The sequence below is a fragment of the Lentilactobacillus kisonensis DSM 19906 = JCM 15041 genome (assembly GCF_001434135.1).
In the GTDB taxonomy this organism is placed as follows: Bacteria; Bacillota; Bacilli; order Lactobacillales; family Lactobacillaceae; genus Lentilactobacillus; species Lentilactobacillus kisonensis.
This window is the reverse complement of the sequence record NZ_AZEB01000013.1, coordinates 1-57,025: the sequence shown is the minus strand read 5'-3', so window position 1 is coordinate 57,025 and position 57,025 is coordinate 1. Positions and strand designations below refer to the sequence as shown.

Here is a 57,025-nt window from a genome sequence, read left to right as displayed (position 1 = left end):
ATTAAGGTTTCGGGCGGAATCTTTTCAACCCATAGTAAGGATGCGGATGCCCGCGCAGAGATTATGGTCGCCAATTTGGCCTTGCTAGGGGCTCCGACAGAGATGCTCAAGAAGGTTTATAAGTGCTTGACGACAATTTCGATGTTAAAAGTTGTTGAGGATGAGGGTTATCAGCAAGTCTTGCAAGTGATTGTCGATAAAATTAAGGAGCGCTCCGAAAAATACATTGCCCACCGTGATCCCCACGTTAATATTGATGCGGTTATTTATTCAAATACATCTGGAGTTTTGGGATCAACAATTCCGGTCGATGAGATTGGAGCGCGATGGAAATGATAACGGTTGTTGGAATTGGTCCGGGTAAGAAATCACTGATGTTATCTGGGACCCAAGAGATCATTGACAAAGCAGAGATTGTGATTGGTTCTGAACGCCAATTGAGCCTCTTTAAGGTTGTTCCCGCAAAAAAAGTGGTTTTCACGAGACTGGCCGTTCTCAAAAAAATAATCTGTGAAAATTTTGAAAAGCCCATTGCGTTGCTAGCTTCTGGCGATCCGCTGTTGTATGGGATTGGTAACTGGGTCTTAGCAAACTTTGATCCAAAGATGGTCAAGATTGTCCCAGGAATTAGCTCAATCCAGTATATGTTTCACCAAATTGGGTTATCCATGAATGATTGTTATCTAACCAGTAGCCACGGTAGGGTGCCAGATTTTGATTTTTTATTACGTCACAAAACGGTAGGGATGGTGACTGATGCAGTTATTGGTCCCATTCAAATTGCTGATGCAATCAAGCAGCGCAATCTGCACAGGACGATTTATGTTGGTGAGATGTTAAGTTACCCAAATGAACGAGTCTCCCGCTTTAACGAAGAGACCGTTGAGAATCGCAAATATGATATGAACGTGGTGATTATAACTAATGAAGGATGAAGAATTTTTAAGGACCAAGGTCCCAATGACCAAGGCGGAAGTTCGGGCCGTCAGTATTGATAAGCTGCAACTCAATGGGAAATCAAATTTGCTAGATGTTGGTGCCGGCACTGGTAGTGTCAGTATTCAAGCGGCGGTAGAATTTCCTGATCTGCAAGTGACCTCAATTGAAAAGAATCCTGATGCCATTGATATTATGACCAAAAATATCAATCAATTTCATACTGAGAATATCAGCTTAATTAAAACAAATGCCCCAGAAGGAATTCCAGACGAAGATTTTGATGCGATCTTTGTCGGCGGTAGTGGCTCAAATTTAAAAGAGATTATTACCGATTGTCTGGCACATTTGAAAAAGGGCGGGGCATTGGTTCTGAATTTTATTTTGATTGAGAATGCCATGACGGCCTACCAAGTATTAATGGCTGAGAACGTCAATGATTTGGAAATGACCCAAGTTGACGTTTCAAAGTGGCATGCGCTTGGTAAGGGCCACTATTTCAAGCATCATAACCCAAGTATTGTATTAAGTTCCACGAAAGGATGATAGATGATGAGTATTATTAGTTTTGTTGGTGCAGGCCCTGGCGATCCCGATTTAATTACCTTGAAAGGATATCGGCGATTAGCAGAGGCGGACGTTGTGATTTACGCGGGGTCATTAGTTAACCCAAAATTACTGGATTATTGCAAGCCTGGTGCGCAGAAATTTGATAGCGCTTCGATGACCTTGGACGATATCATTACCAAGATGGCTGAATCGGTTAAGAAAGATGAATCAGTTGTTCGGTTGCAGACGGGTGATTTCTCAATTTACGGCTCAATTAGAGAGCAGGTTGAGGAATTAAAGAAACGAGACATTGAGTATGAATGCATCCCGGGTGTCAGTTCATTTCTTGGTGCTGCTTCACAGATGGGGGTTGAGTACACAGTTCCAGAAATTGCTCAAAGTGTCATTATCACCCGAATTTCCGGGCGGACCAAAGTGCCTGAAGATGAGTCGTTGACGTCACTTGCTCAGCATCATACGTCGATGGTGATTTTCCTATCGGTTCAAAGTATTCGTCGGGTTGTTCGGCAGTTGATTGCCGGTGGGTACACTGACGAAACGCCTGCTGCAGTGATCTACAAAGCAACTTGGCCTGATGAAAAGATGGTCAAGGGAACACTGGGAGACATTGCCGATAAGGTGGGCAAGGCCGGCATTTCACGAACGGCTTTAATCATGGTTGGTGAATTTTTGGGTGATAAATACACTTATTCTAAGTTGTATGATCCAACCTTTACCCATACTTACCGAAAAGGAATTAAAAATGCCACAGCAAAGAAAGACTAATATCTGTATTTTGGCGCTAACTGGTCCTGGGACTAAGATGGCTGAAAAAGTCCAGGATTTGATTCCTGAAACTCAAGCTTTGGTACCTGAAAAATATGGCTCAAATGGTGATAACACTTTTGCCAAGGGTGACTTTACCCAAGCGTTTACCAATGTCTTTAAGACGGCCGACTGTTTGGTCTGTATCATGGCGACTGGCATTGTTGTCCGTAAGGTTGGACCGCTAATGAAAGACAAAACCGTTGATCCGGCTGTCATTGTAATGGATGAAAAAGCCAATCACGTGATTAGTCTCTTATCAGGCCATGTTGGTCACGCAAATGCTTTGACAAAGCGGCTAGCCAGCTTACTTAATTCTGATCCAGTTATCACAACTGCTACGGACACTGAAGACGTTCAAGCAATTGATACGTTAGCGCAACGCTATCATGGCTGGTATCCAGAGTTTAAATATAATACCAAGCTGTTCAATACGAGACTCGTTGAGGGTAAGCCACTATTGCTGTATATCGATCCGGATTTTCGGGGAATCGTCAATCAATTTAATGGGTTTGAAGTCATTGATGAAATTGATCAGCAGCGAACGGAAATCCCGCTCGTCATTATTTCGGACAAGAGCGGCGTTCCAAAACGACAAAATTCTCTCCAGATCGTCCCCCAGGTTAATGTATTGGGCGTAGGCAGTCGCCGGGATGTGAGTTACAAAATGATGCAGGACGCGTTTGTGACGTTCTGTGATCAGCAGCAGCTCAACTGGCACTCAATTTGTAAAGTTGTTTCAATTCAGAAAAAAGAACATGAAAACGCCATTCACTATTTGGCAGACTGCTTGGGAGTTCCAACCGCCTTTTATTCGGCTGAACAACTTCAAAGTACGGCAGCTCATTATGAACAGTCGGCTTTTGTTGCTAAAACGGTTGGGGTTGGCAACGTCGCAAATGCCGCTTCGGAATTTGCTTCAGGGAGCCGAACGGTGAATGAACGATTTTCAGCTAACGAGGTCACGATGGCCGTCAGTAAACTAATACTTAAAAAGGATGATTAAAATATGCTATACATTGTTGGATTAGGACCAGGTTCACAACAGTTAATGACTCAAGAAGCAATTGAAACAATCAAAAAGGTTGATACAATTGTCGGCTACATTACTTATATTCACTTAGTTGAAGACATGATCAAGGGAAAAGACATTGTAACCACTGGGATGCGCGGTGAAATTGAACGATCCAAAAAAGCAATTGAAATTGCAGAAACTGGTAAGGATGTTGCCATTATTTCTAGTGGGGATGCCGGTATTTATGGTATGGCTGGTTTAGTTTTGGAAATGGCCGCTAAGGAAGATAAACATGTCGATATCAAAGTAATCCCTGGCGTAACCGCTAGTATTGCTGCGGCTGCTGCACTGGGGGCACCGCTGATGAATGATTTTTGCCATATCAGCTTAAGCGATTTGATGACGCCGTGGGATGTGATTAAAGATCGACTAGATGCAGCGGCTAAATCAGATTTTGTAATCTGTCTATACAATCCACGTAGCAAGGGCCGTCCCAACAATTTACGGGAAGCGCTCAATATTATCTTGAAGTATAAATCGGAAGATACGGTTGTCGGAATTGGTAAGGACGTTGCCCGCAAACATGAGATTGACAAGATTACGACTATCAAGGATTTAGACGAAACTGAGATTAATATGACCACCATTGTGATTGTCGGCAACAAAAATACATACGTTGCTGACGGCAGGATGATTACCCCAAGGGGCTATACATTATGATTTTGTTGCTTGGCGGAACCAGTGAAAGCTTAACCATCGCTGATATGCTAACTAAATCACATCAAGAATTCATTCTGTCAGTAACAACTGAGTATGGCGCTGAATTGGCGGGACAGCATGCTAAGAACGTCCATATGGGGGCAATCTTACCTAATGAGTTTCACAATTTTTTCCAGGTTCATCAAATTTCATTAGTGATTGACGCGACTCATCCGTTTGCTCGGTCAATTTCAACTCATGTGATTATCGCTGCGAAGCAAGATCAGATCCCATATATTCGGTTTGAACGCCAGCAAATGCACGAAGAAGGACCGTTCTTGAAAGTTGTTGCTGATATGGATGCGGCAATTGCGCTTCTGCAGCATCGTCCCGGCAATATTTACTTGTCAACCGGCAGCAAGACAGCTGCTGATTTTGCGGCCAAGCTGGGGGTTGATCGTCTCCATGTTCGGGTACTGCCAACGCAACGGGTAATGGGATTGCTCACTGAAGCCGGATATCACGCTAATCAAATTGACGCCATTCAGGGACCCTTTTCAGAAAGCCTCAACGTAGAACTCATCAAGCGAACCAACGCAAAAACGGTTGTTACTAAGGAAAGTGGTCGTCGTGGCGGTCTTCAAGAAAAGATTCAAGCTTGTCAGAACTTGAAGATTTTATGCCTGGTTATTAAACGGCCAGCCGTTGCCTATCCCGTGGTGACGTCTTCGTTTGATGATTTAAAAGCAAGATTGGGGGTAACACAATGAGTGGATTTGTATCCTTAGTTGGGGCGGGGCCAGGCAACCCAGAATTATTGACACTATTAGCTAAGCGTCGGCTAGTTGAGGCTGATGTGATTCTATATGATCGCCTCGTGAATCCTGCTTTATTAATGGAAACCACCGCTGAAACAATCGATGTTGGTAAGTTACCCCATCATCATAAATACAGCCAATATAAGATTAACGACTTGCTGGTAACCCTGGCCAACCAGGGGAAACGAGTTGTTCGGCTTAAAGCAGGTGATCCATACGTGTTTGGCCGCGGTGGTGAGGAAAGTCAATTTCTAAAGGCTAATCACGTTGATTATGAAGTGGTTCCGGGAATTACCAGTGCCATTGCTGGATTAGGAGCGGTTGGGATTCCAATCACTCACCGGGATTTTGCATCGTCGTTTCATGTGATTACCGGCCATCGTAAAAAGACGGGTGAAGAACTTGATTGGCCTAACATTGCTCATCAAGAGGGAACGCTGGTTTTCTTGATGGGAATGGAGCAGTTGGAGAACATTGTTGATAATCTCATTAAGAATGGTAAGGATCAACAGACGCCGGTTGCCGTTATTCAGTGGGCAACCCATTGGAACCAACGATCAGTATTATCGGATTTAACTCATATTGCCGAAGTGGTGACAAAAGAGCAAATTGGCTCACCAGCATTAATTGTGGTGGGGAAGGTTGCTGAATTGATGAAAACGCTTCAACCCAAGCCAGCGCTATTTGGTCAGCACATTTTGGTTCCGTATAAACTACAGTCGCGGCTATTTAGCCAGCTACAGGATGCCGGAGCTTCCGTTGGTTTCTTCCAGCGAGGTGCATCCCGGCAACTAGATTTCCAGTTACCCGATTTAACTAAGCCGGCGTCTCTGTTGGTTTACGACATTAGTGCTTATCAGTCGTTTCAAGAAAAAATAATCGCTGAGGGTGCAGACCAACGACACTTGGCCGGTTGGAAGATCATTGCCAAGAATAAGGTGATTGCTCAGCATCTGAAATTGGCTGGAATCATGGCTGATCAAGTTGGTGAGAATTTAAGTCATTTGAAGTCAACCACCTACGTTATTGGTGAACGGCATCAGTTGGCCGAAGTAACGGTGTCTGAGCTGCTTCACCCGCTCGCAACTTATGAACGGGTGCCAGTTGAGCAGACCATTGACTTTGCTGATTATCAAACAATTGTTTTTCCAAGTTCGTTGAGCGTGACTGAATTGATTTCAAGTCTCAATCAAGATCAATTGATGGGCGTAAAGGGCCTACGTTGTTTGGCCATGGGAACTCAAGTTGCTGAAAGATGTCAGGCACTCGGCTTAGGTAACGTTATTCGCACGGAACCCTCGTATCAATCAGTTTTACAAACTTTAAAGGAGGCCAAAAGAGTTGGCAAAATCAGCAATTCTCATCGTTAGTTTTGGGACGACTTATCCAAAGACCCGGCAAAAATCAATTGGGGCCGTCGAAGCAGCTTTTCAGAAGACTTTCCCAGATTCTAAAGTCTTTAGGGCATTTACATCGAACGTGGTGATTAAGCGAATTCAAAAAAACGAACAAATCAAAATTGACACACCAGCAGAAGCTTTAACCAAGATTCACGAAGCTGGGTTTGAGGACGTTTTTGTTCAGTCATTGCACCTCATCCCTGGAATTGAATACGACATGGTTAAAGCGGAGGTTGAAAAATTTCAAGGAGCATTTAAGAAGATTGTCCTTGGGTCTCCTTTGCTAAAGACATTTGCCGATTATCAGCGGTTAGTTGAATTTATCAAGCACATGGATCCTGATAAGCCGACTCATTCTGGATTGTTGTTAATGGGCCACGGGACAGCCGATAGTGCCTTTACTGCTTATGCTTGCCTAGATCACATGCTGATGGGATCTGGCAATTATGTTGGTGCGGTTGAAAGTTATCCGGATATTGATTTTGAAATTAACCGTTTAGTGAATGACGGCATCAAGCACGTTATTCTACAACCGCTGATGATGGTCGCTGGTAATCATGCCCATCACGATATGGAGTCTGATTCGCCAACATCTTGGAGTTCTAAGTTGCAAGCACATGGGATAACCGCGGATGCCAAGTTCATTGGTTTGGGTGAGTACCCAGAAATTCAGCAAATGTATATCGATCATTTAAAAACCGTTATGTAGGAGGAACTCATGGGAACGTTTTATGGAATTGGGGTCGGACCCGGTGACAGTGAATTGATAACTGTCAAAGCGGTTAATACGATCAAAAAATTAGACGTACTGTATACGCCAAAAGCTCATAAAAGTGGGTTGAGTTTTGCGGAACAAATTGCCAAACCATACTTTACCGATTCATTGACAATTAAGCGCCGTCATTTCCCAATGACGCACAATTTGGAAGAAAAGCAACAGAGTTGGAACGAAATTGCGGCAGAAATAACGAAGGATGCAAAGGCGGGGATGGAAGTTGGCTTTATCACCCTTGGCGATCCGTCTGTATATAGCACCTATAGTTATTTAGCAGATATCGTGAGAGATAGCGTTCCGGTTCAAACAATTGCTGGCATCTCGTCTTATAGTCAAATTGCGGCGGAGGTTTCAATTCCGTTGACCCTTGATGATGAATCGTTAGAAGTGATTCCAGCGACCGCGCCATTAGACAAGATTAGTCAAGCCCTGGATGTTAATGACAACGTTATCGTGATGAAGGTTTCGACCAAGTTTGAGGCTGTTTATAAATTGTTGAGCGATAGAGAACTCCTCGGTAATGCCTTATTAGTAACTGACGCTTCGCTTGAAAGTGAAAAGACCAGGAAACTTTCAGAGATGGATATTTCAGAAAAAGTACCGTATTTTTCAACGGTGCTGATTAAAAAGCAGCTTAGATTTTAAGGAGGAACGGGTTATGGATCATGCGACAAAACAGAAATTGACAATTACGTCGGTTGCCTTAAGTAGTTTTTCATTTATTGCCTATTTGCTGTATCCAACGAATGCGAGTGCAATGCATATTATGGAGGGGATGCTGCCGCCAAAATGGTGTATTTTCTGGTTTGCAGTCTCCACCCCGTTCTTTGTTTATGGTCTTTACCGGATGAATAAAATTGTGAAATCATCAACTCAGAACGCTAAAGTCATGTTGGCGCTCTGTGGGGCTTTCGTTTTCGTGTTGTCGTCACTGAAAATGCCATCCGTTACGGGTTCATGTTCCCATCCAACTGGGGTTGGTCTTGGAACTGTGATGTTTGGTCCCGGAGTCATGTCAGTTCTTGGGGTGATTGTGCTATTATTTCAAGCTTTATTGCTAGCCCATGGTGGCTTGACAACTTTAGGTGCCAATAATTTCTCGATGACGGTCGTCGGTCCATTTGTTGGATTTGCGGTATATAAAATTTGTCGGGCATTCAAGGTTAATCGTTCCGTGTCATTATTCCTGTGTGCAATGCTTGCTGATTGGTCAACTTATGTTACGACGTCATTTCAACTAGCCGTTGTTTTCCCCGATCCTAATGGTGGGGTTTTGGGAGCAGCCATTAAATTTCTCGGGATTTACGCCGTTACCCAGATCCCGTTGGCAATCGCCGAAGGGTTCTTGACCGTGATTGTGTACAACTTAGTTATTAGCAACAACCTCTGGAAGGAGGCCAGCCTAGGATGAAAACAAAATCAAAAACAAAGCAAAATTTGATCTTACTATTAGCTGTGCTTATTTTAATAATTGTGCCATTCTTTATGGCTAAGGGCGGTAGCTTTGCTGGTAGTGATGATCAAGGAACTGAACAAATTAAGAAATTTGACCCAAGTTACAAAGTTTGGGCTCATCCATTATGGACGCCGCCGTCAGGTGAAATTGAAAGCCTCTTGTTCACTGTTCAGGGAAGCTTAGGAACGGGAATTATTGCCTACATCATTGGTAGTGCCCGTGGCAAGAAGAAAGCGTTGCGGCAAATTGAAGACCAGAAGAGTGGCAAGAAATAAGATAATTCGCTGAAGGAAGGGTGATTTAGATGCTGGTGATTGACAAGTATGCTTATACCAACCGAATCGTTGCCTGGTCACCTAAAACTAAGGGGATTGTTTGGTTACTATGCATGGTGATTGCGTTTCAGCCCATTGTTTGGTTGAAGGGGATTCTCATTGTCGCGGTGGCTGTTGACACCATTTATGTGACCAAGGTGTCGGTTCGTCGATACCTGCGATGGTTTTACGTCATTTTGCCATTCCTGTTATTAAGCGTTATTGGTATTGTGTTTACGATGACGCCAATCAAAGACCAATTATATTTACCAATTCATTTATTTGGTAACTATTTTGGGGTCTCTAAGGCGATGTTGCCAAAGGGATTATTGCTGGCAGTTCAAGTTTTAGCTGCGGTTGTTAGCACATATTGGTTCGCACTTACAACACCGTTTCGGCAGATATTGGATTTACTGGTTTCACTTCATTTATCCAATCTTATCATCGAAGAGACAATGCTAATGTACCGTTTTATCTTCATCTTTATTGATAGCTTTGAGGAAATTCACCGGGCGCAAAAGTTACGCTTTGGTTATCGGAACGTCCGAACGTCACTTCATTCGCTATCAATTCTTGTTAAAATGCTATTCGAGCAAATTATGATTAACTATGAAGCAATGACCCACGCGCTTGATGCAAAACTCTATGATGGTGAATTCACTATCGGAAAGAGTAGGATGGAAAAATGATTGAACTAAGAAATGTGAGTTTTGCCTACGAAAAGAACCAACCAACCCTGAAACACATCTCGTTGAAACTTGGGGAAGATAACGAAAACATCGTGGGAATTATTGGTCCAAATGGCTCTGGTAAATCGACGTTGTTTTTAAACCTGGTAGGCATGTTAAAACCATCTGATGGCGAAATTGTGGTCGATGGTTCACCGATAAAATATGGGAAGCATGCCCTAAATGAACTTCGTAAAAAGATTGGCATTGTATTTCAAAATTCTGATCAGCAAATTTTTTATTCAATTGTTCAAGATGACATCGCATTTGCCTTGCATAATTTGAATTTGCCCCAAGAAGAGATTGACCAACGCGTGGATCGAGTTTTAAAGGAATTAGATATTGAAGCAATCAGGAATAAACCAATTCAATATCTGAGTGGCGGTCAAAAAAAGCGAGTTGCCATTGCTGGTATTTTGGTGTTGCGATCGGAATGGCTGTTACTAGACGAACCCACAGCGGGGCTAGACCCTGATGGCAAGCGGCGGATGTTAGATTTGATGAAGCGGTTAGTCGCCAATGGTCAAAAGATTATTGTTTCGAGCCACGATATGGATTTTATGTATGAAATTTGTGATCATTTTTTCATTTTAAACGATGGCCAAATCGTGAAATCAGGACGAAAAAAGGATGTCTTTTTGGACGAACAGTTGCTACAAGATTGCAAGTTGGAGCAACCATGGCTCGTTAAAATTCATCAGAAGCTTCATTTACCGCTATACGCCGATCAGACGGATTTGTTTCATCAACAAGCATCTGAGCTGAAAGGTGGTGAACCGAAATGAGTGCAAAAAAAATTATGTTTGTTGGCACAACCTCAGACTCTGGCAAGAGCTGGGCGGTTACTGCGTTATGTCGAATTCTAAAGCAGCGCGGGCAAAAAGTGGCCCCGTTTAAATCGCAAAATATGGCACTCAATTCGTTTATTACCGCTGATGGCAAGGAAATGGGGCGTGCCCAAGTTTTCCAGGCAGAAGCGGCGGGAATTGCGCCCGATGTCCGGATGAACCCGATCCTATTGAAGCCGTCTACCGATTCCGATGCTCAGATTGTTTTTATGGGGAAGGTCACCGGTAACATGGGGGCAGCTGCGTATCAGGATTACAAGCCGAAATTACGAACCAAAGTGTCTGAAATTTTCAACTCACTTGCTGAAGAAAATGATGTGATGGTTCTTGAAGGCGCGGGTAGCCCAACTGAAATTAATTTGAGTGATAATGATATTGTCAATATGGGAATGGCGAAAATGGCTGACGCCCCCGTAATTTTAGTTGCCGATATCGATCGTGGTGGGGTGTATGCCACCATCTATGGCACTATCAAATTACTGCCAAAGGAAGATCAAAAACGAATCAAAGGCATCATTATCAATAAGTTTCGTGGTGATGAATCACTGTTGAAATCTGGAAATCAGATGATCGAAGCGTTAACCGGAGTTCCGGTGATCGGTGTGCTACCAATGACTGATATCGATTTGGATGATGAGGACAGCGTCTCGCTTCAAAGCAAACGGCAAACGCGGGATACCACAAAAGATATCGATGTTGCCGTCATCACGTTATCCAAAATTTCTAACTTTACTGATTTCCATAGTTTGGAAATTCAACCAGACGTGTCAGTTCGCTATGTCCGCCATGCTGATCAGGTTGGCACGCCAGATATCCTGATTATTCCTGGTAGTAAGAATACGAATGAAGATATGGTGTTCTTGCGAAAGAAACATCTGGATATGGCCATTCAGGAAGCCTACGAAAATGGCAGTCAAGTTGTGGGCATTTGCGGCGGTTACCAGTTACTAGGAAATGAATTGAAGGATCCTCAATCAGTGGAGTCAGATCTGAAATTTCAAACCGGTCTAGGGTTACTAGATACGAATACGGTTTTCAACGAAGTAAAGACTACCACCCAGGCAGAGGCCCGGCATCAGGATTATCTCTTAACGGGTTACGAAATCCATATGGGAACCACCACGCTTGGTAACAAAATGCGGCCATTTTCAAAAATTATTTCAAATAACGGCAAGCCAACTAATCGTGATGATGGTGCGGTCAATGAGGATGGCAGTGTCTTTGGGACTTATCTACACGGGTTGTTTGATAATATTGATTGGACCCGGAATTTCCTGAATACAGTTCGGGAAAGGAAAGGATTAAAGCCGTTGGGTAAGGCTGTTGAGCGGCAGTTTAATCAATATAAAGAAGAACAATACGATAAGTTGGCTGAAGTATTCAAGCAACATGTTGATATGGAAAAGCTTGACCAAATTTTGAATGCTTCTGAGAATCATGAGTAAAGAGGGTAACGTAAATGCAAAAGCCATATCCAATTTTATTGGATTTGTCAGATAAAAAGGTCGGCGTTGTTGGCGGTGGTAACGTGGCTGCCCGCAAAGTTAAGGGATTATTAGCTGCTGGTGCTGACGTTACGGTTGTGAGCCCGGTAATCAATGATCGGATTGACAGGCAAAAAATTCACTGGATAAAGGATCGGTATGCTGCTGATTACTTTAAGCAAATGGATTTAATTTTTGCTTGTACCGATGATTTTGAGGTTAATCAACGGGTTAAACGTGAAGCCAAACCCTTTCAACTAGTCAATAATACGAGCAATAAGCATCATTCTGATTTTTATAACGTAGCCCAAATTAATACTGATAACTTTATGATCACTGTCTCAACCAATGGGGTTTCACCAAGTGCAGCGAAACAACTTAAGGCAAAGATGCTGACATGGCTTAAGACGCAGTACCCAGATGAAAGAAGGTAAACTCAAAATTGTTCATTATTTATGTCGGAATTGACGTTAAATCAGTTCCAATTGATATCAGAGAGAAGTTTGTGTTCACAAAAGAAGAACTTGCTGAAGCTAATTCAAAATTGAATCAAGAAAAAAGTATCCTGGAAAATGTGATTCTTTCCACGTGTAACCGAACCGAAATCTATGCAGTCGTTGATCAGGTCCACACTGGTCGTTACTACCTGAAACGGTTTTTATCCCGTTGGTTCAATATGCCATTGGAACAAATCGATGGTTGGGTTAATATTGGTGTTAAGGAGAATGCCGTTAAGCATCTCTTTGAGGTTGCGGTTGGCCTTGATTCATTGATTATGGGCGAACCGCAAATTCTGGGTCAGGTCAAGCAAGCCTTCTTTAACGCAGAGGATAATGGGACAACCGGTGTCATTTTTAAACATCTATTCCAACAGGTCATTTCATTTGCAAAACGGATGCATACCAAATATCCGACTAGTGAATTGTCATTAACGTCACATCAAGCTGGACTACATCAAATCAAGACACATTTAGGCAGTGTCAAGGGAAAGACCTTAGCAGTGGTCGGCCTTGGAGATGTGGGGTCTCATTTATTAAAAAATGCCAGCACGATGGGTTTCAAACACATTTATACGCTGAACCGGACTGATAGTAAGGCGATTGCTGCTGCCGATCATCTTGGTGAGAACGTTTCTGCAATTAGATATCAGGAATTGCCAGAGATGGTTAATCGGGTCGATGCGATGGCAACGGCTACCGCCAGCAAAACGCCAATCTTAAAATTTGATTCAAAAATTGATGCGCCAATTAAAATCTTGGTTGATCTGGGGGTTCCAAGAAACGTTCAGTTAAAATCCAGGGAAGTTGGCTTTGATTACTTTGATATTGATGACCTTCATGAGATTTTGGATGACAATAATGAGTTGCGAGACAAAATGTTGGCTAAGACGTCTTTGGAAATTCCCCAAGAAGTTTCGGACTTTTATATTTGGCAAAAAGAACTTCACGTTGTTCCAGTCATTCGGGATTTACGGAAATCGGCGCTGGTCATCGAAAGTAACGTGTATGATAGCTTGATGAATAAACTGCCTGATTTGGATGAGCATGAACAAAAAGTCATTCGCAAGCACCTTAAAAGTGTGATCAACCAAATGATTAAGGGTCCAATCAAACAGGTTAAGGAATTGTCAGTTAAGGATGATGCTAATTTTGACTTGGAATTCTTCTGTGACATTTTTGGCCTGCCCAAGGAAGATATCAAGTAAGGACGGATTTTTATATGGATAAAGATAAAATTGTCGGCACCAGAGGCAGCAAGTTAGCCGTTGTTCAAACGGAAATTGTTGTTGATTTGCTAGAGAGGAAATTTCCTGATAGACATTTTACAGTCAAAAAGATTACGACGCAGGGTGATCGCAATCTAAAGGATAGTCTCCAAAAGATTGGTGGCAAGGGTGTCTTTGTCAAAGAAATTGAACAAGAACTGTATGATCACACCATTGATTTCGCGGTTCATAGTTTGAAGGACGTGACGCCAAAACTCTCAGACGGGCTGATGATCGGGGCAGTCCTTAGACGGGCTTCGCCATATGACTGCTTGATTACCCCGCACCAAATTAGCAATTTTGCTGAGCTTCCTAAAGGGGCTAGGATTGGTACCAACAGTTCCCGGAGGCAAGGGCAGTTACTTAATGCCCGCCCGGATTTACAAATTGTGCCAATTCGCGGTAATGTTGAAACTCGGATTAAGAAAATTGCCACTGAAGATTTATTTGGTGTCGTTTTGGCGGTCTCCGGCTTAAAACGGCTGGGAGTTGATCTGTCCGTGTACACGCAGTTGTCTTTAAAAGACGTTATCATTCCCGCCGCCGGCCAAGGAGCCATTGCCGTTGAGTGCCGTATCGACGATTCTGATACACGCCAAGTACTCGCAGCAATCAATGACAAAGAAACCCGGGACTGCGTGACCATTGAACGGAATTTCTTAGGCCAATTAGGCGGTAGCTGTAACTTTCCAATTGGGAGCTTTGCAACAAAGCAGGATGATGAATACGCCTTTGAGGGGTTAGTCGCATCCAATGACGGGAAGCAGTTGTTTAAGAAACAAGCTCATCAGAAATCGATCGAAAACTTCGGTGAACAAATCGCTGATGAATTGATCGCAGTGGGTGCGCTTAAATTAATTCAATCATGATAAATTTGAAAGGAAGCAATTATTTTGGTAACTTTTGATCGTCATCGTCGTTTACGTACAAGTCCAGCAATGAGGGATTTAGTTCGAGAGACTCATTTGCTTAAGGATGATTTAATTATGCCGGTATTTGTGGATGCTAATATTAAGGACCGCAAAGAGATTCCATCAATGCCGGGAGTGTATCAATTCAGTTTGGATGCCATTCTGGACGAGATTAAAGTGATTGTTGATAAGGGGATCAAAGCCATTATTCTGTTTGGTTTGCCCGATCATAAAGATGAAGTTGGGACGTCTGCCTGGGAAGATGACGGCATTGTTCAAGAAGCCATCCGCAAGATTAAAAAGGCTTATCCAGACTTAATTGTGATTGCGGACACCTGCCTGTGTGAATATACATCTACTGGGCACTGTGGGGTCGTTAAAGATGGCGTGGTATTAAACGACGAGTCACTGACTTACATAGTGAAGACGGCTGTTAGTCAGGCCAAGGCCGGGGCTGACATTATTGCCCCTTCAAATGCAATGGACGGATACGTTGCCGCAATTCGAGAAGGTTTAGACGATAACAACTTTAAGAATCTACCAATTATGTCATACTCGATTAAGTATGCTTCTAGCTTTTATGGCCCATTCCGAGATGCTGCGAACAGTGCGCCTGAATTTGGTGATCGAAAGGGTTACCAAATGGATCCAGCTAATCGGTTAGATGCGCTTAGAGAAGCAGCTAGTGATGTTAAAGAGGGTGCCGACTTCTTGATGGTGAAACCTTCAATGGCATTCTTAGATGTGATGCGAGAGGTCCGTGATCGCTTCGATTTGCCGCTTGTTGCTTATAACGTTTCCGGGGAGTATGCAATGATTAAAGCAGCTGCTCAAAATGGCTGGATTAATGAAAATCAGATTGTCAGAGAAACGCTAGTTGGAATGAAACGAGCTGGAGCGGATTTAATTATCACATATTTTGCGAAGGACGTTGCCGATCGCATTAATAAAGGGGAGGTATTCTAAACTTGAAACCAATCGAAAAGTCTCAACAGGCTTTCAAAGAAGCTAGCAACTATTTTCCGGGTGGGGTCAATAGCCCCGTCCGTGCTTTTAAGAACGTAGGTGGTGATCCCCTATTCATCAAAAAAGGGGCCGGTTCACACATTTTTGACATCGATGGCAATGAGTACATTGATTATGTATTGTCATGGGGGCCATTGATTCTAGGCCATGCTGATCCGAAAGTTGTGAGCGATCTTCAAGCGGCCGTTTCAAACGGAACTAGTTATGGCGCACCAACTTTACTTGAAACTGAATTAGCTAAAAAAATTCAATCAATTGTGCCTTCAATGGAAATGATGCGGATGGTTTCTTCCGGTACTGAAGCGACAATGAGCGCGATTCGGGTTGCCCGCGGGGTGACCAAACGTGACAAGATCGTTAAGTTTGTTGGTAATTATCACGGTCATAGCGATTCTCTACTGGTGGATGCTGGTTCTGGTGTCGCTACCTTTGATATCAATACATCACCAGGTGTTCCAAAGTCACTGGCTTACGACACCTTAACTTCACCATATAACGACGTAGATACCATCAAACAGATTTTTGAAAAGCATGGTGATGAGATTGCTTGTATCATCGTTGAACCGGTTGCTGGAAATATGGGGGTTATCCCTGGAACAAAAGAATTTCTGCAAACGTTGCGTGATCTGACAAAACAATCCGGATCAATTTTGATCTTTGATGAGGTGATGTCAGGATTTCGAGCTGCCTACCATGGTGCTCAGAACTTGTATGGCATTAAACCGGATATGACCACTTTAGGAAAAGTTGTTGGTGGTGGTCTGCCAGTTGGCGTATTTGGCGGGCGACGAGACATTATGGAACAGGTGGCACCATCTGGCCCAATTTATCATGCAGGGACACTCTCCGGCAATCCACTTGCAATGACGGGGGGGATCAGTACGTTAAATCAGCTGAGCCCTGAACTTTACGATCAAATGACGGCCAAAGTTGACCGACTGGCTAAGGGAATTGCCGATGCTGCTCAGGCTCACAATGTTCCAGTCGTTGTTCATCATGTTGGTACGATGTGGAGCTACTTCTTCAATCAAGGGCCGGTTAATAACTTTGCTGACGTTCAGAAGAGTGATATGGATTTCTTTGCGAAATTCTTCAGAGCGTTGCTTGAGAACGGCATTTACACGGCACCTTCAGAATACGAAACGAACTTTATGTCAAGCAAACATACTGACGCCGAGATTGACCAAACAATTGCTGCTTTTAACCAAGCATTTGATGACGCATTGAAAGGCTAATTAATATGGCAAAATTAACACTCATTACGGGTGGCGCCAAGAGTGGAAAATCTGAGGTTGCCGAAGATATGTATGCCAATGAACATGGTGTTTGCTACATTGCCACAAGCGTCATCCGGGCTAATCAAGATTCTGAAATGAAATTAAAGATTAAAAAGCACCGCCAACGTCGGCCGGCTGACTGGACGACTGAGGAGCGGTATAAGGATGTTAGTATTTTTGTTTTGATGAATGATTATCAAAAGTATTTATTGGATGATGCGACAATGATGACGACCAATTTGTTCTTTGATTTGGTTGCTAAAATGTACAACGATTTTCCGGGGAACGTTGACGAAGATATTGAACAGATGAACAAGGATGAAATTGAATCCATTCAGACGACCATTCTCCAGGAGTTTTCCAAGGTGGTTGATTCGCTGCAGCGGACTGACCAAGAGATGACGATCGTGACCAATGAAGTTGGTCTTGGGTTAGTGCCGGCATCGAAAGAATCTCGGATTTTGCGGGACACATACGGATTAGTTAACCAATTATTGGCAAAAAAAGCTGATGACGTGTATTTTGTCATTTCTGGGCTTTCTCAAAAGATTAAGTAAGTTGAGGGAGAAGGGGCAAGATGGCATACCTAATTACCTATCCTGAACAAAACATCTCAGTTGAGCTGAGAAATCAACTGGCCGCTAAAGCGGAGACCATTTACTTACCGTTAAGAAAATTTCGATCGGTCGTACTAAGTGAAGCTGACGAAGCGCTCATTAGAAATAGTCGTTTTTTGATCCTAACGAGTCCAGTATCGGTGAAGTTGTATTTGAAGCAGTTAAAGCTGCTTAACCCGACTGCCACTATTCTTGTGTTGAGTCACAAAATGGCAGATGCGCTAACAGCTGGCGGCGTTCACAATGTTCGGGTTGCGGGAGCTGAAACTGGCCGTTCACTTGCACAAATGATCAGCCTGCCAATGGCGGCTTCGGTCTGTCTATTACGAGGGGACAGAAGTGCCATTCAAAGGTTTTTACCTGTTAAGGTGCATCAAGTAATGATTTATCAAAATTACTGGGATCAGCATTTGAATGATCAGGCGATTGAAAAACTAAACGGTTATTATTTTACCAAGGTGCTGGTTACCAGCCCTTCCAGTTTCGAACGGTTGCAAACGATTATGAAGCAAATTCCAGAAAGTTTTGCTCACGTAACCTATTATGCCTTGGGACAAACTACCGCTAATGTTATTTCACCACAACAAGTAGTTGTTGGTGATCGCCATGACGTGTTGAAGAGTACAATTTTGAAGATGTGTATGGAGTAAATTACTAAATCCGTTTAACCGAACAACAGCGCCGCTAAAATCAATTTTCTGATTTTGGCGGTGCTGTTGTTTATAGGCAGGGGTTTTAAGATAATGAAACCGATATCTTTAAGGAGAATTTGAGTGGCCTTGGATTTAGTGGTTAAAATGGTTTTGGTGTAAAGCAGGGCTTTGGGATATTGGTGCTTCTTTGCCCTAGAGCTTGGTACGGGAGTGGTGGTTTTGTAGAAGGATATCTTGTAAAACAGTAATCTGTATGGAGGCATCTGCAAGAAGTTACGGCTTTAATTTTAGTTAGTGGTTGTTCTCTTTTGCACAGATTAGGACCGCTCCGTAAAGCAAAAGCCTGCATATAAGAACCTTCCGGAAAAATCCCCCAAAACCAGGGATTTCTCCAGAAGGAACTTATATTTCGGCTTTTAACCGCTTTACTCCGCTCACTGTTTTTAGGACCGCTCCGCAAAGCAGGAGCTGGCACATAAGCACCACCAATAAAAATCCCAGACCCGGGAATTTCCATCGGTGGAGACTTATGCGTCAGCTCCTAACCGCTTTACTCCGCTCACTTATTTGATATACGACGCCGCATACGTCCACTGAATCACCGACTTTTTATTGACAGTAATTTCGGCAGCTGGGGCCATTGGTTGTTTGCAATCCACCGTATAAATCCACCCACGCTCATCGTCTGAATCAGTGTAGTCACCGATTCTACTGATATACGGGTAGCCATTCACTGAATGGAAGTAGTAAGGGATGTTATGGCGATTGAAGAAGCGTTTGGACACATCATAGACACTATCACTACCGTTCCACGATAGGTCGCGGGAAATGGTATAGATTTTGTCGATTGAGGCATTGGTTTTTCGGTATAGTAGTGGCGTTTGATCCGTATACGACTTAAATATTTTCGTGAAGTAACTTGTTTGTGAATAACCAAGCTGGCTGGCAATTGCGCTGATTTTGGCATTAGTTGTAATGAGCTTTTCACAAGCCAATGCAATTTTGAGACTGTTGACATAGCTAATAAAATTAACCCCGAGTTTTTGTTTGAAAGCCTTACTAAGATACGATGGTGATAGGAATACTGATTTGGCAACGGATTCTAGCGAAAGTGGTTGATTGATATTGGTCTTAATAAACGAAAGGGCTCGTTGAATGTTGACTTGGGAATCATTGTTCAGGTGGGTGGTTGGATTACTTGATAGATTAATGGATTCCGGATGAATTAACTCAGTAATGCCAACCAATTTACGGAGAACGGTCACGTTAGCGAGATCGTCAGCGCGGACAGCGTTAAGGATCAGCACATCGTTTGCGGCGGCTTTGAAAGCATTATTGAAGATGTTTTCTAAGAAGGTTCGCGCTAATTTAATCCGTTCAGATGTAATGCCAGATCCTTCGCAAATGATGAAGCCGGCTAAGTTATTTTTTAAAATGACCGGGAAAATAAAGAAAGAGTTGGTATTAGAAGTTGGCAGATTCTTTAAAACATCCTCGGTCTTCGTATAGACATTGCCGTCAATTAATAACCGATTATCAAGATCAAAATAGTAACCGTTAATTTGGCTTACCTTTGAAAATTCGTTGATTCCTTCAGAAATTGATTTATAAACATCGGGCTTTGTATTATTTGGTGTGATGGTCAGCGCCTTCTCTCTGCTAAATTATATAATAATTTCTTCCATGATGTGAAATAATGCTAAAAATAATTGTTTAATCTTAGAATAGAAACCATAATGGATAATTATAGCAATATTTATTTGTAAAAATAAGAGAGGTTTGACTTTTAGCATATTTTTGTTTATCGATGCCCAAAAATGTTATAAAAATGATGTCAAAGAAGGAAAGAAAGTTTGGAATTATTTAAAAGTATTATTTGTTAAGAATGTTACAAATTATAAAGCTGCAAGCGGTTCCAACCAATTGCTGTTATAATTGAAACAGTGATCACAATCCAGTTCTGAAAACACGTATCTTAATTTACTGGAATATAAGTGAGAAGGATGAGGGATGCATATGGCTACCAAACAATCAGTTGATTTGAAAGCAGCTGACAAACTACTAAAGCAATTTGCCAAGGTTGTTAACAGCGATCATGCGGTTCGAAAAATTAAGAAAGATGAAGTGCTCAGCTGTGGCGTTGATTTAGGAACTTCTTCAATTGTCCTAACTGTGTTGGATAAGGACGATAATATCATATACGGGGCTTTTGAGTATGCAAAGGCAGTTCGTGATGGGATTGTCGTTAATTACGTTGATTCGGTTAATATTTTGAAGCGGTTGAAACACAAAGCTGAAGATGTGTTAGGGGTTGAACTAACCACGGCTTGTGGGGCAATTCCACCTGGCACAGGTGAGGGAGCTGCTAAAATTGTCGCTAATGTTATTGAGTCTGCCGAATTAGAATGTAAACACGTGGTCGATGAGCCAACGGCGGCGGCAAGGTTTTTGAATTTGAAGACCGGCACAGTTGTTGATATTGGTGGTGGCACGACAGGAATTAGTGTCTTCAACCACGGTAAACTGACACAGGTGCTAGATGAGGCGACTGGTGGGTTTCACATGACGTTGGTCTTAGCTGGTAACCACAAAATCAAATCTGATGATGCGGAATTGCTAAAGCGGGATCCCCAAAAAGAACCGGAAGTATTTCCAGTCATTCGGCCCGTCGTTGAAAAAATGGCAACAATTGTTAAAGACTCGGTTGGCCCTTCAGTTAAGCAACCGGTTGTTGTCGTTGGTGGTGCGATTAACTTTAAGGAATTTATTCCGGCCTTTAGCAAAGTATTGGGAATTCCGGCATACAAGACCGCGTTTCCGCAGTTTATAACCCCACTCGGGATTGCAATGTATGATCATGATTGAGATGGATGCTTGAATAGGGACACGCAACCTAAAAGACGCTTTTTCTAAAGAGCAGGTTTATGAGAATCGTTTTTTCAGTTCTGATATTGGAGCATCATTTAGAGATTTGAAGTCATGAGTTCATCAACTGTTTGGCTTCCCTACAAGCTAACGGTCACTTACGGTGCAGTTTCTTAGTCAATCGTGTACAATACCAACTAGATTAATAATGGAGGAACCGTACATGAATGATAAGGGAATTGTTAACTTTAGGGATATTGGCGGTACGCAGGTAGCTGGTGGTTATTTGAAACCAGGCTACTTTTATCGTAGTGGTGAAATTAGCGGTTTAAATCCTGAACAAGTTTCATTTTTAGAGCACGATTGTCAACTTTATACGATTTTTGACTTTCGGAGCCAAAATGAGGTGGCTAAAGATCCAGATACGACCATTCCAGGGACACATTACGTCAAAGACGATATCTTATCAGACCAGACAAAAAATGGGGCCAGCCTAGCAGGAATGTTTGCAAATGGTGGTCATATTCGAGATGCGATGTTAAAAACATACGAACAGATTGTGTTGAGTGGATCTGCTCAGGCAGGTTATCGTGAGTTTTTCGATGCGGTTATTAACGAACGAAAGCCCACGTTGTTTCATTGTTTTGCCGGTAAAGATCGAACCGGTTTTGCTGCAGCAGTCATTTTGAAAATGGCTGGCGCAAGTGATGACGTAATTATGACCGATTATTTGCTTACCAACCAACTTCGAAAGGAAGCGAACGCCAAGCTTCTGGCACAATTTAAGTTGGAAGTTAATGAAGAACAGCTTCGTAATTTAAGTGTTGCGCTATTGGTCGATCGCGATTATTTATTACATGCACGTGAGACTATTATTAACCAGTTTGGCAGTTTTGAAGGCTATCTAAAATCAGGATTGAAATTAGATAGTGGGTACGTTGAAGCGTTCAGGCAGGCGTTTGTTACGCCGAAGTAGTTGTAAGCTTGTTTATGATAATCGAAATTGCTAGAATTAACCTGGTTAGAAGTTGAGAACTGAGGACTTCAATAATAAATGAAGTATGAGAAAAGGTGACTTTCATGGCTAACCAACCACTTGTTTTTGATTTTAATACTGCCCAGAGAAAGCCAGAAAATATTAAACACCCGGATGGTTATTGTCCGTTCTGTGATGTTGATCATTTAGAGAATATTTTGGCTCAAGAAGATGATCGAATCTGGCTAGTAAATAAGTTTCGAACGTTGGAAGACACACTGCAAACGGTGCTGATTGAATCAAGTGACCACAATGGTGGGCCATCAACGTATTCAACTGAACAGAATCGTCAGGTGTTTGAATTTGCATTTCGCTGCTGGCACCAGATGATTGCATCGAATAAATATGCCAGTGTGGTAATGTATAAAAATTTTGGCCCGTTATCCGGTGGTAGTCTACGCCATCCACATTTCCAGATCGTGGGTTTAAACCATTATGATGTTTATCAAAATGTGGGTGTCCGCAATTTTACGGGTGTTGAAGTTTCTAAAAATGATGATCGTCAAATTACGCTCTCAACTGATCCAATCATTGGGTTTGTCGAAATTAATATCGCAATTAATAATGAAAAGAAAATCGATAATCTTGCGGATGCTGTTCAGGCAATCATTAAGTATCTGTTAAAAGATTATATGCATGGAAGTATGACTTCTTATAACCTGTTCTTTTATAAGATCTATAGCCGGTTTTATTGTAAAATTGTTCCAAGGTATGCAACTTCGCCGTATTACGTTGGGTACAAGATTGCGCAAGTACAGAATATGCCTAGATTGGAAGAAATTGCGGCCGAAATCCGAAAGCAATTATCGTTATAAAAAGTGAGCGGAGCAAAGCGATTAGAAGTCGGAGCATAAGTCTCCTCGGGTGGGAATTCCCGGTTTTGGAATTTTCACTCGAGGTGCTTATGTGCAGACTTCTGCTTTTTGTGCAGCTGTCCTATAAAAGTGAGCGGAGCAAAGTGATTAGAGATTGAAGTACTTATACCCAGATTTCTGTTTTGTGGAATTGTTCCCAAAGTGTGGCACCGGGTGCGTCCTTATATAATATTCAGAAAAAAGTAATCTAAAAAAGAGCCAGCTAGAAGCTGATAACGATCAGTTTTCTAACTCGCTCTATTTTTTAGATTATTTTTGTGGATAAGTTGCTCAAATTAGCTATACCGCGCTGACCAATGGAATTGAAGAATTTTCATTGACCACTGTTACATTGGTGTCTTGGGCGAGTGCCTGTTTAATCATTTGGTTGACATCATTGTAAACATCGGGGTCGTTTTGACTAATTTCATTCCTGGAAGCGACAAACAGGTGACGGATTTCTTTCGAGTTTAGTAGATTTTGGATGTTGGTGAAGTCGGTAAATAATTTGTCACGGAACGTGTTAGTAATGGCATCGGCGGTATTAAGTCGATTATGCTGATTAATCTCGCCATTGACTAACTTGGCAATTTCGGTTGGTGATAAATTTTGAACTGATTGATTAATTTTAACATTGGCGATTGGCAAACCGTTATTCAACTTTTTAAATAAATTAATGTTTTGGGGAAGACCCATCAAGATTAATTGGCGAGTTGCCAAATTAGAATCTTTCCTAATTAGATCAATGATAAAGCGGTAATAACGTTCCTGATCAATTTTCTTTTCCTGGCTAGTTTCGTTATGACCATGATACTGGATGGAACCAGCTTTGCCACTAAAATTAAGTTCACCGCCCCTGACTTCGGTTCCCAATGCATCCTGAACCGTGGCTGGATAGTCCTTGACCGCCAGTGGGGTAACTCGTTTATTGTTAAGTTCGTATAATTTACTATTGTCACGATTGATTTCAATTAACGTGTAATCAGTATTGGGAGCCTCACTCAGCAACAGCAGCCAATCGATCGAATCTTCAATCCGATAATCAGGTTCATCAACGCTGGTTCTGATTAAATGATAGACTGCTGAGCCCGTTTTATCAGTAATGACTGAGATTCCTTTGTAGGGGAGCTGTTGTCTGGTCAAATCGTCAACGTCATCGACAAACGATTTGACGCCGTTCCCTGCTTTCTTTTCAATTTCGCGGAGCATATTCTTTACCCGGAGTCGTTCACTTTGATCAAATGCCAGCTTACGAAGATTTAAGTTCAACGTGATAACTGGTGCCTGTAAATTAGGTAATTTTGCCAAGTCGGAAACACTAATAATAGTTGCCATAAATAGGACACTCCTTCGTTTGAAATTATTACATATTGTGAAAATCATAACTACTAATTTTAGTGTATCAAATTAGGCGGGCAAAGTCGTGTTTCTAGCTTGTGAAAGGGCTTATATCATCTTGCTTGTTTCCGATCAATGTGAATGACTCGAACCAGCGTAACGAGGGCGGCCATTAGAACCAATAGAAGCGCCAATAACCTAAAGTTCCCTTTAAATAATGCATCGCCACTAAATGAATAAAGGGCAGAAACGACCAGACTTCCTGTTAAACACAGTGAAAATAACTGGGGCGGGGAGAATTTTAAATCAGTTGCGGCAACGTTGACGAGCATACTTGGAATAAATGGGATTGAGTAACCGATCACCACTCCTAGTTTTGGATGGCGCATGTTGACCAAATCCGCGTATAACCGATTAGGACGGCGCTTGACCCAATGATTAGAAATTGTGTTTAAAAATGTTGCGGCAATAAAGTTTCCCATCGTAATGCCAATAACGTTAACCATAAAACCAAGCCAGTGGCCGAAACAAATCCCGGCAACAATTCCAATAATTGAGGCGGGAAAGCCTGGAATAACTGAAAATAAGATGATTAAAAGTGAAAATGAAATGAGATCTATGGGGGAGCTGGATTGAAAATGGCTGATAATCCACTGACGCTCAGCGGCTTCATTGAAAAGTAGCTGGATCTTTGGTTCAAACCGCATCACTAAGAATACCAGCAGCAGGCATCCCAGAATGGCAGCACAGATTAAACTAGTTATTTCAAACCGTTTTTTCATTGCGGTCTCCTTGAGGCGCCTCTTTAAAAATAATTTGGGTTAGCTGTTGGGGCGTTAGCGAGCGACTCTGTTGGAAAATTTGGTACGCCTCACGTGGGGGTAGAATTGGATTTTGATTAAGCCAGAAGGTGATCAGATCAATAATTCCCTGGGAAACGATTTCTTTGGCAAATGCTGCTGGAATTTGAGTGGTAATAGTTGATTGGGATGTTTGTGGTTCAACTAAGACTTCTTCAATCAACCGTTTCACTTTAGCGACGATCTTTGTCGTGTTACCGTTCAGAAGAAGAGCCGCTAAGTCTCTTTGACGATATAAATATTTGAATAGCTGAAAAAATGCATTATTTTCTTTGTCACCGTTTTGAATGGCTGAGTTTAACTGAGGTTTTTGAAATCTTTTGAAGATCTCACTAATGTTTGCCACGATTTCATCTTCATAGTGATTAAGCAGATCGTATTTATCGATGTAGTGTAAATAAAAAGTTCCCCGACTAATGTGGGCCTCCTGACACAGTTTTTGAATCGTTAGTTTGTCAAACCCAGATAAATTGATGAGTTTGATAAATGCTTTTTGAATTTTAATTTCAGTCGCCAGCATTTTGGTATTTGCTTCCAAGGACTTCATCTCCAATAGACACGTTGTTTACTTTCTACCCAATTAAACAATAAATTCAACCAATCCGCAATTAACATTTTGAGAGAATCTGTGCAGTAATCCGGATAGTCGCTGGTTTCAATCTAACGATGACGTTTAAAAATAATACTGAAATCAATTGAACAGAACGGTTATGATTGCATATTGCCAACGCAACTCATTAACACTACTATTTCAAATGAACACAGTGTTAATTTGAAAGGTGGTCATTAAATGGTAGCGAGTGAATGGAAGTATCTAAATCAACACAAAATGAGTCTCGTAGTTCTAGTTGCGATTGCCCTAATCCCAGCAATCTATTGTTTTATCTATTTATCTTCGATGTGGAATACTTATGGGAAAATGGATCGGTTACCAGTTGCAATTGTCAATCATGATCAATCGATGACCTATCATGGGAATCGGATTGATATTGGTAGTAGTTTAACTAATAAACTGACAAAGGCAGACACTTTGGATTTTCACCATGTTTCTTCAAAGCGGGCGGCCGAGCAGCTTCGAAAGGGAAAGTTTTATATGGTTTTAACCATTCCTAAGAATTTCTCTTCTCGCGCAACGACAATCACAGAAGTAACACCTCAGCGAATGAACCTTCACTTTACGTTTAATTCTGGTCAGAATTTCATTGCCTCAAAGATGACGACAGGCGCGGCCACAGCCATTAAAGCAAAGGTTTCAGCGCAAGTAACCCGGCTCTATTCAACAATTATATTACGTGCATTGGGTAATGCAGATAAGGGAATGAAGCGGGCGGCAGTCGGTAGCCAGGCAATGTATCAGGGAACTCAAAAGCTTGTGAACGGGGAAAGACACTTAGGTGGTGGGATGCAATCGCTTAATTCAGGTATTAGTCAACTTTCCGCAGGTAGTGGTAATTTGGTTGTTGCTAATCAGACAATGGCTGCCGGCTTTTCGAAAGTAATGGCTAGTACACCAACGGCAGGTATTCAGCGCTTGGGATCCGCCAATGCGAAAGTTGGTAACGGATTGATTGAAATTCAGCGCCATGTACCAGCACTTCAAACGGGGGCTGATAAGCTTGCCAATGGTAGCATAGCGTTAGCAAGCGGCACTGATAAAATTCTAAAGGAAACGAAAATAATGTCGGCGAGCCTTGACCAGGGGGCCAAAAAACTTCAGGTCATTCACACTAAGGCAGTAAATGCAGCAGCAATTGCCAATCCTGTCCACGAAGTTACGAAGGATATTTCAAAGGTTCCAAACAACGGGACCGGGATGGCTCCCTTCGCAATTGCCATCGGATTGTATGTTGGCGCGATCGCCTTAGGGACAATGTACGAAGGCTTTTTACCTCATCGAAAGCCTAAATACGCGCTTACATGGTGGGCAAGCAAAGCTTCAGTGGTTGGTGCAGTTGGTTTTTTACAGACAATTTTATTATTTTATTCGTTAACACAAGGGAATCAGTTAGCAATTGACCACTCTGGGACATTCTTTTTAGTTTTATTGCTTGGATCGTTCTTGTTTTTATCACTTATTTTTTGCTTACGCCTGCTATTAGGCGGTTTTGGGACGTGGCTAGTTTCAATTGTTTTGGTCCTTCAATTAGCAGCCTCTGGTGGCCTGTATCCCACTTATTTAACGGATTCGTTTGCCCAGTCACTAAATGAATGGTTGCCGATGACTTATCTGATAAACGCGTTAAGAAGTTTAATTTCCACTCATCAGGGGATTACGGTTGATCTGGTCGTTATGATTAGCTTGATTGTGGGATTCAACTTCGCAATGATTTTGCGGTTTCAACTAGGACTGCACCAGAGCGTTATTGAAATTGACTCTGAAATTGCGTAGGGATGGGGATGACAGGAATGCAAGGTCGTAATCAAATCGGAGACTCTTTGGAAACTAAGAGTCGAGAGGATGCGATTCACGCAAGTCACATGTTACTCATTAATTTATTGATGTACATGATAATTTCGGCGGCCGAACTTTGGATAGGGACGGTTGATCATTCAGTGGTCTTAATAGCGGATGGTGAAAATAACTTTACCGGAATTGTGGCCGTTATTTCCTTAATTGTTGGCCTAACATTCTCCAGGCGGCCGTCTGATGAGTATCACGTGGAAGGCCACTGGCAGTATAAAAACCTGGCTGTTTTTCTTGCTGGCCTAACCATGTTTTTAGTTGGTGTTAATTGTATTTGGAATGGTGGCAACAAAATTGTTGCTTTTGTGAATGGGAAGACCGGAAGCCAATTAAATGGTCAAGCCGCATACATGGCAGTCGTTTCGGGAACGGTGATGTTAACGTTGGCAATCATCAATCACATAGTAAGTCAAAGGTTTAAAAGTACGTCATTAGCAGCATCTGCCCGAGATCTTTTTAGTGATTCACTAACATCTTTTGGGACGATGTTAGCTATCGCAGGAGCGGCCTTTCTGCATATTGATTGGATTGATGCGGTTGCGGCGATACTACTTGGTAGTTTTATTATTTATAATGGCTCGAAAATTTTAAGTGATAGTGCGGCTAAACTCTCAAATGGTTTTAATCCGCGGATCCGAAAGGAAATTGTCAAGAATATTCAGGAAGTAAATGGGGTAAGGGGTGTCACCTTCATCGATGTTCGATATTCAGGAAGCAATATGATTATTGCCGCTGAAATTGAACTGGTTGGTGAAAAATCAGTATCTAAGGCTTATCAAATCTGTAAAGAGATCGAGCATTTACTGCAACTTAACTTTCCAATTTTGTATTGTTGTATTCAAGTGAAACCAGTAAAGATCAATTAATGGGTAGAAAAGGGGCCGCTATCGTTGAGGTAGCAGCCCTTTTTGTATCTGTCAATCTTTAATATTTATTGCGTTTTTCAATTTATTTGGCTTTATTTTGCATCTTTTAGTAGCAGTTTTAAAACTTCGTAAACTAAAGAATTCGCGTATTCCATTGATGCCTTATCGCCATTGCGGACAAGTTGCGCCAGCTTATCAGCTGAATCATCATCGGTTGCATCATAACGACCACTCTTGACTCGTTCATTATGACGGACGGTTGCCTCTCGAATTGCCGAACGAATCAATTCCTGTAATTTGTCATCATCCATTTGGATAGCCACCTTTCATGAATATTATAGCAAATATGTCACTACCTAGAGGGTAAATGATTGCTTGAATTGCCCGAACGACTTAAAATGACTTTGTTTAAATAGTTAGGACAGCTGCGCCAGGCAGAAACCTACACATAAGCACCTTGAGCAGAAATTCCAAGTTCGGGAATTTCTGCTCAAGGAGACTTATGTTCCGGTTTCTAATCGCCTGGCTCCGCTCACTATTACAAAAGGAGATGTTTTCATGGCAAAGTTAAATCAAGCAATGAAGGACATGATTGCGGGGGAACTATCGTATATTTCAACGGTTGACGCTGATGGTAATCCAGATGTTGGTCCTAAGATTTCAATGCGAGTTTTAGACGATGAGCACCTTATCTATAACGAAATGACGGGTGGTCAGACTCAGGCTAACATTAATGATAACGGTAAGGCGATTGTGGCAGTTGCTAATGCAAAGGCTTTGAAGGGCTTCCGGTTTGGTGGGACTGCCAAACTATACACAGATGGCCCCTATTATGACCAAGCAGCCAAATGGGCTGAAGGCAAGTTCCCGGTTCCAAAGGGGGCTGGGGTAATCACAATTGAAAAAATTTGGACTTTGGATCCGGGACCGAAAGCCGGTAAATTGTTTGAAGAATAATGGAACACATAATCAAGCGACCGATTTGAGGCCGCTTTTATTTTGACCAAATTTCTTACGCTTTTGATAAGCTTAGTCACCGTGAAGCAAATTTAAGATTCGTTTAATGACTCACCAATAAAATGAACACAATTAAGTTGTTAAGGTTAGGTAGATAACTAGAAAGGTAGGTGGTTAATGATGATTAGATGGCTTCCGTTTTTTGTAAATGTAACAGCATTATTGATTGGTTTTAAAATAAAGTCACGGCAATTATCTCAGTTATCGTTTTGGCAACTGCTTACGATTGGATCAGCGGCGATTTACGTAATGATTATTGGATACCTGACGCTGGCGCCAACTTCGTATGCGTTTGTCAACAATCAGCAAGTTGCCCCAATGATGATTGGCTCGGCACCCGTTAACCTCATCCCGTTCTGGAGTACAACTGCCGATTTCTATCAAAATGTCATGATGATGCTGCCATTTGGTGTTTACTTGGCATTGTTACTACCAACAATTCGTTTTCGAAATGTGGTACTGACTGGTGCTATAGTTGGTGTCGGGATTGAGACCCTTCAGCTTATTTTAGATCTCACCATCAATTTATCACGGTGGGTGGATATTAATGATGTCTTGACGAATGCCTGTGGGGTTGTCATTGGGTGGTTGATGATTACCTTGGCAAACCGAACACCGTTAAAACAGTTCATAAAAAAATGGTTGATTTAATGATAAAGGCGGAGAATGCAATTTATTGCTGTCTAAAAGGATTTCTCAAAGATCAATTAATTGGCAATCGTTACTTTGAGATATTTAATGTGGTTAGTTGAATCAAATTCATAAGTATCATAGCCATGAAGGGCAAACAGGTCACCAGTCTTTTTTTGTCCTGAAACTGCCCATTCAGCCTTGTAATGATTGTCCGCCATAAAAACATGACAGAGATGTTTGAGCTTCACATTGCGATTGAAAAAGTCTGTGAAAAAATTCGTGATAGCCTTTGTTCCAGCACAGGTTTCACCAGTGGCGCTGAAAATTTCAGCATCATCAGCAAAAAGTTCGATGATTGAATGGAGAGCAGCTTGACTTTTTGACGCCTGATCTGATAATTGAAAGTATTGGTTAATGGTTTGTTCTTTTTCTGACATCAATAATTCCTTCTTTCAATTGTTTAGTATATACTAAACAATCGAAAATGAAAGGGGGTGATCAAAATGATTGAGCAGCAATTTGAAAGTCCCAATTTAGCTGATATTTCGCTAACACAACTCCTAAAGTCATTGAGTGACCCGACCAGGTTAAAAATTGTTGGCACCCTTTTAAGGGCAAAAAAAGAAGTTTCGTGTGCCCAATTTGAAAATTTGGGAAAGAAAAGTAATCTGTCTCAACACTATCGTAACCTGAGATTGGCTGGATTGGTTTCGATTCGACGGGCGGGCAGGCATAGTTATCTAGCACTGCGAAAAACAGCGTTAGACGAACGCTTTCCAGACCTAATCGAGACCATCGTTAATAATAGTGAGGACAAGTGCTAAAAGGAGGCCAATCTCATTTATTGGCTGAGGTTTAAGGCTAGTTACTTCTATATTTTAGCTATGTATGATATCATAATTATTGTATCGGGGTCGTTATGGATTCGACGGGTATAGGTCGAGCCTGGATTGCGTTTCGTGCAGCGCCACGTTAAACCGCCCAGTTTATTATAACTGCAAAAAATAATAACAATTCTTACGCTTTAGCTGCCTAATAAGCGCTTAACGTAGATCCTCCTAATCTCGCCCATGGGTTAGATCTGGGTCCTAAATTTAGTGGGCTCACGCAAACTGCTCCCACCTGAAGTGGTTTGAAGAGACTAATCAGGTTAGCCTACTGTGGGTGCCTTGATTTATGGCGTTTCAGTAAGTGAACTTTAAATAATAGATCTATGAACGTAGATATCTAGGTGGCGATATGCTCGGACGCGGGTTCAACTCCCGCCGACTCCATTGATAATAAAAGCTGGTAATCATAAGTGCATTCATGCACCTGATTATCAGCTTTTTAGGTTGCAATAATTCAATTAATGTGAAGACTGTTTTGATATTTTGCTACAAATAAGCTTGATAGCCTAAAACCAGTGAAAGAACAATGGCAAATATTCCAACGGCCGTTTTAATAACGGTTGACGGAATATAACGAACGATTATCGGTCCAATGTAACCACCGGTGAATAGACCAATTAATAACGGAATAATGACGGCCCAATCGATTGGCAACATGATGACAAACATGATCGCTGAAACGACGTTATTGGTAAATGACGCAAAATTACGCATTGAATTATAAACGACATAATTTTGTTTGACAATTTTGGAAAGAACCGCAATCATCAATAGACCTGACGCAGCCCCAAAATAGCCGGTGTAAATGCCAACTAAAAAGATTGCCAACCAACTGAGGGCACTTAGCAAGTGCTTGTCTAAATGGGGCTTTGATTTTCCTTTGGGGGCTAAAATTAAGATGCCGGCAAATAAAATAAATACGGGGACTAATTTCTGAAAGCCAGCATTGGTACTATGAATTAGGATAATTGCCCCTAATGCACCACCAGCCGTGTTTAAGAGTGCAATTTGGATTGCTTGTTTCCAGTGACCGTGAAGTTCCTTTAAGGATGATAGGACAGTGCCCATACCAGCGCCAACTTGGGCAACGGTGATGGTTGCGTTTGCGGTAATTGGTGCGACGCCAACTGAGAGAAGCACAGGATAAAGAGTCAGTGCCGCCATGCCAACAATTCCCGTTAGAATCCCGGCTAATAAACTCATGAGCACCAAATAAATAATTGAAAACATTGTTATCCCTTCAAATTGATGATCTTAATAGGTATTTTATTGTGAACCGCCAGCTGAGGAGTTGTCCATTTGACGTAATTCTGAGAGTAGCTGCATTAACTGAGCATGATAAATATCAGATCGCAATGCCTGATTTTGATTACTAAACCAGTATTGCTTTGCTGGGGCAACGTAGCTTTCAGGAACTTGGTATTTATTGGCAATTTCTTGAAAAGTGGCTGGATTATCGGCTGCTTGTTGGAGCCGATAAAGTGGTTCTTGTTCAATGATTTGGACAACCTGAGGGCGGACTTCCTTGGGAACTTTAGGTTCAACGATTTTGACGACCGTTCGTTTGATGGGTTTATCCAAAATTGTGTTCGTTTGCCGTTGTGCATCAGTTAATTCATGAACTTGATGGCCAATGTACAGCGCGCCACCCAGGATTACCAACAAGATACAGATAAAGACAATTAATTTTGTGTGTTTGGTTTTCTTATTTTGGTGTTGAGATTGTTGACGTTGAAGTCGTGACGGTGTTTGATCCTGCATAGAAACCATCTCCTTAAGTTCTTTGTTACGGTTCTTAGTTTAACATTTATTCGCCATTTTATTTTTTAAGGTCGGGTAAATTTTCCACAAAAAAATGGCGAGCCGCTTCGACCTTCTGAACGCTTTTGCGCCGATCGTTACGAACTCACCGTGGTTTGGCACCGCTACGAAGTATAGCATGGATTAGGGGGATCGTGCAAGTGTCGTGAGTAAAGCAGATTCCCTTAGAACTCAAAACATAAGCAGCCACCGGTAGAATTATTGTTGGTAGTGCTCAAAGTCAAAACTTTGCTGCACGAAGCCGACTTCATCAAAGCAAGTTATAATGTTTCAAGCCATTGACAATCCCATGGTCAGAGTTTTTAGTTGTGATAAATTCTGCGTATTTCTTAACCTGATCAAGACCATTCCCCATGACAACTGGATGGTCAACGTAATCTAACATTGGGATGTCGTTATTACCATCACCAAAACCATAAGTGGGAATGCCACCAAGATCAGTATTCTTAATTAATTCCTGAATACCCCGTTTTTTAGAACTGCCTTTAGCAACGATGTCCATACTATAAGGCGTATTTCTAAAGAAGGTAAGCGTATCATTAAACTGGTTGATGTATTTCTCATCGGGTCCTTTTGTGTTGATGAGCATCATAATGATCTCGTTATGATTGATAAAATCGGTCACATGGAGTGGTGGCTTTCGTGAATTGATAAAATGATAATTACTTTCAACAATATCGTTAACAAAGTTGATGCGGGCATCTTCACTATTCATGACGGTTGTTGCTTCGTTAGTTGATTCCGCAAAAGCGACGAATTTTTTAACAATTTCCTTTGAGAGAACTGCTTTATAAACGGGGTTGCCCTCAAACACAACGTAGCTACCATTCGCAGAAACGACCGTATCAATCCCTGTTTTTTTCATTGTCGTTGGGATTTCAAATAGGTTCCGGCCAGTTGAAATAACCGGCAGGACGTTGTTGGTCCTTAGTTGATGCATTGCGTCGGCGACTTCTTGATCGACTTCAGTTTGTTCATTATACAGCGTATGATCCAGGTCAAAAAATGCAATTCCTTTATACATAGGTTAAACCATCCTATTCTTAAGTAGTTTTAATAACAGAACAATACCATATTATGATAACAATCTTCTTAGTTTTCAAGCAAGTTTGTCATTTTCTTGGTAAAATAGATTATATATGAGGTGAGATGATTGGAAAAAACGACTATTGCCAATGAAAAAACAAATCGGTTCTTTGTTCGTTTACGGAGGATTCCAGGAGAGCACTGGTATTTAGCGACTGATAATGAAAGAAACGTCACGGCCCATGATCGGGTAAGAATTCCAGAAGATATTAAGACTCAGGACTTTTTGATTGACCAGATTAGCTTTTTCAGCAAACAAATTTGGTATCATTTTACCTGTGGTGATTTGGTTGGGTGGCTGCCAAAGCGCAATATTCGAAAAACCTTTCGTCGTTTAGACGTGACGCCAATTAAGCAAAAAACGCAAGCTGATATTGATAATCAATGTGCGGCAGTTAAGATGTTACTAGGTAGTGCGAATACCGATCTTTCTGATGATGTATTAACACAGGCAATTGAAAAATGGCGCCAGCAGTCCACTAAGCTGATTGATTTAAGTGAGCTGATCATCTCACAGACCCATTCAATTCGGGATTTGAATCGGGTTAACTTTAGACAACTTAATAAGCAGATACTTAGAAGGCGGCCAGTTATTATTAAAGTTGCTGGCATCGACAATTTGAAGTCGAGCTTAATTGTCCTCACTGGATTTAACCGTAAACTTTATTATTACAATGACCCCTGGACTGGCCGGCTTGAATCCATATCCCAAAACCACTTGAAAAAGCACTGGCAACACGGCAACTTAGAAGCAATCAGCTATTAGAGGTGGGAATGAAATGAAATTATTGATGATAGAAGACAATAAATCTGTCTCGGAAATGATGCAAATGTTCTTTCAAAAAGAGGGGTGGGATGTTTCGTTTGCATACGATGGCATCGAAGCCGTTAACATGTTCAACGAAGATCCCGACAGTTGGGACATGATTACCTTGGATCTTAATTTGCCAAAAAAAGATGGCATGGAAGTGGCTAAAGAAATCCGGTCGAAATCAAAGGCGGTTCCCATTATCATGTTAACTGCCCGTGATTCAGATAGTGATCAAGTGTTGGGGTTTGAGATGGGAGCAGATGATTACGTTACAAAGCCCTTCTCGCCGATCACGTTGGTTGCACGAATCAAAGCGCTCCAACGGCGAGCTCACAATGAGCAGCAGGCTGCAGCTGATGATGAAAAATCCGCTGATAATGAGTATCAAATTGCGACCAAGCATTTTAAGTTAAACACGAATACGCGAGAGGCTTATTTGGATGATAAATTGATTCCGGATTTAACGCCAAAGGAATTCGAACTTCTTAAGACCCTTGCACAAAAGCCACGTCAAGTCTTTTCCCGAGAACAATTATTGGAGCTTGTTTGGGATTATGAATACTATGGGGATGAGCGGACCGTTGATGCACATGTCAAAAAATTAAGGCAAAAGATCGAACGGGTTGGCCCACAAGTCATTCAAACGGTTTGGGGCGTTGGTTACAAATTTGACGATAGTGAAGTGGATAGTAAATAATGAAAATGATCTACCAGCAGCTCATGGCATTTTTCTTAGTTATTGCAATTACAATTGTCTTACTAGGGTTATCCTTTGGCCGGATGTCAAAAACATTTGTATATGACAATACTTGGAGCAGTTTGGAAAAGTATTCAGATAGCTTAATTCAACATTCATTGAAGGTTGATTCTAAACACAATGACCGGGTGACCTTTAATCTTGACAAGATTCGAATGACACAATCAATCTTGGAAAACCAATCCGTTCATTTCACTGTTTTTTCAGCTAAGAATCGGGTGGTTTACCCGGCTGATGGTGTGTCACCCCAGATCACAAAAAATGATTGGCGTCATCTTCAAAAAGACCAGATTGTCCGTAAAGTTAATAATAAGAATGCTAAGCTAAAGAACGGGAAAACCCGGCCAGCGATGATTGAGGTTTTAAAGCCTTATTACTATAAGAAAAAATTAGTGGCAGCAGTCACTGCGGGGGCGTTCATTTCGGATGTTAATTCAAACGTCGCAAGGATCAATCGTAATTTGGTTAAAGGGCTATTGGTAGCTTTAATCATTTCAATGGTTGCCAGTTTCTTCATCGCCCGTCGACTTAATCGGCGGATTGCAATGCTGAGAAGTGGTGCTAACCAGGTTTCAAATGGTAATTACAAAGTGCGTCTCAAGCCGGGTGGTAAGGACGAAATTGGTGAGCTTATTAATGATTTTAACCGAATGACTGCTTCACTGGAGCGCGCAAATCTGGAGATCCAGAGGCAAGAGGAACGCCGCCAAGAATTTTTGGCTGACGCAGCTCATGAAATGCGGACACCGCTAACAACCATTTCTGGAATTCTCGAAGGGATAAAGTATGACGTCATTCCCCAGGAATCCCGTACCAAAAGCATTGAGTTGATGAGCGAAGAAACTCAGCGGTTAATTCGCTTGGTTAATAAAAATTTGGATTTTGAAAAGATTCGCTCGAATTCAATTCAACTTGATAAACGGCATTTTAATGCAACAAAGGTGTTTAGAAATATTATCGACCAGTTATCTAATAAAGCACAAGAGTCAAATGATAAGCTGGTTTTGAATGCTGCTGATGATTTGCCAATTTACGCTGACTATGACCGCTTTGTTCAAATTGTATTTAATATTATTACGAATGCCATTCAATTTACGAATAAAGGAACCGTTACGATAACTGGTGAACGGGGGTATAATGAAACAATCATCAAGATAGCCGATACTGGGATAGGGATGACTGTTGATCAGCAGAAAAACATTTTCGAGCGCTATTACAAGGCGGATGCTTCCAGAAGAAGTGGTAAATATGGCGAATCTGGACTGGGCCTTGCAATTGTCCATCAACTGGTTAAATCCCACGGCGGTAAAATTTCAGTTGCTTCAAAGAAGGGGAAGGGATCAACGTTTACAATTATTTTCCCTGACCAAACTGCAGCTGAAAAAACAAAGGACGCACCAGATCGTAACAACTAACTTTGGGTATCAATTTATTAAAAAGGTGAGGTTATAATATGTCGTATATTAAATTTGATAGTTCTAAGCTTTCTAAATTTGTTCATGAAAATGAACTTCCAGAGATCCAAGCAATGGTAACCGCTGCTGATGAAGAGCTTCGTAAGGGGACTGGCGCCGGTAGTGATTTTCGTGACTGGCTCGAATTACCAACTAAGTATGATCATGATGAGGTTAGTCGGATTCAAAGAGCGGCCGATAAAATTAAAAGCGATTCGAAGTATTTAATTACGATTGGTATCGGTGGGTCTTACTTAGGCGCCCAAATGGCAGTGAATTTCTTGCATCCGAATTTCTATGAACGCAAGAATCAAGCGACTCAAGTTGAATTTGTTGGTAATTCCTTGAGCTCGTCGTACGTTAACGATTTATTGAATTTAATGGGCGATGATGACTTTTCAATTAACATGATTTCCAAATCTGGAACCACAACTGAGTCCGCAATTGCTTTTCGAATCTTTAAAGAAAAGTTAATCGAAAAGTATGGTGAAAAAGAAGCAAACCAACGCATTTACGTTACCACTGATAAAGCTCACGGCGCATTACGCCACGAAGCGACTGTCAACGGCTGGGAATCGTTTATTATTCCCGATGGTGTCGGAGGCCGCTATTCTGTATTAACGCCGGTGGGCTTACTGCCAATTGCTGTTTCTGGGGGCAATATCATTGACATTTTAAATGGCGCAGCTGACGCTCAAAATGAATACACAGATCCTGATTTGGAGAAAAACGATGCTTACCGTTATGCAGCATTGCGGAACATCTTATATCGTAAGGGCTTTACCACCGAAATATTGGAAAATTACGAACCAAATTTACGAATGTTTGCCGAATGGTGGAAGCAGCTAGCTGGTGAATCAGAAGGTAAGGATAATAAAGGAATTTATCCGTCCTCAGCGAACTTTACGACTGATTTACATTCGTTTGGCCAATATATTCAAGAGGGGTTGCGCAACCTATTTGAGACGGTTGTTAAACTAGATGCCCCAGCAAGTGATGTCACGATTCCTAGTGCAGACAAGGACCTTGATGGCCTTAAATACCTCGAAGGAAAAGCACTTGATTGGGTGAATACCAAGGCCTATGAGGGTGTTGTACTTGCACACACGGACGGCGGTGTACCAGTTATGACTGTTCATCTACCTGACGAAAGTGAGTACTCATTGGGTTACCTCATCTACTTCTTTGAGGTTGCAATTGCAATTTCTGGATACCTTAATGGCATTAATCCATTTAACCAACCAGGTGTTGAGGCATACAAGACGAATATGTTTGGGTTACTTGGCAAGCCTGGATTTGAAGAGATTGGTAAGAAATTAAATAAGCGACTTTAAGCTAAGATAGTTAGCTGCCAAAAAATACAATCACTCCGATTTGGAATGATTGTATTTTTTTAAATACGCTATTAATCGTAGCAGTTAGTATATAAAAATGGACGTCACTGGTAAATTACCAATGACGCCCATTAAACACTGCTGTATCAACACTTATCACCCGCACGGGGCTCGAACCCGTAACTCCGCCTTGAGAGGGCGACGTCTTAAACCAGTTTGACCAGCGGGCAATGCTATCAAACTCACTATAATAGCTTATCTAAATTGAAGCCGTTTGTCAAGCAAGAAAGAATAAACTAGTGAGCAGCGCAAATCGTTTAGAAATTGGAATATAATGTTGACAAAATGGGCAAAAATATATAAACTATTTAGTTGTGATGTTCATTGGGTATTCGCCAAATGGTAAGGCAACGGACTCTGAATCCGTAATTTACTGGTTCGACCCCAGTATACCCAATCGATAGTTGTTTAAGTGAAATGAACGTAAAATAACGCCTTCTCTTATGAGATGAGAATGGCGTTATTTTTTAGCAATTACCAGTAACCCAATAACTTCGTTAGCTTTGCCCGGTCAATGTCACGAGTAGACAAAGTTGCTGTCTCAGATGCTTTTGGACTGTTGGGGTCTTTGGGTGAATTCCATGAGTATTTAACTGGGCTGAGGGTTGATTCTGATTCATTGTCGGTTGGTGCGTACATGATATCACTTTGATAGGGTGTGTGGTAGAGCCCAAGCGTGTGACCAAGTTCGTGAGTAACGACCGTAATCCAGTAATTTGTTTCTAGGGTATCAGATGATGACCCTTGTTCTGATTGATAATCGGCCTTAATTTGCTGGCGAATTTGTTCGATCTGGGAGTTATAATCATGTTTTATTTGTTGATCAGCTGCTTGATAATTCGCCTTTAAGTTATCAAGTTGTTGCTGAAGCTGCGCGCGTTGAACATCTGAGGTAGCCCCTTGAATTTCAGCATTGAGATGCTGAGATTGGGCTTCAAAATTCTTCTGGGTAACACTTAATTCGTTATTGGTTTGCAATAATAGTTGACTGGCTTGTGCAGACAGCTCCCTTATTTTTTCTTTAAATCTTGGTGTAAGGGAATGAGAACTAACGTATGAGTTATCACTAAAATGTTTTTGATCAACTTGGATATTGAATCCGTCAAATAAACCATCCCAACCCGCATCGGAACCATTACCAAATCTGATAGTCAGAGTACTGTTGCCCTTGTTGCCAAGGGAAAAGACGTCCGCCCCAAGCGCAGTGTTCCATTTAGAAATGGCAGCCGAAACAACGGTTTGTAGTGGGCTATTTTCAACATAAATGGTTGCATGGTCGTGAAAAAAGAGTCCAGGAAAGGCAAAGTTGCCAACGTTGTACTGTTTATCAAACGTTTTCGCAAATTGACGATAAACGTTTGGGTTTAGCTTAAGGATCTTATTATTAGGATCTAGGTCAGGTGAAGAAGCGATTAATCTATTGAGCGCTGTTTTTGAAAGTGGACCGGGAGTTGTTTTAGTTAAATAGCCGCGCCAAATCCAGCCAGTCACGTTGGGTTTGGCCAGATTTTTCGCAAAATAATAGATTCGGTACTTGCCATTAACCCGCAGCTTTTCCTGGTGAGTGACGTTGAAGGACTTATTCGAATAAGTTGCTAACCGGAATTTCTTTTGGGTTAACCTGGCAGAATATGCATAGGTGTTTTTGGATTTAATCCGTTTCAATTTGTACGTTGTTGGACGCATTCGATGCCGTGAAACGACTGCGATTCTGCGCTTTGCGGCGACGGTAATAGACGCCTTTATGTTGATAGTGCTAATACCAACTGATGTCGATAATAGAAGCAATAAAATGGTTTTATTACGAAACTTCATGCTAATGCCTCCCTGTTAAAGTGAGCGGATCCAGGCGGTTAGAAGTCGGCGTGTAAGTCTCCTCAGAAAGAAATTCCTGGGTTTGGAATTTTTTTCTGAGGTGCTTACGTGCAGGTTGTTGCTCTGTGGAGCTGTCCTCAAATAGTGAGCGGAGAAAAGTGGTTAGGGGATCAGAGTATAAGCTGATTCGATAACTTCATGAATATATTCCTAAATAAGCCGACTTCAGACAAAATGATTCACTTTTCTACGATTACTTTCTAATTTCAAATATTATATTGCAAAAACATGAAAACAAAGCAGTTTTCGGCTATCTAAATAACGGATCCCAATATCCAGTCATCCAGGATATTGGGATCCGTTACTTATATTCTGGAAACTAACCACTTTGTCCCATTTCCGATTACTCAAACGATAGATCAACCAAATATTTGTTCCGCTTAGCCAAGTGAGAGGTCGTTACCCACAGTTCATGGTAGCTAGAATCCTTAACTTTAGTCTTATCATGAAAATAATCGAGCAATTCGTTGTTCATCGAGATAAATTCAGGAGCCATTCGATTGACCATCAATTTGTGGGATGGAAAGTAAATTTCTGGATTGCCTAGCTTCACAGTATCGTTTAAGTACATCACGATTGCATTATCATATTCGCCCGGCGCAATGGTGACTTGGTTAGGGTGGGCTTTGATATATGACAGAACGTGGTAAATTGTATCAGAATTGCTTGCCACAAGTGTTACCTCCAGTTCAATTCTTGTTTTCACAATCCATTGTATCAAATCTAGCTTGAAGAGGGGCCAACTTATTTAGAATTGTAAGTCCGCCAGCTAAGTGAATGGCTTTATACAGGCATTGATTAGGGTTATAATCAAGTGACTCTTTTTATTCACTAATTGTGTAAATGGGAGGATAATAACATCTATGAAGTATTCTGATACGATCGCTAAGATGCATCAGTTTGTGAATGACCAAGTCGTTCCCGGGGTAACGTATGGTATTATTAATAATCATTCGGTTACTACCAGTTTCTTTGGTAATCAAGAGTTGATTCCAGAAACATTGCCATTGCAGCAAGGTGAATTGTATGACCTGGCTTCATTAACTAAAGTAATTGGAACGACTAATTTAATCCTTAAGTTACTTGCTTTGGGAAAGCTTTCATTGAATGACTCAATCAGCAAGTATTTGCCAGAATGGCAATCTAGCGAGGTAACGATTCGCCATTTATTAACGCATACTTCAGACATTATCGGCTATATTCCAAACCGAAATGAATTACCTAAAGATCAGCTTACCACTGCATTGTTAAAGCTAAAAAGTGGGCCTGATTTGGGAAAAGTAGTTCATTATCAGGATTACAATTTTATCTTTTTGGGATGGATTGCCGCCAAGATTATGGGTGAACCCGTACAGCAGTTAATTACGGAATACGTGTTAAGGCCGCTTGAATTGCGACAAGCCACTTTTCGGCCACAGGATCCCAAAAAGGTTGTACCAACGGCGATTATCCCTGGGAAGGGGTTACTTCGAGGAACTGTCCATGATCCCAAAACTAGAATTTTGGGTGCCGATTGCGGAGCCGCTGGATTGTTTGCGCCCCTTAATGACCTACTTCACTTTTCTAAGTGGCTGTTAGGGCAACTTAATTATCCGAATTTTTTGCCCGACGATTGGATGAACCAGTTCTTCATGGATCAAACCCCTGGTCATACCAAGAATCGTTCTTTTGGCTGGATCTTAAGAACGTATGATGAGCATCCGTATATTCTCCACACGGGATATACTGGGACATTGATTGTGATTGACAAAGTTGCGCAGCAATCGTTGGTATTTCTTTCAAACCGTGTACATCCCAATGCACTGAACAAAGCGTTTTTTCCATATCGAAGTGAGCTCATTAGGACGTTTATTCGAGAGGCAAATCAGGATTGACTTGAGCAGTGCAAAGCGGTTGGGGTCGGCCTGAAAGTCTCTTTTAATGAAAATTCTTGATTAGGAGATTTTTGATAGAGGTGTTTTACCATGGGAAACTGCTCGAACTAACATTCAAACTAACAAAATAGGCTTGTAAGCAGGATCAATTCTTGCTCACAAACCTATTTTTGCTTATACGGATATTGGAATTTATTAGAACGTTATTAGAACGTTTCGCCCACCTTGACAGCTTCTTGAGCTGAAATATCAGCATCAGGATATTTTCGGGTTAACGCATTGATGAGAACGTGTTTAGCAATCTGATTATTTCTTGCCAGAATCGGGCCATGGAAATAGGTACAGTAAACGTTTTTGTAAATTGCACCTTCCGTTTTGTCCTGGCCGTTATTGCCATGACCTTCCAAAACTTTTCCAAGGGGACGTTCACCATCACCTAAGAAGGTGATTCCCTGGTGGTTTTCAAAGCCGTGATAAATCTCACCAGTCTCTTCGTTTTTGATTTCAACATTACCAATAAACCGGTGATCTTTTTGTTTATCAGTATAATGATCCAAGGCGCCAATCCCCATTAGCTTTTCACCATTCGCGCCAATATAGTAATGGCCTAACAGCTGATAGCCACCACAGATGGCAACAACTGATCCGTTGTCTTCAATAAAATCAGTTAGTCCAGCCTTTTTAGCTTGAATGTCTTTAGAGACGATGGATTGTTCAAAGTCTTGTCCGCCACCGAAAACGACGATGTCATATTTACTTGGGTCAAATTGTTGATCTAGACTAATTACTTCTGATGTCAAGTTAATAGTCATCTTGGCTGCTAAATATTTAAGAACCAAGATATTACCAAGGTCACCATAGGTATTCATCAGGTCACCGTAAAGATGGCAAACGTTTAATGTATAAGCCATTAGTCAAGGCCTCCTTTGATAAATCCTTTCGCTGCAAAAACCTTTCTTAAGTGGAGCATTGCCGTGTAGGTTGCTAAAATATACACTTTCTTTGTTGGAGCGTTTGGAATCATTTCAACAACTTTATCCAAGTCAGGTTCAACTAAATGTTTTTCCGGGTCAACACCGGCGACTTGGAGACGATAAGTGATGTCTTTATAGCGTTCGCCACCAGTGATGAACTGTTTAATGTTCATTTGGGGCAGTCTCTCAAAATCGCCATCCCAGATCCAGCTGGTATCAATTCCATCAGCGTAATTAGCATTCAGTAAGCCAATAAAGGTGAATGGATCCTGATCAGTTGAGATCATATCAATTACTTGGTTAAGGCCAACCGGATTTTTGACCAAGATTAGTGTGACCGCCTTGCCATCAACGTTGATTTCTTCTTGCCGGCCAAAAATGTGTTTGCCCTTACTAAATGCTTGTTGGGTTTGGGTAGGGGTAACGCCCATAAATCGACCAACTGTGTAGGCGGCTAAGGCATTGTAAATATTATAAACACCGCCAATTTCAATTTTAATTGGTTCACCATCAATTTCAAACTGAGAAGACTTGGGGGTTAAGTGATCAATTTTAGTTAAGGCAAAGTTCAACTTTGGTCGCTGGTAGCCACAATTTGGACAGAAGTAATCCCCTAAGTTGGAATAGCTAATGTAGTGATAGTGCAAGATGTGTTGACATTGTGGGCATAGCACGCCATCGGTATTAGGAGTTGCCTTGATGTCTTTTTTGGGCTGGTTGGCAAAGCCGTAATAGATCATTGGGTTTGGCAACTGCTTTGAATGAAAAATGGGCGCATCCCCGTTTGCAATAATAGTTGCATTTGGCGCAAGGGCAACACCGTTTAAAATTTTCTGGTAAGTCGTGTAGATTTCACCATACCGATCCATTTGATCCCTGAAAATGTTCGTAAAGACAAATGCTTTTGGCTTAATGTACTTGGTTACCATGATGACATTAGCTTCGTCAACCTCAAGAACGGCCAATGGACGCTTATTTTTAGTTCTTGGCGCATGAAGAAAAGTTGTAATGATTCCCTGCTCCATGTTTGAGCCAGTGGGATTAGTCACGATATTTTGGTATTTCTCCTTCAAAACTTGAACGGTAAGTGCGGTCGTGAGTGTTTTGCCGTTGGTTCCGGTTATGACGATCACATCGTAATTTCTCGCGAGTGTTTGGAGGATGTTGGGATCTAATCTCTTGGTGATTTTGCCGGGAAGCGAGCTGCCACCCTTTAAGAACGTGTGTAAGAACCAGTAAGAAGACTTACCGGCTGCGGTTGCAATTGAACTTTTTAATGACATAAGATTTACTCCTTAAGCTAAGTACATATCGTACTAATCAAAGACTAAGTTTATCATACGCACGGCGGTTTGAACACGGTTTGGCTCTGGTGACTGGAAAATTATGATTAATATCGATATTCAAAGGGAATTTCTGTATAATGGAAGAGAAGCTTTCAAGGAAAAAGGTGGAAATATTGGCTCAACTCTTTTATCGTTACGGTGCTATGAACAGTGGCAAAACGATCGAAATTATCAAAGTTGCTCATAATTATGAAGAGCAAAATAAAAGTGTTATTATTATGACTAGTGCTTTAGATACCCGCGAAAAGCAGGGAATGATCGAATCGCGAATTGGGCTTGAACGAAAGGCCGATCCAATTTTTGAAAAAACAAATATTTTTGAACGGGTCCAAGAACTGGATCCCCATGCAAGCTGTGTGTTGATCGACGAAGCTCAATTTTTAACCAAAAAACACGTCTTTCAATTGGCAGAAATTGTTGATGAACTTAACATTCCAGTTATTGCATTTGGCCTTAAGAATGATTTTCAGAATCATTTGTTTGAAGGGTCCGAATACCTACTATTGTATGCAGATAAGATAGAAGAAATGAAGACAATTTGCTGGTTCTGTGGTAAGAAAGCCATCATGAATTTACGGTTTCACGATGGTAAGCCGGTTTATGATGGTGAACAAATTCAAATGGGTGGTAATGAATCTTACTATCCAGTGTGCCGAAAGCATTATTACAATCCACCGATTAAGTAACAAAGTGAGGAATTATTAAATGGACGAAATTTTCGACAAATTACAGGCTGTAGTTGATCGTTATGATGAACTAAACGAACTAATCAGTGACCCTGAAGTTATTGCTGATACCCAAAAATTTATGAAGTTATCAAAGGAAGAAGCAGATTTAAGGGACACCGTGGCGGCATTTAAGAAATACCAGAAAGTAACTGGTCAGCTTAATGACGATAAAGAAATGCTGCGAGAAAAGATTGATGACCCGGATTTGGAAACGATGGTCAAGGATGAGATTTCAGATTACACGGATCAAAAGGAAAAGCTTGAGGATGAATTAAAGGTGATGCTGTTGCCTAAGGATCCTAATGATGATAAGAACATCATTATGGAAATCCATGGCGCTGCTGGTGGTGATGAAGCCAGTTTATTTGCTGCAGATTTATTTAGCATGTACTCCAAGTATGCAGAACGGCAAGGATGGCAAGTAGAAGTTGTTGATAAGAATGAAACCGAAGTCGGTGGCTTCAAGGAAATTGCGTTGATGATTACCGGTGATAAGGTCTATTCAAAGTTGAAATACGAGAATGGTGCTCACCGAGTTCAACGGGTGCCAGTAACTGAATCAGCCGGGCGAGTGCATACGTCGACAGCAACGGTTGGCGTGATGCCAGAAGAAGAGGATGTTGATATTGATATCGATCCAAAGGATATTCGGGTTGATGTTTATCGATCTTCTGGTGCTGGTGGTCAGCATATCAACAAGACTTCTTCGGCGGTTCGAATGACTCATTTGCCAACTGGGATTGTCGTTGCAATGCAAGATGAGCGATCGCAGCAACAGAACCGGGCCAAGGCAATGAAGATTTTGAAGGCCCGGGTTTACGATTATTATTCTCAACAAGAACAGGATCAATACAACGCTGAAAGAAAGTCAGCTGTTGGGACGGGGGATCGTTCTGAGCGGATTCGAACGTACAACTATCCTCAAAATCGGGTAACCGATCACCGAATTGGGTTAACACTTAATAAGTTAGACCGAATTATGAATGGTGAACTGGGCGAAATTATTGATGCGTTGATCTTGTCGGACCAAGCAAAGAAACTTGAGAATTTAACCAATGAATAATCAAAAGAACGTTACCTACTTTGAAGCCCGGAAATGGGCTTCTTTTCGTATTAAAGACAGTCTAGATTTGGACATGTACGATGTTGACTTTATTCTTGAACATCGATCCCAGCTTTCCGCCACAGGATTACTGATTAACTATCAAAGACAGATGCCTGATAATTTATGGCAGCAGTTTCAACAAGATATTGCCCAATTGCTTGCTGGAATACCGCCGCAATACATTGTTGGTGAGGCGAACTTCTACGGCTTGTCGATCACGGTTACGCCAGCTGTGCTGATTCCACGAATTGAAACTGAAGAATTAATTGATTGGATTTTAGCAGAGACTAGCGCACAACATTGCATGCCATTATCAGTTTTAGACATTGGAACAGGCAGCGGTGCGATTGCGCTAGCTCTAAAGAAGCAGTGCCCAACGTGGCATGTTAGTGGAAGCGATATTTCCCAGGCTGCCTTACGGGTGGCCGCCGATAACGCCAAAAGGTTAGGATTGCCAATTAAGTTTATTCAGAGCGACGTTTTTGATAAAATTGAGTCGCAGTTTGATATGATTGTTTCCAATCCGCCTTACATCTCTCATCATGAACAAGTGGATATGGATAAACGGGTAATTGAGAATGAGCCCGCATTAGCGCTCTATGCAGATGACGATGGGTTGGCGATTTATAAGCGCATTGCTAATGATGTTCAGTCACACTTAGCCGTTGGTGGTAGTCTATTTATGGAGATTGGATTCCATCAGGAGCAAGCAGTTGTCGCTATTTTTCGGCGCGCAATGCCCCGAGCAACCATCAAAGTGAAACATGACGTTGCTGGTCACCAACGAATGATTCAAGTAAGGAAATGAGGTTTGTAATTATGAAAACATTATTGTTAACTGGCAGTCAGCTTGCAACAGCCGCAAAGCTGATCCAGCAGGGAGAATTGGTTGCGTTTCCCACTGAGACCGTCTATGGATTAGGGGCGGACGCCACCAATGTCGCTGCTGTCAAAAAAGTTTATCAAGCAAAGGGGCGTCCTAGTGATAACCCATTGATTGTGACGGTATCAAAAGTTTCGATGGTTGAAAAATATGTGCAACCATTGAGTACAGATGCTAAGAAGTTGATTGATCAATTTTGGCCCGGATCATTAACGATGATTTTTAAGTTAAAACCAAATGCCCTCTCTAAGACGGTGACGGGGGGATTAACAACGGCTGCCTTTAGATTTCCTAACAATCAATTAACGCTTGATTTAATTACCCAAGCTGGGGTTCCAATTGTTGGTCCATCCGCTAATACGTCTGGAAAGCCTAGTCCAACCACGGCCCAACATGTTTATCACGATTTAAATGGTAAGATTGCTGCTATCGTCGACGATGGGCCGACAACTGTGGGTGTTGAATCGACGGTGCTGGATATGTCGGTTGACACCCCCTCAATTCTAAGACCCGGAGCGGTGACCAAAGAAGATATTGAAGCCGTTATTCACCGCCCAGTAGTGGACGAATTACACCATGTGGGAATGAGCCAGACCCCAAAGGCACCTGGGATGAAATATAAGCATTATGCGCCAGATGCCCAAGTCTATATTGTGGATCCAGACGATGACTGGCAAGCCGTTGCTAATTGGATTGCGGCCCACGATCAGCCAGTTGGTGTGATGGCGTTTGACGATGTCATTAAGACAATCAATTGGCCGCAAAATGCGGATGTTATTTCTATTGGTACGGATGCCAAAACAGCAGCTCATGATCTGTTTGCAGAATTACGGGATTTTGATAATCATAAGCAATATAAAGTTGTCTTCGCGCAAGGCCTTAAACCAACTGGGATTGCGGAAGCCTACATGAATCGATTGAATAAATCAGCTGGGCAAATGCATTTTAAGCAGTTATAATCAACTTGTACCACAAAAATATAGTGAGGTGTTGCAGGTGAATTACGATTATAAGCAGCAAGATCCTGAACTTTGGGATGCAATTGCTAACGAAGAAAACCGTCAGGAACACAATATTGAGTTGATTGCTTCTGAAAACATCGTTTCAAATGCCGTTCGGGCAGCTCAGGGTTCTGTTCTGACCAATAAGTATGCTGAGGGTTACCCTGGTCGCCGCTATTACGGTGGCTGTGAATATATTGATATCGTCGAACAACTTGCGATCGATCGGGCCAAAGAACTATTTGGTGCCGAGTATGCAAACGTTCAACCTCACTCTGGATCACAAGCTAATCAGGAAGTCTACGCAGCTTTGCTCAAACCCGGCGACAAAATTTTGGGGATGGGCTTGGATGCTGGCGGCCATTTAAGTCATGGTGCCAAAGTCAGCTTTTCTGGCAAATTATATGATTCCTATTCCTATGGGTTGGATCCTAAGACACAGTTAATCGACTATGATGAAGTTGCTAAGATTACGACCGAAGTCCAACCAAAGTTGATTATTGCCGGGGCGTCTGCTTATAGTCGGATTATTGACTGGCAACGGTTTAGAGACATTGCTGATTCTGTTGGTGCCTACTTAATGGTTGATATGGCTCACATTGCCGGCTTGGTTGCAACAGGACTGCACCCAAGTCCAGTTCCAGTTGCGGACGTGGTAACGACAACGACTCACAAGACTTTGAGAGGGCCTCGTGGTGGAATGATTTTAGCAAAAGCAAAGTATGCTAAGAAGATTAATTCCGCTGTGTTCCCTGGAAGCCAGGGTGGCCCCTTGGAACACGTCATTGCAGGGAAAGCAGCTGCATTTTATGAAGACTTACAGCCTTCATTTAAACAATATGGCGAACAGGTTATCAAGAATGCCCAAGCAATGGCGGCTGAATTTCAAAATTCTGAGAAAGTTTCCGTGTTAACAGGTGGGACAGATAATCACCTGATGACGATCAATCTAACCGAAACGTCTTTAAATGGGAAAGATTTACAAAACATTTTAGATTCTGTTCATATTACAACCAACAAAGAATCAATTCCAAATGATCCGCTGCCACCTTCAAAAACCAGTGGCCTTCGATTAGGAACACCAGCAATTACCACCCGTGGCTTTGATGAGAATGATGCCCGTCAGGTTGCTCAATTAATTTTGCAAGTAATTGATGATCCAGAAAATGAAAGTAATTTACAAGATGTTGCTAATAAAGTAGAAGCATTAACCGAAAAGCATCCAATTAATTCATAAATGCCAAGCCCGAAACTAATTGTGGTTTCGGGCTCTTTTGTGATTTTAGCTACCATATATGTGATACAATTATTTAGAAATATAAATAAGGAGTGGGAAATAATGGGTAAGTTTCAAGTTATGGATCATCCGCTGATTCAGCATAAGTTGTCAATGATTCGGGATAAAAATTGCGGGACAAAGGAATTTCGAGAAATTGTCAATGAAATTGCAACGTTGATGGCATTTGAAGTTTCTCGGGATATGCCGCTGGAAGATGTTGACATTCAAACACCAGAAGGAATCGCACATGCAAAGCATATTTCCGGGAAAAAGGTCGCAATTGTCCCAATTTTGCGGGCTGGGATTGGAATGGTTGATGGTATCTTGGATTTGATCCCTGCAGCCAAAGTAGGTCACATTGGCATGTATCGGGATGAAAAGACCCTTGAACCTCACGAGTATTTTGTGAAATTACCTTCTGATATTGAACAACGCCAAATCTTTGTTGTTGATCCAATGCTTGCAACTGGCGGCTCCTCAATTATGGCCATTGATGCATTGAAGAAGCGGGGAGCTTCTAATATCAAATTTGTCTGTTTAGTAGCTGCTCCAGAAGGTGTTAAAGCATTACAAAAAGCCCATCCAGATATCGACATTTACACTGCAGCTCTAGATGAGAAGCTCAATGATAAGGGTTATATTGTGCCAGGACTTGGTGACGCCGGTGATCGGTTATTTGGTACTAAATAGCAGATATAGGTTGATGCTTCAATGGAGCGATCTGAATCGCTCCATTTGTGTTGCCTGGGAATGAATTTACTAAAACAATTGTTTGAATTAGACAAAAACATAGTAAAGGGATTTGTTCCGAAAAGACAAATTAGTTTTGAATCATCTAAATTATACGTCCTATAACCTGACATGGGTTTGCTAATTACGGCAGCGACGCGCTTTAGTCGCTCTCAAGATTACTAATATTCTTTTGAATTTTATATTGAATGGTGGTATAGTTTCAATTGTATTTGGACACTTTGGTGTGTTCATTACCATCGCAAAGTTTCACTTTGGTAATACTGTCTTCTTGACCAATAACCAGATTGATTTGCTTGCGTGACTATGTCTTGGAAAGAGGTGAGATTTTGTGAGTGGAGGAACTCCTTCGACTTTTGAATTTTTGGGTCTGACGTTTAATGTAGGCAATATGATTTCCATTCTAATTGCTTGTGCGGTTGTATTAGGCCTTGTCTATGCATTATCAAGGCATCTGACCATGAAACCTGGAAAGGGCCAGAACGTTCTTGAGTACGCTGTTGATTTTACGAATGGAATTGTTAACAGTTCCATTCCTGGTAAAACTAGCAAAACTTTAGGACTTTGGGGCTTTACCTTGTTCATGTTCATCATTATTGCAAACTTAGAAGGATTGTTTTTGCATATTGATGTTTCGGGTGTTGCGTTTGTCAAAAGTCCAACTTCTGATCCGGTGGTAACAATGACTTTGTCGCTGATGACGATGACGCTTGCCCAATTCCTAGGGATTCGAAAGTTGGGTTATAAGGGGCATTTTGAGAATTATTTAAAGCCATTTGTATTTTTCCTGCCAATTAATCTGTTCGAGGAGTTTACTAATTTCTTGACGTTAGGTTTGCGATTATTTGGTAATATTCTTTCAGGTGAAATGCTACTTGGTATTATTGTCAATATGGCTCATGGTGGCCCAGTCATTTGGATTGGTGCGTTCATACTGGAATTGGTTTGGACTGGTTTCTCAGTCTTTATTGGATGTATACAGGCCTATGTTTTTGTAACATTGTCCTCAGTTTACATTTCTCGAAAGATAGAACTAGAAGATTAACAAAATTTTTTTAGATTATTAAGGAGGATTTATTATTATGGGAGCAATTGCTGCAGGTATTGCTATGGCTGGTGCCGCTATTGGTGGCGCTATCGGTGATGGTATTTTAATTTCTAAGATGTTGGAAGGTATGGCACGACAACCAGAATTGTCAGGTCAACTTCGTAGTAACATGTTCATTGGTGTTGGTTTGGTTGAAGCTATGCCTATCATCGCCTTCGTTGTTGCTTTACTGGTTATGAACAAGTAGTGACTAGTATCGCTAAATATACAAAGAAGGAGGTGCCAATTGATGTTTTCATATTCGATAGTTGGAGCTCAACTTTACGTTGGTGATATGCTATTTGTTATGATCAGTTTTCTCGTTTTAATGTGGCTGGTTAAAATAGTTGCATGGAAGCCAATCACTAAGATGATGCAAAACCGTTCAGATAAGATTGCCAGCGATATTGATTCTGCCAAGGAATCACGGACAAAAGCTGCAGATTTAGCTGAGAAACGTCAAACTGAATTGCAGAAGACCCGTGAGGACGCTAACGGAATCATTAATACTGCAAAGCAAAACGGACAAGAGCAACGTGAAAAAATCGTTGAAGATGCACGAAATGAAGCATCTAATCTTAAGAGTTCTGCTGAAAAGGATATTGAACAACAACGACAAGAAGCTTTGGCTAATTCTCGAAAAGATGTGGCAAGCCTATCCGTTGAAATTGCAACTAAGATTATTTCAAAAGAATTAAATGCGGATGATCAAAAAGACCTTGTTGACTCTTATATTGAAGGGTTGGGTAAGCAGAAATGACATTAGATAGTATGACAGCTTCAAAAAAATACGCAAAAGCCATGTTCGAAGTTCTTAGTGGAACTAACGAACTTGAAACGGGTTATGCTGATTTGTTAGAGCTACGAAAAGTGTTTGCTGCTAATCCAAGGTTGATTGATATTCTTGATGATATTCGAGTTTCTGATCAGGACAAACAGTCCCTTCTTGCTCCTATCACCGAAAATGCGTCAGACTTTATTAAGAACTTTTTGAAAGTTGTTGCTGATTATCGTCGTTTCCCACAGATCTTGGAGATTATTGATCAATTTCAGCGGGTCTATGAAGCTGATAAAAAAATCGTTCGAGCAGAGGTTATTTCTGCAACCGAACTTGATAACGATCAACGTGATCGATTAGCGAAGGCTTTTGAAAAGCGAGTCGGTGCTGCTAAAGTCATTTTTGACACGAAAGTTGATGCATCACTAATTGGTGGTGTGGTAATTAAGTCAGCAGATATGACAATTGATGGTAGTGTTCAAACGCGAATTAATAAAGTTAAAGAATTATTGTTAAATTAACGATATCTATTTAAAGAGGTGAAACTTATGAGCATTAAAGCTGAGGAAATCAGTGCTCTTATTAAGCAACAGTTACAAGGCTATAAGAACGAGCTCGATGTTAAAGAAACAGGTATCGTTACATATGTTGGTGATGGTATTGCTCGTGCTCATGGGCTCGAAAACGCGTTGTCTGGAGAGTTGCTCGACTTCGGCCACGGCGTTTATGGAATGGTACAAAACCTTGAAACCAATGATGTTGGTATCATGATTTTGGGTGATGACACAAATATCCGTGAAGGTGACTCTGTAAAGAGAACCGGCCGAATTATGGAAGTTCCCGTTGGGGACGATATGGTTGGACGAGTTGTTAATTCACTCGGTCAACCAGTTGATGGTAAAGGACCAATTAAGGCAACGGATCATAAGCCGATTGAACATAAAGCACCTGGTGTTATGGATCGACAATCAGTTTTTGAACCATTACAAACTGGAATTAAAGCGATTGATTCGTTAATTCCAATTGGTCGTGGGCAGCGTGAGTTAATTATTGGTGACCGTAAAACCGGTAAAACATCAATCGCTATCGACACCATTTTGAATCAAAAGGGTCAAAACATGAAATGTATTTACGTTGCGATTGGACAGAAACAATCAACTGTTCGAACAGCCGTAAGTACGCTTGAAAAATATGGGGCAATGGATTACACCACGGTTATTTCCGCTGGGCCTTCTGAGCCTGCTTCATTGTTATACATTGCGCCTTATGCTGGCGCCACTATGGGTGAATACTTCATGCATAATGGTGAACACGTCTTAATTGTGTATGATGATTTGTCAAAGCAAGCTGATGCTTACCGTGAATTATCACTTATCCTTCGTCGTCCTCCTGGTCGTGAAGCTTATCCTGGTGATATTTTCTATACCCACTCACGTTTGCTGGAACGGGCTGCTAAGTTAAGTGACAAGCTGGGTGGCGGTTCAATGACGGCTCTGCCAATTGTTGAAACCCAAGCTGGTGATGTTTCTGCTTATATTCCTACCAACGTTATTTCCATTACCGATGGTCAGATCTTCTTGGATGCCGATAGTTTCTATTCTGGTGTTCGCCCGGCCGTTGATGCCGGTACTTCTGTATCTCGTGTTGGTGGTGATGCGCAGGTTAAAGCAATGAAGAAGGTTTCTGGTACACTGCGGCTTGACCTTGCTTCTTATCACGAATTGGAATCATTCGCTCAGTTTGGTTCTGATCTTGATGAAGCAACCCAATCCAAGTTGAATCGTGGAGCTAGAACGGTTGAGGTATTAAAACAACCACTTCATTCGCCAATTTCAGTAGAAAAGCAGGTTGTGATTCTTTATTGCTTGACCCATGGATTCTTGGATAAAGTTGCAATTGATGATATTTTGCGGTATCAAAACGAGATTTTTGATTTCTTCGATCACTCACACAAAGAGTTGCTTGACGAAATCACTAAGACTGGTCAACTTCCTGATACTGGCAAGTTAGATGCTGCGATCAAGGAATTTGAAGCAACATTCCAACCAAGCCAGGCAAATGATCAACAAGCTGCATCAAGGAATGATCAAAGTTCAGCTGCTTCAAATGACTAGTTAAGGAGGGTGAGATTACATGGGTGCTTCGCTAAACGATGTTAAACATCGGATTACTTCTACAAAGAAGACGCGTCAAATTACGAATGCTATGGAAATGGTCTCACAAGCTAAGCTTAACCAGATTCAGAAGCATACGAAGAGTTATGCGGAATATGCAAGCCAAATCAAATCTGTTGTATTACATTTAGCCCAGTCTCATATTTTGGACGGGTTAAGTAAATCCTCGGGTCATGCAGCTGGAAATGATCAATCTAAAACTAAGAGAACGGCATATTTAATTATTACTTCTGATCGTGGAATGGTAGGAAGTTATAATAGCAACGTTATTCGAGAAACGAACCAATTTATCGAAAATCATTCTGGTTCGAATGATTATCAAATATTAGCGGTTGGTGGTACCGGTTCTGATTTCTATCGGAAACGGGGAACAAACGTTGCTTATGAGTATCGAGGTGTTAGTGACGTTCCAACGTTTAATGAAGTCCGCCAGATTGTTAAGATGGTTACAACCATGTATAACAAGGGCGAATTTGATGAATTATACGTATGTTATGAACACTTTGTTAACCGTTTGATATCAAGATTTAGAGCCGAGAAAATGCTTCCAATTGACGATGAAGCGATTCAAAGTCAAGCAAGTCAAGATATCAAGGTTAAGCCAATGACCGCTGAGTACGACGTTGAGCCATCTGAGAAAGAAGTATTAAACGTTGTACTGCCACAATATTCTGAAAGTTTAGTTTATGGGGCAATCTTAGATGCTAAGACTTCTGAACATGCTTCTAGTTCAACTGCAATGAAGTCAGCATCTGACAATGCGGATGATTTGATTTCGTCATTGGAGTTGCAGTATAACCGTGCGCGGCAAGCTGCAATTACGACTGAAATCACTGAAATCACAGGTGGTCAAGAAGCTCTTAGTCAACAATAAAATTTAGATGGAGGAATTAACTAACATGAGTACTGGTAAAGTGATACAAGTTATCGGACCTGTTGTTGATGTTGAGTTCTCCTTGGACGATAAGTTACCTGAAATTAACACTGCATTGAACGTACACGTAACCGACGACAAATTCTTGGTTGTCGAAGTTGCCCTTGATTTGGGTGATGGCGTTGTTCGGACAATTGCGATGGATGGGACCGACGGACTCCGTCGAGGGATGGCCGTAGATAATACGGAATCATCTATCAGTGTTCCAGTAGGTAAGGATACTCTTGGCCGAGTATTTAATGTCCTTGGGGATCCAATCGATGGTGGTCCAGAATTTGGCCCAGACGCAGAACGTTGGCCAATTCACCGTGATGCACCAAAGTATGACCAATTGAACCCGTCAACTGAAATTCTGGAAACTGGAATTAAAGTGATTGATTTATTGGAACCATACACCCGTGGTGGAAAAGTTGGATTATTCGGTGGTGCCGGAGTTGGTAAAACCGTTTTAATTCAAGAGTTGATTCACAATATTGCCCAAGGGCATAACGGAATTTCCGTATTTACCGGTGTTGGTGAGCGGACTCGTGAAGGTAACGATATGTACTTCGAAATGAAGGGGTCAGGCGTTTTGGCAAAGACCGCCATGGTTTATGGTCAAATGAACGAGCCTCCTGGAGCCCGTATGCGTGTTGCCTTGACTGGTTTGACAATTGCGGAATACTTCCGTGACCGTGAAGGCCAAGATGTGTTGTTGTTCATTGATAACATCTTCCGATTCACACAAGCTGGTTCAGAAGTTTCTGCTTTGCTTGGTCGAATTCCATCAGCCGTTGGGTATCAACCAACTTTGGCTACTGAAATGGGCCAATTACAGGAACGAATTACTTCAACGAAGAAGGGTGCGATCACCTCAATTCAGGCCGTTTATGTGCCTGCCGATGATTATACCGACCCTGCTCCAGCAACGACTTTTGCCCATTTGGATGCAACAACTAACCTGGAACGTTCTTTGACACAACAAGGAATTTATCCAGCCGTTGATCCATTGGCTTCAACGTCATCAGCGCTAGATCCAAGTATTGTTGGTCAAGAGCATTATGATGTTGCTACTGAAGTTCAGCACGTTCTTCAACGTTATCGTGAACTTCAAGATATCATTTCAATCCTTGGGATGGATGAATTGTCTGATGAGGAAAAGACGATCGTTAACCGTGCTCGTCGGATTCAATTCTTCCTTTCACAAAGCTTTTCAGTTGCTGAACAGTTTACTGGATTACCTGGTAAATATGTGCCAGTTAATGAAACTGTTAAAGGGTTTAAGGATATTCTAGCTGGTAAATACGATGACATTCCTGAAGATGCCTTCAGAAACTGTGGCCCAATTGAGGATGTTTTGGCAAACGCCAAAAAGATGAAACAAGACACTAATAGTGAAAAGCAGAGTGCGGCAAACTAAAGGAGGGTGATTCTAATTGGCTGATAATTCAGTTCTTACCGTTAGTATCGTAACTCCCGATGGAAATGTTTATGAGCATACTGCCAATATGTTAGTTGTTTCAACTAAATCGGGACAACTAGGTATCATGGCGAATCATGTGCCAATAATTGCGACGCTGGCTGTTGATGAAACTCGAGTTAAGTACGATGATAGCGAAGATGATATCGCTGTTAACGGTGGTTTTCTTGAGTTTTCCAACAATATGGCGACGATTGTTGCGGATAGTGCCGAAAATCAACAAGATATTGATATTGCCCGTGCTGAAAACGCGAAGAAAAATGCGGAACAGCGAATCGCTGCGGCTCGACAACGCCAAGACAAAGCTGCCTTGGATCGTGCTCAAGTTGCATTGCGACGAGCAATTAATCGGATCAATGTTGCAAGTAAATAACACAGAAAGACTGTCGTTCAAGCTTAATCTTGGTGACAGTCTTTTTTTGGATTAAATAATCAAATTTTAGCCACAGAAGCTTCCAATTTTGCTGGTAATATTTTAATTATCAATTTTTTGAAGAAAAATAAGACCTCAATTGTCAAATCAAGTGCAACACTAA

General features: G+C 41.5%; 62 protein-coding genes, 2 tRNA genes and 1 other RNA gene (1 of these 65 cut by a window edge). 51 read left to right on the top strand and 14 right to left on the bottom strand.

Annotated elements, in window-relative coordinates:
• The 22 genes in view from cbiD to FC98_RS08035 are tightly spaced (at most 29 nt apart) and all read left to right on the top strand, a layout consistent with a single transcriptional unit that may run on beyond the window.
• On the top strand, window positions 1-336 hold the 3' end of the coding sequence (gene cbiD, locus FC98_RS08140) for a cobalt-precorrin-5B (C(1))-methyltransferase CbiD (protein ID WP_056949429.1). Its footprint begins 792 nt before the window's first position; only the last 336 of its 1,128 coding nucleotides appear in the window; the start codon falls outside the window, past its left edge; the stop codon is at window positions 334-336.
• Window positions 333-935 (top strand): cobalt-precorrin-7 (C(5))-methyltransferase, encoded by a 603-nt coding sequence (locus FC98_RS08135; protein ID WP_040471968.1) that lies wholly within the window; start codon window positions 333-335, stop codon window positions 933-935. Before cbiD ends, FC98_RS08135 begins: the two co-directional genes overlap by 4 nt.
• On the top strand, window positions 925-1,482 hold the full coding sequence (locus tag FC98_RS08130) for a decarboxylating cobalt-precorrin-6B (C(15))-methyltransferase (RefSeq protein WP_008858143.1): 558 nt from the start codon (window positions 925-927) through the stop codon (window positions 1,480-1,482). The genes FC98_RS08135 and FC98_RS08130 overlap by 11 nt, the downstream gene beginning before the upstream one ends.
• A 6-nt stretch (window positions 1,483-1,488) precedes the next feature.
• Complete coding sequence (locus tag FC98_RS08125; protein ID WP_040471957.1) at window positions 1,489-2,271, top strand: cobalt-precorrin-4 methyltransferase; 783 nt, start codon at window positions 1,489-1,491, stop codon at window positions 2,269-2,271.
• Complete coding sequence (locus FC98_RS08120; RefSeq protein ID WP_008858141.1) at window positions 2,249-3,316, top strand: cobalt-precorrin 5A hydrolase; 1,068 nt, start codon at window positions 2,249-2,251, stop codon at window positions 3,314-3,316. Before FC98_RS08125 ends, FC98_RS08120 begins: the two co-directional genes overlap by 23 nt.
• Window positions 3,317-3,319: 3 nt before the next feature.
• Complete coding sequence (gene cobJ, locus FC98_RS08115; RefSeq protein WP_056949428.1) at window positions 3,320-4,045, top strand: precorrin-3B C(17)-methyltransferase; 726 nt, start codon at window positions 3,320-3,322, stop codon at window positions 4,043-4,045.
• On the top strand, window positions 4,042-4,794 hold the full coding sequence (gene cobK, locus FC98_RS08110; RefSeq protein WP_056949427.1) for a precorrin-6A reductase: 753 nt from the start codon (window positions 4,042-4,044) through the stop codon (window positions 4,792-4,794). Before cobJ ends, cobK begins: the two co-directional genes overlap by 4 nt.
• Window positions 4,791-6,212: a uroporphyrinogen-III C-methyltransferase gene (gene cobA, locus FC98_RS08105; RefSeq protein WP_008858137.1), complete on the top strand. Its 1,422-nt coding sequence runs from the start codon at window positions 4,791-4,793 to the stop codon at window positions 6,210-6,212. Before cobK ends, cobA begins: the two co-directional genes overlap by 4 nt.
• Entirely contained in the window at window positions 6,184-6,951 is a 768-nt protein-coding gene (locus FC98_RS08100) for a sirohydrochlorin cobaltochelatase (protein WP_008858136.1), read from the top strand. Before cobA ends, FC98_RS08100 begins: the two co-directional genes overlap by 29 nt.
• Window positions 6,952-6,960: 9 nt before the next feature.
• Window positions 6,961-7,662: a cobalt-factor II C(20)-methyltransferase gene (locus FC98_RS08095; protein ID WP_056949426.1), complete on the top strand. Its 702-nt coding sequence runs from the start codon at window positions 6,961-6,963 to the stop codon at window positions 7,660-7,662.
• A 13-nt stretch (window positions 7,663-7,675) separates the two neighbouring features.
• On the top strand, window positions 7,676-8,428 hold the full coding sequence (locus tag FC98_RS08090) for an energy-coupling factor ABC transporter permease (protein WP_008858134.1): 753 nt from the start codon (window positions 7,676-7,678) through the stop codon (window positions 8,426-8,428).
• Window positions 8,425-8,748, top strand: coding sequence for an energy-coupling factor ABC transporter substrate-binding protein (locus FC98_RS08085; protein ID WP_008858133.1), 324 nt, complete (start codon window positions 8,425-8,427; stop codon window positions 8,746-8,748). Before FC98_RS08090 ends, FC98_RS08085 begins: the two co-directional genes overlap by 4 nt.
• A gap of 29 nt (window positions 8,749-8,777) precedes the next feature.
• The gene (gene cbiQ / locus FC98_RS08080; RefSeq protein WP_008858132.1) at window positions 8,778-9,476 is read left to right on the top strand and encodes a cobalt ECF transporter T component CbiQ; all 699 of its coding nucleotides are present in this window, start codon (window positions 8,778-8,780) and stop codon (window positions 9,474-9,476) included.
• Window positions 9,473-10,300, top strand: coding sequence for an energy-coupling factor ABC transporter ATP-binding protein (locus tag FC98_RS08075; RefSeq protein WP_008858131.1), 828 nt, complete (start codon window positions 9,473-9,475; stop codon window positions 10,298-10,300). Before cbiQ ends, FC98_RS08075 begins: the two co-directional genes overlap by 4 nt.
• Window positions 10,297-11,808 (top strand): cobyric acid synthase, encoded by a 1,512-nt coding sequence (locus FC98_RS08070; protein ID WP_054655099.1) that lies wholly within the window; start codon window positions 10,297-10,299, stop codon window positions 11,806-11,808. The genes FC98_RS08075 and FC98_RS08070 overlap by 4 nt, the downstream gene beginning before the upstream one ends.
• 14 nt (window positions 11,809-11,822) lie before the next feature.
• Entirely contained in the window at window positions 11,823-12,281 is a 459-nt protein-coding gene (locus FC98_RS08065; RefSeq protein ID WP_008858129.1) for a precorrin-2 dehydrogenase/sirohydrochlorin ferrochelatase family protein, read from the top strand.
• Window positions 12,282-12,289: 8 nt separating this feature from the next.
• Window positions 12,290-13,552 (top strand): glutamyl-tRNA reductase, encoded by a 1,263-nt coding sequence (gene hemA, locus FC98_RS08060; protein ID WP_056949425.1) that lies wholly within the window; start codon window positions 12,290-12,292, stop codon window positions 13,550-13,552.
• Between the two features lie 14 nt (window positions 13,553-13,566).
• Window positions 13,567-14,481 carry a hydroxymethylbilane synthase gene (hemC, locus tag FC98_RS08055; protein ID WP_008858126.1) on the top strand — a complete coding sequence of 305 codons (915 nt, stop codon included), beginning with the start codon at window positions 13,567-13,569 and terminating at the stop codon, window positions 14,479-14,481.
• A 24-nt stretch (window positions 14,482-14,505) separates the two neighbouring features.
• The gene (gene hemB, locus FC98_RS08050; protein WP_040471956.1) at window positions 14,506-15,489 is read left to right on the top strand and encodes a porphobilinogen synthase; all 984 of its coding nucleotides are present in this window, start codon (window positions 14,506-14,508) and stop codon (window positions 15,487-15,489) included.
• A 2-nt stretch (window positions 15,490-15,491) separates the two neighbouring features.
• Entirely contained in the window at window positions 15,492-16,784 is a 1,293-nt protein-coding gene (gene hemL, locus FC98_RS08045) for a glutamate-1-semialdehyde 2,1-aminomutase (protein ID WP_008858124.1), read from the top strand.
• Between the two features lie 5 nt (window positions 16,785-16,789).
• Window positions 16,790-17,383: a bifunctional adenosylcobinamide kinase/adenosylcobinamide-phosphate guanylyltransferase gene (locus FC98_RS08040; RefSeq protein ID WP_056949424.1), complete on the top strand. Its 594-nt coding sequence runs from the start codon at window positions 16,790-16,792 to the stop codon at window positions 17,381-17,383.
• A 20-nt stretch (window positions 17,384-17,403) separates the two neighbouring features.
• Window positions 17,404-18,093, top strand: a complete 690-nt coding sequence (locus FC98_RS08035) for a uroporphyrinogen-III synthase (protein ID WP_008858121.1) — start codon at window positions 17,404-17,406, stop codon at window positions 18,091-18,093.
• Window positions 18,094-18,659: 566 nt separating this feature from the next.
• Here FC98_RS08035 and FC98_RS08030 read toward each other — a convergent pair.
• On the bottom strand, window positions 18,660-19,403 hold the full coding sequence (locus FC98_RS08030) for an AraC family transcriptional regulator (protein WP_008858119.1): 744 nt from the start codon (window positions 19,401-19,403) through the stop codon (window positions 18,660-18,662).
• Window positions 19,404-20,106: 703 nt separating this feature from the next.
• Between FC98_RS08030 and eutJ the strand changes: the two genes are divergently transcribed.
• From eutJ to FC98_RS08010, 3 genes are all read left to right on the top strand, one after another.
• Window positions 20,107-20,961: an ethanolamine utilization protein EutJ gene (gene eutJ, locus FC98_RS08020; RefSeq protein WP_008858116.1), complete on the top strand. Its 855-nt coding sequence runs from the start codon at window positions 20,107-20,109 to the stop codon at window positions 20,959-20,961.
• Between the two features lie 223 nt (window positions 20,962-21,184).
• Window positions 21,185-21,937: a tyrosine-protein phosphatase gene (locus FC98_RS08015; protein ID WP_040471955.1), complete on the top strand. Its 753-nt coding sequence runs from the start codon at window positions 21,185-21,187 to the stop codon at window positions 21,935-21,937.
• A gap of 104 nt (window positions 21,938-22,041) precedes the next feature.
• Window positions 22,042-22,812, top strand: a complete 771-nt coding sequence (locus FC98_RS08010; RefSeq protein WP_054655101.1) for a DUF4931 domain-containing protein — start codon at window positions 22,042-22,044, stop codon at window positions 22,810-22,812.
• 339 nt (window positions 22,813-23,151) lie between these two features.
• Here the strand turns inward: FC98_RS08010 and FC98_RS08005 are convergent, their stop codons facing one another.
• The 3 genes from FC98_RS08005 to FC98_RS07995 form a co-directional block, all read right to left on the bottom strand.
• Window positions 23,152-24,186, bottom strand: a complete 1,035-nt coding sequence (locus tag FC98_RS08005; protein ID WP_008858112.1) for a baeRF6 domain-containing protein — start codon at window positions 24,184-24,186, stop codon at window positions 23,152-23,154.
• A 116-nt stretch (window positions 24,187-24,302) separates the two neighbouring features.
• Window positions 24,303-24,971 carry a TVP38/TMEM64 family protein gene (locus FC98_RS08000; protein WP_056949423.1) on the bottom strand — a complete coding sequence of 223 codons (669 nt, stop codon included), beginning with the start codon at window positions 24,969-24,971 and terminating at the stop codon, window positions 24,303-24,305.
• A complete protein-coding gene (locus FC98_RS07995; RefSeq protein ID WP_056949422.1) occupies window positions 24,955-25,587 on the bottom strand; it encodes a TetR family transcriptional regulator in 633 nt (210 codons plus the stop codon). The genes FC98_RS08000 and FC98_RS07995 overlap by 17 nt, the downstream gene beginning before the upstream one ends.
• A gap of 252 nt (window positions 25,588-25,839) precedes the next feature.
• Here FC98_RS07995 and FC98_RS07990 point away from each other — a divergent pair, with 252 nt between their 5' ends.
• Window positions 25,840-27,438, top strand: a complete 1,599-nt coding sequence (locus FC98_RS07990) for a YhgE/Pip family protein (protein WP_056949421.1) — start codon at window positions 25,840-25,842, stop codon at window positions 27,436-27,438.
• Window positions 27,439-27,455: 17 nt separating this feature from the next.
• Window positions 27,456-28,379: a cation diffusion facilitator family transporter gene (locus tag FC98_RS07985; RefSeq protein ID WP_162254960.1), complete on the top strand. Its 924-nt coding sequence runs from the start codon at window positions 27,456-27,458 to the stop codon at window positions 28,377-28,379.
• Window positions 28,380-28,471: 92 nt separating this feature from the next.
• Here the strand turns inward: FC98_RS07985 and FC98_RS07980 are convergent, their stop codons facing one another.
• Window positions 28,472-28,690, bottom strand: coding sequence for a hypothetical protein (locus FC98_RS07980; RefSeq protein WP_040471954.1), 219 nt, complete (start codon window positions 28,688-28,690; stop codon window positions 28,472-28,474).
• 247 nt (window positions 28,691-28,937) lie between these two features.
• Here FC98_RS07980 and FC98_RS07975 point away from each other — a divergent pair, with 247 nt between their 5' ends.
• Window positions 28,938-29,336, top strand: a complete 399-nt coding sequence (locus tag FC98_RS07975; protein ID WP_008858103.1) for a pyridoxamine 5'-phosphate oxidase family protein — start codon at window positions 28,938-28,940, stop codon at window positions 29,334-29,336.
• Window positions 29,337-29,513: 177 nt separating this feature from the next.
• Window positions 29,514-30,047 carry a VanZ family protein gene (locus FC98_RS07970; protein WP_235803607.1) on the top strand — a complete coding sequence of 178 codons (534 nt, stop codon included), beginning with the start codon at window positions 29,514-29,516 and terminating at the stop codon, window positions 30,045-30,047.
• Between the two features lie 56 nt (window positions 30,048-30,103).
• Here FC98_RS07970 and FC98_RS07965 read toward each other — a convergent pair whose 3' ends face one another.
• Complete coding sequence (locus tag FC98_RS07965; RefSeq protein ID WP_056949419.1) at window positions 30,104-30,466, bottom strand: nuclear transport factor 2 family protein; 363 nt, start codon at window positions 30,464-30,466, stop codon at window positions 30,104-30,106.
• Between the two features lie 66 nt (window positions 30,467-30,532).
• Between FC98_RS07965 and FC98_RS07960 the strand changes: the two genes are divergently transcribed.
• Window positions 30,533-30,853, top strand: a complete 321-nt coding sequence (locus FC98_RS07960; protein ID WP_008858100.1) for an ArsR/SmtB family transcription factor — start codon at window positions 30,533-30,535, stop codon at window positions 30,851-30,853.
• An 86-nt stretch (window positions 30,854-30,939) separates the two neighbouring features.
• Window positions 30,940-31,306, top strand: a transfer-messenger RNA (tmRNA) gene (ssrA, locus tag FC98_RS14265).
• 99 nt (window positions 31,307-31,405) lie between these two features.
• On the opposite strand, the gene FC98_RS07955 is transcribed toward ssrA, so the two are convergent.
• From FC98_RS07955 to FC98_RS07945, 3 genes are all read right to left on the bottom strand, one after another.
• Window positions 31,406-32,149: a sulfite exporter TauE/SafE family protein gene (locus tag FC98_RS07955; protein WP_008858099.1), complete on the bottom strand. Its 744-nt coding sequence runs from the start codon at window positions 32,147-32,149 to the stop codon at window positions 31,406-31,408.
• A 36-nt stretch (window positions 32,150-32,185) separates the two neighbouring features.
• Entirely contained in the window at window positions 32,186-32,680 is a 495-nt protein-coding gene (locus FC98_RS07950; RefSeq protein ID WP_008858098.1) for a hypothetical protein, read from the bottom strand.
• A gap of 310 nt (window positions 32,681-32,990) precedes the next feature.
• The gene (locus FC98_RS07945) at window positions 32,991-33,764 is read right to left on the bottom strand and encodes a Cof-type HAD-IIB family hydrolase (RefSeq protein WP_056949418.1); all 774 of its coding nucleotides are present in this window, start codon (window positions 33,762-33,764) and stop codon (window positions 32,991-32,993) included.
• 129 nt (window positions 33,765-33,893) lie between these two features.
• Here FC98_RS07945 and FC98_RS07940 point away from each other — a divergent pair, with 129 nt between their 5' ends.
• The 4 genes from FC98_RS07940 to FC98_RS07925 are packed head-to-tail and all read left to right on the top strand — an operon-like array spanning window position 33,894 to window position 38,182.
• On the top strand, window positions 33,894-34,592 hold the full coding sequence (locus FC98_RS07940) for a cysteine peptidase family C39 domain-containing protein (RefSeq protein WP_008858096.1): 699 nt from the start codon (window positions 33,894-33,896) through the stop codon (window positions 34,590-34,592).
• Window positions 34,593-34,605: 13 nt separating this feature from the next.
• The gene (locus tag FC98_RS07935; protein ID WP_056949417.1) at window positions 34,606-35,334 is read left to right on the top strand and encodes a response regulator transcription factor; all 729 of its coding nucleotides are present in this window, start codon (window positions 34,606-34,608) and stop codon (window positions 35,332-35,334) included.
• Window positions 35,334-36,809, top strand: a complete 1,476-nt coding sequence (locus tag FC98_RS07930) for a sensor histidine kinase (RefSeq protein ID WP_056949416.1) — start codon at window positions 35,334-35,336, stop codon at window positions 36,807-36,809. Before FC98_RS07935 ends, FC98_RS07930 begins: the two co-directional genes overlap by 1 nt.
• A gap of 38 nt (window positions 36,810-36,847) precedes the next feature.
• Window positions 36,848-38,182: a glucose-6-phosphate isomerase gene (locus tag FC98_RS07925; RefSeq protein ID WP_008858093.1), complete on the top strand. Its 1,335-nt coding sequence runs from the start codon at window positions 36,848-36,850 to the stop codon at window positions 38,180-38,182.
• Between the two features lie 156 nt (window positions 38,183-38,338).
• Here FC98_RS07925 and FC98_RS07920 read toward each other — a convergent pair.
• Window positions 38,339-38,412: transfer RNA gene (locus FC98_RS07920), tRNA-Glu, on the bottom strand.
• Window positions 38,413-38,567: 155 nt separating this feature from the next.
• On the opposite strand from FC98_RS07920, the gene FC98_RS07915 reads away from it, so the two are divergent.
• Window positions 38,568-38,639, top strand: a tRNA-Gln gene (locus tag FC98_RS07915).
• 77 nt (window positions 38,640-38,716) lie between these two features.
• On the opposite strand, the gene FC98_RS07910 is transcribed toward FC98_RS07915, so the two are convergent.
• Together FC98_RS07910 and FC98_RS07905 are read right to left on the bottom strand one after the other, a co-directional pair.
• Window positions 38,717-40,057, bottom strand: a complete 1,341-nt coding sequence (locus FC98_RS07910; RefSeq protein ID WP_056949415.1) for a matrixin family metalloprotease — start codon at window positions 40,055-40,057, stop codon at window positions 38,717-38,719.
• 403 nt (window positions 40,058-40,460) lie between these two features.
• Window positions 40,461-40,790 carry a hypothetical protein gene (locus FC98_RS07905; protein WP_040471952.1) on the bottom strand — a complete coding sequence of 110 codons (330 nt, stop codon included), beginning with the start codon at window positions 40,788-40,790 and terminating at the stop codon, window positions 40,461-40,463.
• Window positions 40,791-40,980: 190 nt separating this feature from the next.
• On the opposite strand from FC98_RS07905, the gene FC98_RS07900 reads away from it, so the two are divergent.
• The gene (locus tag FC98_RS07900) at window positions 40,981-41,991 is read left to right on the top strand and encodes a serine hydrolase domain-containing protein (protein ID WP_008858090.1); all 1,011 of its coding nucleotides are present in this window, start codon (window positions 40,981-40,983) and stop codon (window positions 41,989-41,991) included.
• A gap of 206 nt (window positions 41,992-42,197) precedes the next feature.
• Here FC98_RS07900 and FC98_RS07895 read toward each other — a convergent pair whose 3' ends face one another.
• Together FC98_RS07895 and FC98_RS07890 are read right to left on the bottom strand one after the other, a co-directional pair.
• Complete coding sequence (locus tag FC98_RS07895) at window positions 42,198-42,902, bottom strand: type 1 glutamine amidotransferase (protein ID WP_008858089.1); 705 nt, start codon at window positions 42,900-42,902, stop codon at window positions 42,198-42,200.
• Window positions 42,902-44,248: a Mur ligase family protein gene (locus tag FC98_RS07890; protein WP_054655119.1), complete on the bottom strand. Its 1,347-nt coding sequence runs from the start codon at window positions 44,246-44,248 to the stop codon at window positions 42,902-42,904. Before FC98_RS07890 ends, FC98_RS07895 begins: the two co-directional genes overlap by 1 nt.
• A 176-nt stretch (window positions 44,249-44,424) precedes the next feature.
• Here FC98_RS07890 and FC98_RS07885 point away from each other — a divergent pair, with 176 nt between their 5' ends.
• The 14 genes from FC98_RS07885 (at window position 44,425) to FC98_RS07820 (ending at window position 56,862) form a co-directional block, all read left to right on the top strand.
• Window positions 44,425-44,997, top strand: coding sequence for a thymidine kinase (locus tag FC98_RS07885; RefSeq protein WP_309299940.1), 573 nt, complete (start codon window positions 44,425-44,427; stop codon window positions 44,995-44,997).
• Window positions 44,998-45,016: 19 nt separating this feature from the next.
• Window positions 45,017-46,102, top strand: a complete 1,086-nt coding sequence (gene prfA / locus FC98_RS07880) for a peptide chain release factor 1 (RefSeq protein WP_008858086.1) — start codon at window positions 45,017-45,019, stop codon at window positions 46,100-46,102.
• Window positions 46,095-46,952 carry a peptide chain release factor N(5)-glutamine methyltransferase gene (prmC, locus tag FC98_RS07875; RefSeq protein WP_008858085.1) on the top strand — a complete coding sequence of 286 codons (858 nt, stop codon included), beginning with the start codon at window positions 46,095-46,097 and terminating at the stop codon, window positions 46,950-46,952. The genes prfA and prmC overlap by 8 nt, the downstream gene beginning before the upstream one ends.
• Window positions 46,953-46,963: 11 nt before the next feature.
• Window positions 46,964-47,986, top strand: a complete 1,023-nt coding sequence (locus FC98_RS07870) for an L-threonylcarbamoyladenylate synthase (RefSeq protein ID WP_040471951.1) — start codon at window positions 46,964-46,966, stop codon at window positions 47,984-47,986.
• A 28-nt stretch (window positions 47,987-48,014) separates the two neighbouring features.
• Window positions 48,015-49,265: a serine hydroxymethyltransferase gene (gene glyA, locus FC98_RS07865; RefSeq protein WP_008858083.1), complete on the top strand. Its 1,251-nt coding sequence runs from the start codon at window positions 48,015-48,017 to the stop codon at window positions 49,263-49,265.
• 102 nt (window positions 49,266-49,367) lie between these two features.
• Window positions 49,368-49,997, top strand: a complete 630-nt coding sequence (gene upp, locus FC98_RS07860) for a uracil phosphoribosyltransferase (RefSeq protein WP_040471950.1) — start codon at window positions 49,368-49,370, stop codon at window positions 49,995-49,997.
• 391 nt (window positions 49,998-50,388) lie between these two features.
• Window positions 50,389-51,102 carry a F0F1 ATP synthase subunit A gene (gene atpB, locus FC98_RS07855; protein ID WP_054655121.1) on the top strand — a complete coding sequence of 238 codons (714 nt, stop codon included), beginning with the start codon at window positions 50,389-50,391 and terminating at the stop codon, window positions 51,100-51,102.
• A gap of 37 nt (window positions 51,103-51,139) precedes the next feature.
• A complete protein-coding gene (atpE, locus tag FC98_RS07850) occupies window positions 51,140-51,352 on the top strand; it encodes a F0F1 ATP synthase subunit C (protein ID WP_008858078.1) in 213 nt (70 codons plus the stop codon).
• 42 nt (window positions 51,353-51,394) lie between these two features.
• Window positions 51,395-51,904: a F0F1 ATP synthase subunit B gene (atpF, locus tag FC98_RS07845; RefSeq protein ID WP_008858077.1), complete on the top strand. Its 510-nt coding sequence runs from the start codon at window positions 51,395-51,397 to the stop codon at window positions 51,902-51,904.
• The gene (locus FC98_RS07840) at window positions 51,901-52,443 is read left to right on the top strand and encodes a F0F1 ATP synthase subunit delta (protein ID WP_008858076.1); all 543 of its coding nucleotides are present in this window, start codon (window positions 51,901-51,903) and stop codon (window positions 52,441-52,443) included. Before atpF ends, FC98_RS07840 begins: the two co-directional genes overlap by 4 nt.
• A 27-nt stretch (window positions 52,444-52,470) precedes the next feature.
• Window positions 52,471-54,036 carry a F0F1 ATP synthase subunit alpha gene (atpA, locus tag FC98_RS07835; protein WP_008858075.1) on the top strand — a complete coding sequence of 522 codons (1,566 nt, stop codon included), beginning with the start codon at window positions 52,471-52,473 and terminating at the stop codon, window positions 54,034-54,036.
• Window positions 54,037-54,055: 19 nt separating this feature from the next.
• Complete coding sequence (locus tag FC98_RS07830; RefSeq protein WP_054655123.1) at window positions 54,056-54,970, top strand: F0F1 ATP synthase subunit gamma; 915 nt, start codon at window positions 54,056-54,058, stop codon at window positions 54,968-54,970.
• 25 nt (window positions 54,971-54,995) lie between these two features.
• A complete protein-coding gene (atpD, locus tag FC98_RS07825; protein ID WP_040471949.1) occupies window positions 54,996-56,429 on the top strand; it encodes a F0F1 ATP synthase subunit beta in 1,434 nt (477 codons plus the stop codon).
• Between the two features lie 16 nt (window positions 56,430-56,445).
• Window positions 56,446-56,862, top strand: coding sequence for a F0F1 ATP synthase subunit epsilon (locus FC98_RS07820; RefSeq protein ID WP_008858071.1), 417 nt, complete (start codon window positions 56,446-56,448; stop codon window positions 56,860-56,862).
• The last annotated feature ends 163 nt before the right edge of the window (window positions 56,863-57,025 follow it).

Excerpts from the sequence above, each read along its gene's own strand:
- FC98_RS08135 (WP_040471968.1), top strand. The coding sequence starts at position 333 with ATGATAACGGTTGTTGGAATTGGTCCGGGTAAGAAATCACTGATGTTA.
- FC98_RS08130 (WP_008858143.1), top strand. The coding sequence starts at position 925 with ATGAAGGATGAAGAATTTTTAAGGACCAAGGTCCCAATGACCAAGGCG.
- FC98_RS08125 (WP_040471957.1), top strand. The coding sequence starts at position 1,489 with ATGAGTATTATTAGTTTTGTTGGTGCAGGCCCTGGCGATCCCGATTTA.
- FC98_RS08120 (WP_008858141.1), top strand. The coding sequence starts at position 2,249 with ATGCCACAGCAAAGAAAGACTAATATCTGTATTTTGGCGCTAACTGGT.
- cobJ (WP_056949428.1), top strand. The coding sequence starts at position 3,320 with ATGCTATACATTGTTGGATTAGGACCAGGTTCACAACAGTTAATGACT.
- cobK (WP_056949427.1), top strand. The coding sequence starts at position 4,042 with ATGATTTTGTTGCTTGGCGGAACCAGTGAAAGCTTAACCATCGCTGAT.
- cobA (WP_008858137.1), top strand. The coding sequence starts at position 4,791 with ATGAGTGGATTTGTATCCTTAGTTGGGGCGGGGCCAGGCAACCCAGAA.
- FC98_RS08095 (WP_056949426.1), top strand. The coding sequence starts at position 6,961 with ATGGGAACGTTTTATGGAATTGGGGTCGGACCCGGTGACAGTGAATTG.
- FC98_RS08090 (WP_008858134.1), top strand. The coding sequence starts at position 7,676 with ATGGATCATGCGACAAAACAGAAATTGACAATTACGTCGGTTGCCTTA.
- FC98_RS08085 (WP_008858133.1), top strand. The coding sequence starts at position 8,425 with ATGAAAACAAAATCAAAAACAAAGCAAAATTTGATCTTACTATTAGCT.
- cbiQ (WP_008858132.1), top strand. The coding sequence starts at position 8,778 with ATGCTGGTGATTGACAAGTATGCTTATACCAACCGAATCGTTGCCTGG.
- FC98_RS08075 (WP_008858131.1), top strand. The coding sequence starts at position 9,473 with ATGATTGAACTAAGAAATGTGAGTTTTGCCTACGAAAAGAACCAACCA.
- FC98_RS08070 (WP_054655099.1), top strand. The coding sequence starts at position 10,297 with ATGAGTGCAAAAAAAATTATGTTTGTTGGCACAACCTCAGACTCTGGC.
- FC98_RS08065 (WP_008858129.1), top strand. The coding sequence starts at position 11,823 with ATGCAAAAGCCATATCCAATTTTATTGGATTTGTCAGATAAAAAGGTC.
- hemC (WP_008858126.1), top strand. The coding sequence starts at position 13,567 with ATGGATAAAGATAAAATTGTCGGCACCAGAGGCAGCAAGTTAGCCGTT.
- FC98_RS08040 (WP_056949424.1), top strand. The coding sequence starts at position 16,790 with ATGGCAAAATTAACACTCATTACGGGTGGCGCCAAGAGTGGAAAATCT.
- FC98_RS08035 (WP_008858121.1), top strand. The coding sequence starts at position 17,404 with ATGGCATACCTAATTACCTATCCTGAACAAAACATCTCAGTTGAGCTG.
- eutJ (WP_008858116.1), top strand. The coding sequence starts at position 20,107 with ATGCATATGGCTACCAAACAATCAGTTGATTTGAAAGCAGCTGACAAA.
- FC98_RS08015 (WP_040471955.1), top strand. The coding sequence starts at position 21,185 with ATGAATGATAAGGGAATTGTTAACTTTAGGGATATTGGCGGTACGCAG.
- FC98_RS08010 (WP_054655101.1), top strand. The coding sequence starts at position 22,042 with ATGGCTAACCAACCACTTGTTTTTGATTTTAATACTGCCCAGAGAAAG.
- FC98_RS08005 (WP_008858112.1), bottom strand. The coding sequence starts at position 24,186 with ATGGCAACTATTATTAGTGTTTCCGACTTGGCAAAATTACCTAATTTA.
- FC98_RS08000 (WP_056949423.1), bottom strand. The coding sequence starts at position 24,971 with ATGAAAAAACGGTTTGAAATAACTAGTTTAATCTGTGCTGCCATTCTG.
- FC98_RS07990 (WP_056949421.1), top strand. The coding sequence starts at position 25,840 with ATGGTAGCGAGTGAATGGAAGTATCTAAATCAACACAAAATGAGTCTC.
- FC98_RS07985 (WP_162254960.1), top strand. The coding sequence starts at position 27,456 with ATGCAAGGTCGTAATCAAATCGGAGACTCTTTGGAAACTAAGAGTCGA.
- FC98_RS07980 (WP_040471954.1), bottom strand. The coding sequence starts at position 28,690 with ATGGATGATGACAAATTACAGGAATTGATTCGTTCGGCAATTCGAGAG.
- FC98_RS07975 (WP_008858103.1), top strand. The coding sequence starts at position 28,938 with ATGGCAAAGTTAAATCAAGCAATGAAGGACATGATTGCGGGGGAACTA.
- FC98_RS07970 (WP_235803607.1), top strand. The coding sequence starts at position 29,514 with ATGATGATTAGATGGCTTCCGTTTTTTGTAAATGTAACAGCATTATTG.
- FC98_RS07965 (WP_056949419.1), bottom strand. The coding sequence starts at position 30,466 with ATGTCAGAAAAAGAACAAACCATTAACCAATACTTTCAATTATCAGAT.
- FC98_RS07960 (WP_008858100.1), top strand. The coding sequence starts at position 30,533 with ATGATTGAGCAGCAATTTGAAAGTCCCAATTTAGCTGATATTTCGCTA.
- FC98_RS07955 (WP_008858099.1), bottom strand. The coding sequence starts at position 32,149 with ATGTTTTCAATTATTTATTTGGTGCTCATGAGTTTATTAGCCGGGATT.
- FC98_RS07950 (WP_008858098.1), bottom strand. The coding sequence starts at position 32,680 with ATGCAGGATCAAACACCGTCACGACTTCAACGTCAACAATCTCAACAC.
- FC98_RS07945 (WP_056949418.1), bottom strand. The coding sequence starts at position 33,764 with ATGTATAAAGGAATTGCATTTTTTGACCTGGATCATACGCTGTATAAT.
- FC98_RS07935 (WP_056949417.1), top strand. The coding sequence starts at position 34,606 with ATGAAATTATTGATGATAGAAGACAATAAATCTGTCTCGGAAATGATG.
- FC98_RS07930 (WP_056949416.1), top strand. The coding sequence starts at position 35,334 with ATGAAAATGATCTACCAGCAGCTCATGGCATTTTTCTTAGTTATTGCA.
- FC98_RS07925 (WP_008858093.1), top strand. The coding sequence starts at position 36,848 with ATGTCGTATATTAAATTTGATAGTTCTAAGCTTTCTAAATTTGTTCAT.
- FC98_RS07910 (WP_056949415.1), bottom strand. The coding sequence starts at position 40,057 with ATGAAGTTTCGTAATAAAACCATTTTATTGCTTCTATTATCGACATCA.
- FC98_RS07900 (WP_008858090.1), top strand. The coding sequence starts at position 40,981 with ATGAAGTATTCTGATACGATCGCTAAGATGCATCAGTTTGTGAATGAC.
- FC98_RS07895 (WP_008858089.1), bottom strand. The coding sequence starts at position 42,902 with ATGGCTTATACATTAAACGTTTGCCATCTTTACGGTGACCTGATGAAT.
- FC98_RS07890 (WP_054655119.1), bottom strand. The coding sequence starts at position 44,248 with ATGTCATTAAAAAGTTCAATTGCAACCGCAGCCGGTAAGTCTTCTTAC.
- prfA (WP_008858086.1), top strand. The coding sequence starts at position 45,017 with ATGGACGAAATTTTCGACAAATTACAGGCTGTAGTTGATCGTTATGAT.
- prmC (WP_008858085.1), top strand. The coding sequence starts at position 46,095 with ATGAATAATCAAAAGAACGTTACCTACTTTGAAGCCCGGAAATGGGCT.
- FC98_RS07870 (WP_040471951.1), top strand. The coding sequence starts at position 46,964 with ATGAAAACATTATTGTTAACTGGCAGTCAGCTTGCAACAGCCGCAAAG.
- upp (WP_040471950.1), top strand. The coding sequence starts at position 49,368 with ATGGGTAAGTTTCAAGTTATGGATCATCCGCTGATTCAGCATAAGTTG.
- atpE (WP_008858078.1), top strand. The coding sequence starts at position 51,140 with ATGGGAGCAATTGCTGCAGGTATTGCTATGGCTGGTGCCGCTATTGGT.
- atpF (WP_008858077.1), top strand. The coding sequence starts at position 51,395 with ATGTTTTCATATTCGATAGTTGGAGCTCAACTTTACGTTGGTGATATG.
- FC98_RS07840 (WP_008858076.1), top strand. The coding sequence starts at position 51,901 with ATGACATTAGATAGTATGACAGCTTCAAAAAAATACGCAAAAGCCATG.
- atpA (WP_008858075.1), top strand. The coding sequence starts at position 52,471 with ATGAGCATTAAAGCTGAGGAAATCAGTGCTCTTATTAAGCAACAGTTA.
- FC98_RS07830 (WP_054655123.1), top strand. The coding sequence starts at position 54,056 with ATGGGTGCTTCGCTAAACGATGTTAAACATCGGATTACTTCTACAAAG.
- atpD (WP_040471949.1), top strand. The coding sequence starts at position 54,996 with ATGAGTACTGGTAAAGTGATACAAGTTATCGGACCTGTTGTTGATGTT.